Here is a 57,249-nt window from a genome sequence, read left to right as displayed (position 1 = left end):
GGCCGGACTGGGCCTGCTCCTGATCTTCAACTCCTTCGGCACGGCCGAGGACAACAAGCCGCTGACCGCCCCGTCGGTCGCAGCTCCCGTAGCGCCCGCCCCCGCCGCCGCCCCTGAGGCTCCGTCGGCCGTCGCCTCTCCCAGCCCGACGGGGCTGTTCATCCCCCGTTCCAAGCCGACGCGGCTCCAGATCCCGTCGATCGCGGTCAACGCACCCTTCACACCGCTGACCCTCGGCGCGACCGGGCAGCTCAACGCCCCGCCGCCGAACGACACCAACCTGGTCGGCTGGTACAAGGGCGGAGTGACGCCCGGTGAGCGCGGCTCGGCCATCGTCGCCGGCCACGTCGACACGAAGACCGGACCGGCGGTATTCCTTCAGCTCCAGTTCGTGAAGCCCGGAGCCACGGTGGACATCAAGAGGGCGGACGGCAGCGTGGCCACGTTCAAGGTCGACTCCGTCGAGAAGTTCAGCAAGGCGAACTTCCCCAACGACCTGGTGTACGGCGACACTCCGGACGCGCAGCTGCGGCTGATCACGTGCGGCGGCACCTACGACAGGAAGGTCAAGGACTACAGGGACAACGTGGTGGTGTTCGCCCATCTCGACTCGGCGAAGCGCCCCTGACCTCAGCGCTGTCCCGTCCCCTCCAACTCCTTGAAGAAGTGATGCCGGGTGTGGCCGCCCGGAATCCCTCCGCCGCTGCCTGTCTCCAGATAGCCCTGCCGACGGTAGAAGCCGGGCGCCTGGAAGGACATCGACGAGACGATCATCGACGTGCAGCCGCGTGCCAGCGCTTCGTCCTCGGCGGCGCGCACCAGACGGGCCCCCCACCCTTCGTGGCGCCGGTCGGCCCGCACCCACACTTCCGAAATCCCGGCACAACCGCCCCAGGTCCAGCCGACCAGCCCGGCCACCAGATCGCCCGCCTCATCGGTGACCCGGACGGAGAGGCCACGGTCGTCGTGGGCGCCGGTCGCATCGTTGTTGAACGCGGTCAGCTCGTCGCTCAGCCGGGCGGAGAGCGCCGGGTCCTCCGCGCCGACGCGCAGGGTCGCGGCCATGCTGTGTCCAGTCGTCATGACGCATGAGTGTGCCAGCACCACGGATCACGCGAAACGGAGATCTTTCCTGGTCGGGCCGGTGACAGGGCCACTTCCTCGCGGTGTCGCTGTCGGCGGTCGGCTCAGGGCCTCAGCCAGTACGCCGGCCGTCTTGGCGACCAAGGGGTTGTCGGCAGCGGCGTCCCGCGCGGGCTTGGTGGTCATGACGGCAAGGACAACCGGCGGGCGGCCGGGGGGCCGGGCGACACCGGCGTCGTTGTTGCCGCCGTAGCTGCCTCCGGCGGTCTTGTCGGCGACGGTCCAGTCGGCGGGAAGCCCGGCACGGAAGCGTTCACCACTGGTGGTGTTGGCGAGCAGCCAGCCAGTGAGCAGCCGTCGGTCGCAGGGGACGAGTGCGTCGCCCAGGACGAGGCGGGCGTAGGTCTGTCCGACGGCACGAGGTGTGGTGGTGTCCGTCTCGCGCCATGGCTCCGCCGAGTTCAGCTCGGGCTCCCAGCGGTCGAGGCGGGTGACCGGGTCGCCGATGGAACGGCAGAAGCGGGTGATGGCGGTGGGGCCACCCAGTTCTCGGAGGAGGAGATTGGCCGCGGTGTTGTCGCTGTGCGTGATGGAGTACGCGCACAGGTCGGCGACCGTCATCCCGTGGGAGAGGTTCTCGGCCCTGCCGGTGATCGGCGAGTGGCCCGAGGCCTCGACGTACTGCGCGGTGTAGCGGATGCGGCGGGCCAGGAACTCGCCGTTGCGGTCCAGATCGCGAAGGACCGCCGCCGCGCCGACGGTCTTGAACAAGGAGCACATCGGGAAGCGCTCGTCCGCTCGATACACCACCGTCCGGCCCGTGGCGGTGTCATGGGCGTAGGCGCCGAGCCGGGCCGAGTGCTCCCGCTCCAGGGCGCGCAACTGCCGAGCCACCCGGGCTGCCGCGCCGGGCGCCGTCGAGAAGGCGTGTGCCGTCAAGGAGGCGTGGGCGGGGGCCGACGCGGATACGGTGGCCAGGGCCGCCCCTGCCCCGGCGGCCAGGATCGTCCGGCGGGTCGCGCGGGCTCCGATGGATCGCACAGTCGTATGCCTTTCCTGTGTACGGCAGGACGTCTGACAAGACATCGCCTCCCACCTCACTGGTTGCGACGACCGCATCAACCGCGACTCGACACCCCTGGCCGTCAACCGTTTGAAGCAGTGCCGCGGCGGCGCCGTCCGCTACGACCGGACCGTCGAGTGACCGACGCCGAGGGGGCGGGCAAATGTGTCGCACCGGAGTGCCGGAGACCGTAGCCTCGCCCGGATGAAGCTGCTCTCCGTCAATGTTGGCAAGCCCCGGCCCAACCCATGGAAGGGCCTCAGCGCGACAGGGATCGACAAGCGGCCGGTTCAGGGTCCCGTCTCCGTCGTCGCACCGGGCCCGAAGGGCACCGGGGCAGTCGGGCTCGTGGGCGACCGCGTGTATGACGTGAAGCACCACGGCGGTTCCGACCAGGCCGTCTACGCCTATGCCCGCGAGGATCTCGACGGCTGGCAGGCCGAGCTGGGCAGGCCGCTCGCCGGCGGCACCTTCGGGGAGAACCTCACCACGCTCGGCCTCGACGTCAACGGCGCCCTGATCGGTGAGCGGTGGCGCATCGGGCCCCAGGTGGTCCTGGAGGTGTCGTGCGCACGGATCCCGTGCGCCACGTTCCAGGGCCGGCTGGAGCGCGAGGGCTGGATCAAACGGTTCACGCAGGCCGCACTGCCGGGCGCGTATCTACGCGTGATCGAGCCGGGAGAAATCCGTGCCGGTGATCCGGTCGAGATAGTGCACCGGCCCGACCACGACGTGAGCGTTGCACTGGCCTTTCGCGCGATGACGCTCGAACCGGAACTGCTGCCGCGGCTGCTGGTCGCCGACGCGTTGCCCGAGGAGAGCAGAGAACTGGCCCGCAGGCGCACGACCGCATAGACGATCGCCTGCAGGAAACTGTCCACGCGCATGACACGGGGAAGTCCAACGGCGTTGCACACAGGCAGGCGTGGACTCCCCTGCGACAGCACCCAGATCAGGGTCGACCATCGGCTTCGGGGCACGTCGCAGTTCGCTCGCCGGCGGCCGGCCAGGGGAATCACACCGCAACGGCGAGACCGGATCAGGGGGGCGCCTCGTCCGGCAGGGCCGCATACAGATCGCGGAACGCGGCTGTCAGGCTCGCGATCATCCGCCAGTACGTGAATGCGACGCCGTCGGACGTGGCCGCATCCGGTCGCACTGCGAGATCGAGGTTCCGATAGGCCACACGGAACAACACCCGGACACCCCCACGGCCCTCCTGGTCGTGGCCGTAGTCGTCGACGGCCATCAGCGCCCGCAAATGGCCGATCAGTTCGTTGGTCCCCGCATCGATGACGTCGCGTGGAGGACGTGCAGGGGGTCTCGCCAGCGCATGGTCGACGGCCCGGACGACCGCATCGACATCGATGCCGGTGCCGGCGACCGCGTGCTGCGGAACGGCGTGTGGTTCGGTTCCGGTCACGGGTCCTCCTGACGGCTGCCAGGAGCACGCCCGGTTGTCTTCGGATCTCCGAGGAATGGTCCTCCAAGGAGATCCCCATATGAACCTACGCAGAAGGCAATTCGGGGTACGGCCCGCTCACGGACAACCGGAAATTTCTGACGTCCGATCGCACCACCGGCGGTGCCGGTTGTCGCTACCGTGAGTTCATGACGGGGAAGACCGGCAACGCCGTACTGGCCGCTCATATGAATGCTGCGGGTCTGATGCAGCACGAGCTCGCAGCCCGGCTCAATGAGCACATCGAGCGGCTGACCGGTCGGCCCGGAACCCTTCAGGACCGGCATATCCGGAACTACCTGACCGGAAGAACCCGCTGGCCGCACATCCGTCAACGGCAGGCTCTGGAGGCAGAATTCGGCTGCACCGCTGAGGAGCTCGGCTTCGTCCCCCGGCAGAATCCCTCCTCCGCTGCCGTCCGAGCGACACCGGAGGATCCCGTGGAGCGACGAGCCTTCACCACCAGGGCTGCCGTGGCAGCCGCAGGCGTTGTCCTGCCCGCAGCGCGGAACACCATCGGCTTCAGCGACGTCCGACGCATCGACCAAGCCCTGGACGCTCTGTACCAGGAAGAGAACAAGCTCGGCGGCACCAGTCGTATCGAAGCCCAGTTCCTGGGCTGGATGAACCATTCCCTGTCCCTGCTCAACAGCGGCCGCGCCTCGGCTCGCGTACGCTCCCTGCTCTATGCCACCGCCGCGAACGCGGCGAGCACCGCCGCCTGGGCGGCTCTCGACTCGCACCACCAGCACCGGGCCGCACAGCATCTCGAGCGTGCCGTCACCCTGGCCGGCCTGTCCGGAGATCCCGAAGCCGTTCACCGGGCGTGGAACAACGTCGCCATGCTTGCGGGACAACGTGGACGCCCCATCGAGGCTCTTCATGCCGCGCAAGCAGCGCGGGACTCGGGCATGGCGCGGCGCGATCCTCTCTATGCGTCCCACGCCCACGTCCGGATCGCCCTGTCCCACGCGCGTATCCGTGACAAACAGCCCGCACTGCGTGCGCTGGGCCACGCAGAGGACGCGCTCGCCCGCACCGATCCGGCCCATCGCCCGACCTGGCTCGCCTACTACGACAGGGCGGAACTGCACGGCCTGGCCGGGATCGTTCACCAGCGGCTCGGCCGGCCCGAGGAAGCAGAAGCCCGCACCCATCAGGCACTTGCACGGCTCAGCCCCGAACTCACCCGGAACCGGGTCTACTACACCGCCCAGCTCGCCCTCGCACAGCTCGGCCAGGACGACATCGAGACAGCGTGCGCGACAGCGGACCGTGCGCTCACCACAGCCGGAACCGCGCCCGGAAGCCACCGCATCAGCAGTCTCCTCGACGACTTTCGCCTTCGGCTTTCCACGCACCCTTCCCCCCTCGCCCGGGAATGGGTGCAGCACACGGCCGTGAAGGAGATCGCCGAATGACGCTCGATCTGCGGCACTGCACGGACAGCGAACTGCCGGGCATCCGCCACGTCCTGCTGGATGTGTACGCGGAGGTGTACGCCGATCAGCTTCATGTGCCGTTCACCAGCCTGGAGCGTTTCGATCGACGACTGACGAATCACTCCACAGGCACCGGCTGGGAAGCGGTGATCGGCTACGACGGAACCGAACCCGTCGGCTACGCCTACGCCGCACCTCTGCCCGAGGACGCCCGCTGGTGGACGCACATGACCACTCCCCTGCCCGAGGGCTTCACCGAGGAGACCGGGTCACGCACGCTCGCCCTGTTCGAGCTGATGGTGCGCAGACGGTGGCGGGACACGGGCGCCGCGCACGCCATCCATGAGGAGTTACTCAGCGGCCGCACGGAGCAACGGGTCACGCTGCTGTGCGAGCCGGAACACCCCAAGGTCAAGGCGCTCTATGAGGCATGGGGGTACGCCCACATAGGCGACCAGCGGCCCTTTCCCGACAGCCCTCTGTTCGCCGTCATGGTGCGTGTCCTCCGGTAGACAGTCGGGTGCCGTCGCGCGGCAGGACGCCTGCCCCGCCCCCGCACGCGATGACGGCATCTGCGAGGTCCGTCTCGTGGCGGTACCGTTCGAGGACGTCGGCGGCCGCCGGACCGGGGCCCACCTGCCAGGCGTTCTCGCTGTCGTCCAGGGCGTGGATGAGGTCCTTCTCACCGGCGACGACAGCACGGAACCAGAACCGTTCGACGTCCAGCGCAAGCTGCTGTACGAGTCCCAGGCAGTTCCATCCCGACGGCAGCACCGGCCGCCGCAGCGCCTCCGCGTCCAGCCCGTCAAGGATTCCCATGACGTGGCGTCGCTGCCCCTCCAGGGCCGCAAGGAGGGCCCTGACCTCGCCCTTCGGTGGCGCTCCTCCGGTCACTTCGCGATCTCCCAGATGTGGCCGCCGGGGTCACGGAAGCTGGCGGTCCGGATCCCCCAGGGGCGGTCCATCGGTCCGTTCAGCAGCGTCACACCCCGCGCGGCCAACTCCTTGCACATCGCGTCGACGTCGTCCACAGCGAGGGTGAGCTGGAAGCGGGATCCGGCGTCGGGCACCGCGACGCGTCCGGGCTCGATCAGCTCGTGCGCCTCGGTGGTCCTCAGCAGGTTGATGAGGGTGTCCCCGAAGCCGAACACGGCCGAGTTGTCGTCCTCGAAGTGCACCGGCAGCCCGAAGACCTCCCGGTAGAAACGTTGTGTGGCGTCCAGGTCCTCGACGAACAAGGTGATGGCGCCGATGCTCCCGGGCCACGCAGGATCGCTCTTCTTGTCGGTCACGGTTACAGAGGATCTCCGAATGGGCGGTGCCGTGTACAGGGGCGGTCGGGCGCAGGCCACCCCGTCCGCACCCGCGAGACCCGATTGCGGCCGCTACAGCCAGCCCTTCTCGCTCGCGATCCGTACCGCCTCCGCCCTGTTCCGGGCCGCCATCTTCTGGATCGCCGTGGACAGGTAGTTGCGGACCGTGCCGTGCGAGAGATGGAGCGTGGTGGCGATCTCCGCGTTGGTGGAGCCGTCGGCCGCCGTGCACAGGACATCGCGTTCGCGCTCGGTCAGTGGGCTCGCCCCGTCGGCGAGTGCGGCCGCCGCCAGCGTCGGGTCGATGACGCGCTCTCCGGCGAGCACCTTCCTTACCGCTTCGGCGAGTTGGGAGGCCGGGGCGTGCAGATCGCAGACGAGCCGGACGATCTCCTCGACCGTGACGTCCTCCATCAGGCCGCCGCTCTGCAGCATCGCGCCGACCCGGCCCCGGGCGATCGCCTCCTGCGGAGACGTACCGAACAGCCGGACCGTGCCGGAGTCCGCGGTGCGCAGGCCGAGGAGCAGATCGAGGGTGGAGGACTTTCCGGCGCCGTTGGGGCCGAGAAGCGCCACGGTCTCGCCGGGGTGCAGGTAGAGGGAGAGCCCGTCGACGGCGCGTACATCCCCGTACACCTTGCTGACCTGGTCGAAGCTGACCACGGCGGCTTGCGCGGTGGTGGCTTCGGTGGCTGTCGTCGTCATGCGCCCAGCCTGGCGGAGCGGTGTGTCCACCCGGCAGGGTCACGGGTCGTGAATCGGGGATGACAGATGTCATGCCCGATGCATGACAGCGCCCGTGCGCCGCCCTCGTGGCCTACGCACGGCACCGCCCCCGGCCGGAGGTCCGGGCGGGGGCGGTGCCGTGCGTACTGCGACGGTACGGGTGGTGCTATCCGTTGCCGTCGAGGGCGATCGTGGCGGTGCGCTCGGCGGGGGTGCTGCCGAGCAGCGCGGTCTGCATGGCATGCGCCACATCGTCCGCACTGAGCTGGTGCTTCTTGCCGTCACCCTTGGTGATCATGATGCCGTCGAAGACACCGTCGCAGAGGGTGTCGATCGCGGTCTTGTTGTAGTACTCGACCAGCCGGCCGTCGACCGCCTTCATGGACAGGATCTGCGGCAGCGACTTCGCGGGGCCGAACTGGATCTGCTTGGGCCCGGCCTTGATGGTGATCAGGCCGGACATCGCGGGCTTCGCGAATTCCTTCATCGCCCGGTCCAGTTCGGCCTGGCCGATGGTGGGCTCGCGGGTGGCGACCGGCAGTTCGACCGTGGCCGGCTTGCCCGTCTGCACCTGGGCGCGGTACGCGTCCCGGACCGAGATCATCGACCGGTTGACGTCCAGCGCCTTGCCCACCTTGCCGGGGACCTCGACGGCCTTGCCCGGCTCGAACTTGATCGTGCCGTCGCTGGCGGAGCCGGAGGCGCCCGCCAGATCGGTCAGCGCGACGCCGAGCTTCTCCTCGTCGACCGGGATCACCGGGTCGGCCTTCCGCTCGCCGCCGAAGAGGGAGCCGATCACCGACACCGGGTTGTAGTCGCTGCCCGCGGCGCCGCGCACGGTCTCCTGGCTGTCCAGTGCGAGACCGGCCTTCTCCGGGGCGAGCTGCGTGTTCTTGCCGTCCACGGACAGCTGGAGGGGCGTCTTGGCGCGCTCGCCGAGCGCCTCGTCCAGCTTGGCGACGGCCTCCTCCTTCGTGCCGCCGCCGATGTCGACGCCGAGGACGGTGGTGCCCTTGGGGACCTCGGAGTGGTTCATCAGCAGGCCCGCGCCGTACGCGACACCGGCCAGACCGACGACTCCCGCGCAGAGCAGGACCAGCTTGGAGCGGCCCTTCTTCGCAGGGACCGGGGCGGGGCGGGCGGCGGCGGGGACGGGCGAGGGGGCGACGGGGCCGCCCGGTCCCCCCGGTCCGGTGCCCATCGGGCTGTCCGGAAGACGGGGCGTCGGGCCGGGGCCCGGCACACCGGGACCGCCGGGACTGCCCGGGCGCGCGAACGGCGACGGGGCGGCGGGCGAGCGGTGCTCCGGCGGGACGACCGGGATCCCACTGGTGATCGTGTCCCCGGAGACATGGCCGCCGGTACCGGCACCCGGCGCCGCGAACTGCGGCGTCAGGACGGCCGTGTCGTCGGACATCCGCGGAGGTACGCCACCGGGAGCACCGGGACCGGACACGCCGGACGGACCACCGGGACGGCCGGGGGCGAATCCGTCCGCCCCACCGAGGTTCGGGGTGAGCGGCGAGGTGCCGGTGACCGGCCCGGTGGTGGCGCCGGACGGGCCCGGCGTAGGCACACCGAGGTTCGGCGTGGCGCGCGGCCCGGGAACCTCGTCCCCGCCGAACTCGTCACGGGCGCCGGGGCGAGGCGCGCCCTGGTCGCCCGCACGCTGCGGACCGTCCGCGAAGTACGGAAGGTCGGCGCGCGGCGGGGTGGATCCGGCGGGTCCGGCAGATCTGCCGGCGTCCGCGTCCGTACCGGCACCCGTGCCCACGCCCGGGCCGCCGGCCGGTGCACCGCCCGCGCCGCCGACCACCGACGTGTTCGTCGGGGCCTTGCGCGGGGCGAACCAGTCGCTGCCGCTCTTCTCTCTGGCCGGCTTGTCGGCGGCCGGTTCCGCGGTCGCCGATCCGTCCCGCGCCTCGGCGGCCGGTCCGCCCTGGGCACCCGGTCCGCCCGGTGCGCCGTTGGATGCGGGCCCGCCCGGACGCGGCGTACTGCCGGTGCGCTCGCGCGAGGCCTCCACCTCGGCGTCGCTCATCGGCGTACGCATGACGACCGGCGGGATGGGACGCGAGCCGGGGATGTTGATCCGGATACGCGTCGTCAGTGTCGTCTCGGTCCTCGGCTCTTCGGGCTGAGGCGCATCCGCAGACTCCGGGGACTCCTCAGGGGCGTCCTGCGAAGGGTGCAGCGACGGATACTGGCGTGATCCGTACGGCGGCGTACCCGACGGGTACGCGGCTCCCCCGCGCCCCTGGGGCCCGGAGGACGAACTGTCAGTTTCACGACTCAAAGCAGGTTCTCCCGATTGGCTCCGCCGCCCGTACTTCCCCCATGCCGCAGGCCAGGGGACGGCTCGGCGCGCGAACCACCATACTGGCCGCCGCCACCGGACGCCCCGCGACCGGGGGAGACGGCGACGCACCCCCCGGACGAACAGGGGGCATTACGGGATGTGACGTGGCACATTACTTGCCAGGTCGACCGCTGTCGGCGCCTTGTTGGGGCGACCGCGACATGGTGGCACACATCACAGCGATCGCCATCCCGCCCAGCATGAAGAGGGTGAGGCCCAGTTCGTCGCCGAAGACGTAGTCGCCCTCCGGGCGTCCGCCGAGCAGAACGATGACCGAAATCAGCCAGCCCGCCGCGGGCGCCAGGGCACCGATCTGGGTGCCGGTGAGCAGCCGGCCAGCGTAGAACAGTCCGGCGGAAGCCGCCAGGGCCAGCAGCAAACCGCCGGGAAACCAGGCGGCTTGGACGAACGCTCCCGCGAGCCCGACGAGCACGCCGAGGACCGCGAGGCCCAGGTAGGCGCCGATGCGGCGGGGGTTCAGGGGCGCGGCAAGGCCGGTGGGCACGTGCTCTGCGGGCGATGCGCCGGTGCGGGGCCGGCGCTGCTTGCCGTTGCTCATGGACGTGCTCCCGACTGTTCTCCCGGTGCTCCCGGTAGGCCCGCGAAGAGATCGTGTTCCCGTACGCCCTCGGGTGCTCCGGAGGCTCCGCGTACCAACTCGTAGTACTCGGTGGTGAAGACGGGCTGTCCCAGATCGTTCGAAAGAGCGAAGAACGGACCGTCCACAGCGATCTGGGTGCTATGTGCCCGCATCGCCGCCGTCTTGGCCGCGGCGTGGGCCGCACCGTCGATCTCCGTGGTGATCTGCGTGTCGTTCACCACACCCGGTACGTCGTCGATCGCGGCGATCCCCGGGAAGGCATCGAGGGCCGTGGCACGCAGCCGTGCGAAGGCCTGCTCGGCGACGGAGCGCGGCACCCGGTTCCAGTAGATCTTGTCGACGGCGTGCGGCGAGGCGTCCGGGGATGCCTGCGGTGCGTCGGGCCCGGTGCGGTACGCGGGGTCGGCCGCGAGGTCCGCGGCGCGCATCGCGACGCGGTGCGCCTGGATGTGGTCGGGGTGCCCGTAGCCGCCGTCCGGGTCGTACGTGACGAGGACCTGCGGGCGTACCGAGCGGATCACCTCCACGAGGTACGCGGCGGCGTCGTCGACGTCCGTGTTCCAGAAGGCGCCGGGCCGGTGGTTCTGCTCGGCGCCCATCATTCCGGAGTCGCGGAACCGGCCGGGTCCGCCGAGGAACCGGTGGTCGGTGACCCCGAGCTCCTTCATCGCGGCGGCTAGTTCACCGATGCGATGGGCTCCCAGGGCGTCGTCCCGGTCGGCCGCGAGGTGCGCGAGCTCGGATGGGATGACCTCGCCCTCCTCGCCGAGCGTGCAGGTCACCAGGGTGACCTGGGCGCCCTGCGCCGCGTACAGGGCCATGGTGGCGCCGTTGTTGATCGACTCGTCGTCGGGGTGCGCGTGCACCAGGAGCAGACGACGGGCGGGAAGGTCCGTCATGGGACCCACCCTACGAGCCGGCTGCCCCACGGGCCGACCGTGGAGGGCGGCCGGGGCCCCGGGTCAGAACTTGATGCCCCCGATCATGCCGGCCACATTCGTGGTCAGCTCCGAGATGGTGGGCGCAATGGACGAACTGGCGAGATAGAAACCGAGCAGCATGCAGACCACCGCATGTCCGCCCTTCAGTCCGGATTTCCGGATCAGCAGGAAGACGACGATCGCCAGCAGCACCACCGCCGAAATCGAGAGTGCCACGGCGGTTCACCTCCATCAGTACGGTCGGGACGGGCAGCACACATGGAGCCAGCAGGTTCTTACCCACCGAGCGCTACGGATCATAACTATCCGTGCCACCGCATTGATCGGGGCACAGCAGCACGAGGGGCGCACGACCGAGTGGTCGGGCGCTCTGCCAGGGACAGGGACTGCCGCCGGATCAGGCCCTAGGGTTCGGGGTTATGACCTTGCAGAAGCTTTCGTTTCCCCGACAGCACGCCAGGACTCAGCGCTTCACCCTCGGCGCTCCCCGTGCGTTCACCGTCTCGCCGGACGGGGAGCGGGTGATCTTCCTGCGGTCGGCCTCCGGCACGGACCGGTCCAACAAGCTCTGGGTGCTGGACCTGGCGGCCGACGGCACGCCGAAGGAGCGGGTCGTCGCCGACCCCGGGGCGCTGCTGGGCGGTTCGGCGGAGAAGCTGTCGGCGCAGGAGCGGGCGCGGCGCGAGCGGAGCCGTGAGGGGTCCTCGGGGATCGTCGGCTACGCGGTGGACTCGGCGGCCGAGTTGGCGGCGTTCGCGCTCTCCGGGAAGGTGTACGTCGCCGAGTTGCGGGTCGGTTCGGCACGCGCGCTGCCGGTGCCGGGACCGGTGCTCGACCCCCGGCCGTCGCCCGACGGGCGCCATGTCGCGTACGTGTCGAAGGGCGCGCTGCGCGTCGTGGGGGCGGAGGGCGACGGGGACCGGCCGCTCGCGGAGCCGGAGGACGCGCACATCTCGTACGGTCTCGCGGAGTTCATCGCGGCCGAGGAGATGCAGCGCTCGCGCGGCTTCTGGTGGTCGCCGGAGTCGGACCGGCTGCTCGTCGCCCGGGTCGACGACAGCGCGGTGAAGCGGTGGTGGATCGCGGACCCGGCACACCCGGACCGCAAGCCGGCCGAGGTGGCGTACCCGGCGGCGGGGACGCCCAACGCCGACGTGCGGCTCCTGGTGCTGGGACTGGACGGCACCCGCACCGAAGTGGTGTGGGACCGGGCGCGCTATCCGTATCTGGCGCAGGTGCACTGGTCGTCCCAGGGCGCCCCGCTGATCCTCGTCCAGGCCCGTGACCAGCGCAGCCAGCTCTTCCTCGCGGTGGACCCGGAGAGCGGCACGACGCGGACGGTCCATGTCGACGAGGACCCGGTGTGGCTGGACCTCTTCGCCGGGGTGCCGGCGTGGGCGCCGGACGGGCGGCTGGTGCGGGTCGTGGACGAGGGCGGGGCGCGGGTGCTCTCGGTCGGCGACCGGCCGCTGACCGGGGCGCAGTTGCAGATCCTGGCGGTGCTGGACATCGGTGAATCGGATGTCCTGGTGGCGGCGTCGGCGGGTGAGGAGGCCGCGGAGCCGGAGATCGGCGAGAGCCATGTGTACCGGGTCAACGAGCTGGGCGTGGAGCGGGTCTCCGAGGGGGCGGGGGTGCACTCGGCGGTCCGGGCGGGCGGGGTGACCGTGCTGGTCTCCACCTCGCTGGAGCGGCCCGGCGCCGCGGTGCGGGTACTGCGGGACGGCAAGCAGATCGCCACGGTCGCGACATATGCGGAGGAGCCGGTTCTGTCGCCGCGGGCGCAGCTCACCGAGGGGGGCGCACACCGGATTCCGTGCGCCGTGCTGCTCCCCACCGACTATCAGGAATCAGATGGTCCGCTTCCGGTCCTGATGGATCCGTACGGTGGACCGCACGGTCGGCGGGTCGTCGCCGCGCACAATCCGCACCTCACCTCGCAGTGGTTCGCCGACCAGGGCTTCGCGGTGGTCGTCGCGGACGGCCGCGGTTCTCCGGGGCGCTCCCCCGCCTGGGAGAAGGCGATCAGGAACAACCTGGTCCTCACCCTGGACGACCAGGTGGAGGCGCTGCACGCACTCGCCGAAAAGTTCCCGCTGGATCTCTCCAAGGTGGCGATCCGCGGCTGGTCGTACGGCGGATACCTCGCGGGCATGGCCGTGCTGCGGCGGCCCGACGTCTTCCACGCGGCGGTCGTGGGCGCTCCGGTGACCGATCAGCGGCTGTACGACACCCACTACACCGAGCGCTATCTCGGTGACCCGGCGACGCAGCCCGAGGTGTACGCGTACAACTCGCTGCTCACCGACGAGGGATTGTCCGAGGCCGCTGACCAGGTCCGGCCGATGATGATCGTCCACGGTCTGGCGGACGACAACGTGGTGGTCGCGCACTCACTGCGGCTGTCGTCGGCGCTGCTCTCGGCCGGGCGGCCGCATGAGGTGCTGCCGCTCAGCGGGGTGACGCACATGACTCCGCAGGAGCAGGTCGCGGAGAATCTGCTCCTGCTGCAGGTGGACTTCCTGAAGCGGTCGCTGGGGCTGAGCAGGTAGCTCCGGCCGCTCGGCCCGGCACCGCGGGACCCGGGTGAACGAGTAACCGGCCGGAAGGACTTGAAAGCCCTCCCGGCCGGTTCACGGCACCCGCACGGCCGTACGCTGTTCATGCTGGCGCGTTCGCATATCGGACGTGCGACGGTCAAGTTGCCCGTGCGTTAACGAATGCGGGGGTCGGCGCCCGGCTCCCCTGGCTCCCCTGGCTCCCCTCCCGGTCCTTCCTGCTCCTCGACGGGCTCCTCGCCCGGCGGCACCACCTGCTTCTCCTCCGCGAAGTGGCACGCCGAGTCGTGATGGGCCGGGGTGTTCGTCAGCCGGAAGACCGCGGGGACCGCGAGCAGCGGCACCTCCAGTGCGCACCGCTCCTGGGCCTTCCAGCAGCGGGTGCGGAAGCGGCAGCCGGACGGCGGGTTCGCCGGCGACGGCACATCGCCGTGCAGGATGATCCGCTCACGGTGCTCGCGTGCCATCGGGTCCGGAACCGGGACCGCCGACAGCAGCGCCTGGGTGTACGGGTGCGTGGGGTGGTCGTAGATCTGCTCGTCCGTACCGATCTCGGCGAACCGGCCCAGATACATCACGCCGACCCGGTCGGAGATGTGCCGGACGATCGACAGGTCGTGCGCGATGAAGACGTAACTCAGGTCGAACTCCGCCTGCAGCCGGTCGAGCAGGTTGATGACCTGGGCCTGCACGGAGACGTCGAGGGCCGAGACCGGTTCGTCGGCGACGATGATCTCCGGGTTGAGGGCCAGACCGCGGGCGATGCCGATGCGCTGGCGCTGCCCCCCGGAGAACTGGTGCGGATAACGGTTGATGTACTCCGGGTTGAGACCCACGACATCCAGGAGGTCCTGCACCTTGCGGCGCCGGTCGCCCTTGGGGGCCACCTCGGGGTGGATCTCGTAGGGCTCCCCGATGATGTCGCCGACCGTCATCCGGGGGTTCAGCGAGGTGTACGGGTCCTGGAACACCATCTGGATGTTCCGGCGTACGGCCTTCAGCGCGCGGCCGGACAGCTTGGTGATGTCCTCGCCCTTGTACTTGATCGAGCCGGCCGTCGGCTGTTCCAGATGGACGAGCATCCTGGCGACGGTCGACTTTCCGCAGCCGGATTCCCCCACGATGCCGAGGGTCTCGCCCGCGGCCAGCTGGAAGGAGACGCCGTCGACCGCCTTGACCGCACCGACCTGCTTCTTGAACAGGATGCCCTGGCTCAGCGGGTAGTACTTGACGAGGTCGCGGACCTCCAGAATGGGTTCGCCGCCCGCGCGGGTGGTCCCCTGCTCAGCGTGCATCGAGCGTCTCCTTCCAGAAGTAGCAGGCGCTCTCACGGTGCGGGGCCACCTCGAACAACGGCGGTACCTCGCCGCGGCAGATCTCCTGGGCCATCGGGCAGCGCGGGTTGAAGGCGCAGCCGGGCGGGATGTGCAGCAGGTTGGGCGGCAGCCCCTTGATCGCATACAGCTCCTGGCCCTTCTGGTCCAGCCGCGGGATCGACTGGAGGAGGCCCTTGGTGTACGGGTGGGCGGGGGCCTTGTAGATCTCGTGGACGGGGGCCGACTCGACGATCCGGCCCGCGTACATCACGGCGATGTAGTCGGCGACGTCCGCGACCACGCCCAGGTCGTGGGTGATCAGGATGAGTCCCATGTTGAGCTCGCGCTGGAGCTCGGCGAGCAGGTCCATCACCTGGGCCTGGACGGTCACATCGAGGGCGGTGGTGGGTTCGTCCGCGATGATCAGCGAGGGTTCCAGCGCCATCGCCATGGCGATCATGATGCGCTGGCGCATGCCGCCGGAGAACTGGTGCGGGTAGTTGCCGACGCGTTCCTTCGCGGCAGGGATGCGGACCCGGTCCATCAGCTCGATGGCCTTCAGCCTGGCGTCCTTGCGGGACATCCCGCGGTGCACGACGAACATCTCGCCGAGCTGGTCCCCCACGCTGAGCACGGGGTTGAGGGACGACAGCGCGTCCTGGAAGATCATGGCCATCTCCTGGCCGCGGATCTTCCGGCGCTCGTCGGCCTTGAGCTTCAGCAGATCGCGGCCCTTGAAGACGATCTCGCCGCTGCTGATCTTCCCCGGCGGCATGTCGAGAATGCCCATGATCGCCTGCGCGGTGACCGACTTGCCGGAGCCGGACTCACCGAGGACGGCGAGCGTCTCGCCCTCGGCCACCGCGTAGTTGACCCCGTTGACGGCTTTGGCCACCCCGTCCCGGGTGTGGAACTCCACGTGCAGATCGCGCACTTCGAGCAACATGGCAACGGGCTCCTCAGCGCAGCTTGGGGTCGAGGGCGTCGCGCACCGCGTCGCCGAGCATGATGAAAGCGAGCACGGTGATCGCCAGCGCTCCGGCGGGCCAGAGCAGCATGTGCGGGGCGTTGCGGATGTACTGGGAGGCGGCCGAGATGTCGATGCCCCAGGAGACGGCCGGCGGCTTCAGGCCGACGCCGAGGAACGACAGGGTCGCCTCCAGGGAGATGTACGTACCCAGGGCGATGGTCGCGACAACGATCACGGGGGCGACCGCGTTGGGGGCGATATGACGGAGCATCATCCGGGAGTTGGAGGCGCCGAGCGCCCGGGCCGCCTGGACGTAGTCGTTCTGCTTGGCGGTGATGACCGAGCCACGGGCGATACGGGCGATCTGCGGCCAGCCCAGCAGCACGATGAATCCGATCACCGGCCAGACGGTGGAGCTGGTCACCACGGAAAGGAAGACCAGGCCGCCGAGGACGACCGGGATGCCGAAGAAGATGTCGGTGATACGGGACAGGAACGAGTCCCACCAGCCGCCGAAGAAGCCGGCCAGCCCGCCCAGGATGCCGCCGAGGATCGAGACTCCGACGGTGGAGCAGACGCCGACGGTGACCGAGGTCCTGGCCCCGTAGACGGTACGTGTGTAGACGTCGCAGCCCTGTCCGTCGAAGCCGAACGGGTGGCCGGGCTGGGAACCCTCCTGGGCCTTGCCCAGGTCGCAGTTGAGCGGGTCCTGGTCCGTGATCAGCGACGGCCAGATCGAGATGATCACCAGGAAGAGGATGATCAGGGAGGAGATGATGAAGACCGGGTTGCGGCGCAGGTCGCGCCAGGCGTCGGACCAGAGACTGCGGGGCTTCTCGGCCGGCCCGGTGCCCTCGGGGCCGCCCGGTGTCTTCTCCAGCGTCTCCCCTTCCGCCAGGGCGAGATCCATGGCTGCTCCTGCCCCGCCCGGGGAGATCGCTTCGTCCGGCGTCTGCTCAGGCATAGCGGATCCTCGGGTCGAGTACGGCGTACAGAAGGTCGACGATCAGGTTGGCCGCCAGGAAGACGAGGACCAGGACTGTGACGAACCCGACGACGGTCTGGGAGTTCTGGCGCAGGATGCCCTGGTAGAGCTGGTAGCCGACGCCGTGGATGTTGAAGATGCGCTCGGTGACGATCGCCCCGCCCATCAGGGCGCCCACGTCCGTACCGATGAAGGTGACGACGGGGATCAGCGAGTTGCGCAGCAGATGCCGGATGACGACCCGGTGCCTGGGGAGGCCCTTGGCGGTGGCGGTACGGACGTAGTCGGCGCGGGCGTTCTCGGCGATCGAGGTCCGGGTGAGCCGGGTGACGTACGCCAGGGAGACCGAGGCGAGGACGAGTCCGGGGACGAGGAGTTCGTTGAACGGCGCCTCGGGAGAGACGGACGGTTTGATGATGCCCCACTCCACGCCGAGGAGGAGCTGGAGCAGCAGACCGGTGACGAAGGTCGGGATGGAGATGACGACCAGGGTCAGGATCAGCACCGTGGTGTCGACGGGCCGGCCGCGCCGCAGCCCGGTGACAACGCCGAGGGTGATGCCGATGACGACCTCGAAGACGATGGCGACGATGGTGAGCCGGATGGTGATGGGGAAGGCGGTGGCCATCAGCTCGGTGACCTTCTGGCCGTTGAACGCAGTACCGAAGTCGCCGGTGAAGACATTGCCCATGTAGGTGGCGTACTGCTGCCAGACCGGCTTATCGAGGCCGAATTCCGAGCGGAGCTGGGCGGCGGTAGCCGGATCGCACTGGCGGTCGCCGCAGAGACCCGCGATGGGGTCGCCCATCACGTTCACCATCAGGAAGATCAGCAGCGTGGTGCCGAAGAAGACCGGGATCATCTGCAGCAGCCGCCGGATCACATAACGTCCCATGAAGACTCCGGAGGTCGCAGGTGTCGATGGCGCGGGGATGAGGAAGCCGGGTGGCCGGTGCGGCACAGCGCACCGGCCACCCGGCCCTGCGGGGTTACTTGACCTTGATCTGCTCGTACACCGGGACGCTGAACTGGTTCAGCGCGACGTTGGTGATCTGTTCCGAGTAGCCGGCGCTGCCGTTCTGGTACCAGAGCGGGATGACGGGCATCTGCTCGGCGAGGACCTTCTCCGAGTCCTGGAAGGTGGAGACGGCCTTGGCCTTGTCGGACTCGGCGTTGGCCTTGTCGATCAGGGAGTCGAACTTCTTGTTGCTCCACTTGCCGTCGTTGGACGAGGCATTGGTGTAGTAGAGGGGCTGCAGGAAGTTCTGGATCAGCGGGTAGTCCATCTGCCAGCCCGCGCGCCAGGCGCCGGTGAGCTTCTGCTGGGAGACCTGGCTGCGGAAGTCGGCGAACGTGCCGACCGGGGAGCCGACGCAGGCCTTGTTGTTCCCCATCGCCTTGTTGATGCTGTTGCAGACGGCGTCCACCCACTCCTTGTGCGAGCCGGTGTCCGCGTTGTACGAGATCTTCAGCTGGCCGCCGGGGATGCCGCCGCCCTCCTGGATCAGCTTCTTGGCGTTCGCCGCGTTGTATTCGCACGGGGCCCCGCACAGCCCCTCCTTGAAGCCGCCGTCCACGCCGAGGACCGGAGACGTCCAGTCGGAGGCGGGGGTGCGGGTCTTCTGGAAGATCTGGTCGGTGATCTGGTCGCGGTTGATCGCCATCGACAGGCCCTGGCGGACCTTGATGCCACCGGGGGTGTCCCACTTCTTGTCGTAGAAGGGGAAGGCGAGGGTCTGGATGATGCCGGCCGGGGTGTTGATGTACCGGTCGCCGAGGTCCGCCTTGACGTTCTTCAGCTGCGAAGCCGGTACGTCGTCGACGAGGTCGAGGTTGCCCGCGATCAGGTCGGTGTAGGCGGTGTTGTTGTCGGTGTAGACCTTGAGGTCGATGCCACCGTTCTGCGCCTTGTCGTCTCCGGGGTACTTGTCCCACTTGCGCAGGCTCATCGTGGAGCCCTTGGTGTACTTGTCGATGGTGTACGGGCCGTTGCCGACGGGCTTGGCGAGCCAGCCGGCGTGGTCGGTGAAGAAGGACTGCGGCAGCGGGGCGAAGGCCGGGTAGCCGAGAGTGTCCGGCCAGAGGGAGAACTTCTGCGACAGCTTCACCGTGAAGGTCATCGGGTCGACGACCTTGAGGCCTGCGAGCTTCGCCGCGGTGGCGCTACCGGTGTCGGGGTGGACCTTGTCGTAGCCGTCGATGTAGCCGAAGAAGTAGGCGTTCTTCTGATTGTTCTTCAGCAGGGCGCCGTAATTCCAGGCGTCCACGAAGGACTTCGCCGTGATCTTCTCGCCGTTGCTGAAGGTCCAGCCGTCCTTCACCGTGATGGTGAAGTTCTGCGAGTCAGTGGTCTCGATCTTCTCGGCGAGCATGTTCGTCGCCGCGCCGGTCTTCGGGTCGTACTTCTTCAGCCCCCGGAAGACCATGTCGAGGACCTTGCCGCCCTGCACCTCATTGGTGTTGGCGGGCTCCAGCGGGTTCTGCGGGTCACCCCAGGACGAGCTGACGATCCCATTGGCACCCCCGCCCCCGCCACCGCCGCCACCCCCGCCACCGCCGCAGGCCGTCGCCACCAGGGCGACGGTCACGGCACATGCGGCCCACTTGGCCTGTGCGGCTCCGCGCATGGAAATGCCTCCTCGTCGAGCTCCGACTCACGTGGAGTCAAATATCGCCTCATCACTTACCTTCTGCACATTTACACCACCCATCCGAGCAGGACGAGACCGCCGCGGGCGCACCCCGGCGAGCAGCAGGGTGACAACAGCTGCGCATCGAACGTGCATCGCCCACGCATCCGATGGGCAGGATGTACGAATTCCGAGTCGGCGCCGCCCGCATATCGGACTCAATACTGGAATCCTCCCTACATGTAACGAACATCCTTTCGATTCGACCAAGGACGTTACTTTAGTCATGTATCGGTCAAACCCCCAGACCACCTCAGGCAACCGGACATTCATTGACCCTCCGTGAATTGCGTTGCAAAAGCCCGAGCAGCCCGTAGGTGTTGCCCTGCGGAGTCCTTCGACCCTCGGGCCAGGAGCGCCATGAGGGCAGCCGGGACGGGCATCTGACCGCCTCCCACCACCCGGAGGGCTTCCGGGACCGTGTCGTCCGTCCCGCGGGCGCGAACGGCCCAGGACGCACTCAGCCCGGCCAGGAAGAACACCGAGGCCCCCAAGGCCGGGGGCTGACACCCCTGACCTCGCCGCGGAGACGGCCGGGCGGAGACGGATCCGATCGGTCCGCGATCCACCTGGCTCCTCCGGCCCGGGGAACCGAGCACGTCGGCCCATTGACCCGAGCCACCTGCGAGCCCGGTTCCCTGGACATGGGAAAGGCGCCCGGAACCGATCGGTTCCGGGCGCCTTCGTGTCTGCGCCTTCGAGCAGGACTACGCCGCGTGCACGACGTCCTTCTCCTCGGCGAAGTGGCACGCCGACTCGTGCGCGGCCGGGGTGTCCGAGGACTTGAAGCGCTCGGGGATCGCCAGCAGCGGCACCTCCGTCGCGCACTTGTCCTGGGCCTTCCAGCAGCGGGTGCGGAAGCGGCAGCCCGACGGCGGGTTCGCCGGCGACGGGACGTCCCCGGTGAGGATGATCCGCTCGCGGCCCTCACGGGCCTCCGGGTCCGGAACCGGGACCGCCGACAGCAGCGCCTGGGTGTAGGGGTGCGTCGGGTGGTCGTAGATCTGCGTGTCCGTACCGATCTCGGCCATCTTGCCGAGGTACATGACGCCGACCCGGTCCGAGATGTGCCGGACGATCGACAGGTCGTGCGCGATGAAGAGGTAGGAGAGATTGAACTCGTCCTGCAGCTTCTCCATCAGGTTGATGACCTGCGCCTGCACCGACACGTCGAGCGCGGAGACCGGCTCGTCGCAGATGATGATCTCCGGGTTGAGCGCGAGGCCGCGGGCGATGCCGATGCGCTGGCGCTGACCGCCGGAGAACTGGTGCGGATAACGGTTGATGTACTCCGGGTTGAGACCCACGACATCCAGGAGGTCCTGCACCTTGCGGCGCCGGTCACCCTTCGGGGCCACCTCCGGGTGGATCTCGAAGGGCTCCCCGATGATGTCGCCGACCGTCATCCGCGGGTTCAGCGAGGTGTACGGGTCCTGGAACACCATCTGGATGTTCCGGCGCACGGCCTTCAGCGCACGGCCGGACAGCTTGGTGATGTCCTGGCCCTTGTAGAAGACCTCACCGGCGGTGGCCCGCTCCAGCGTCATCAGGAGCTTGGCGACCGTGGACTTGCCACAGCCGGACTCGCCCACGATGCCGAGCGTCTCGCCCTGGTACAGGTCGAACGAGATGCCGTCCACGGCCTTGACCGCACCGACCTGCTTCTTGAACAGGATGCCCTGGGTCAGCGGGAAGTGCTTGACCAGGTTCCGGACCTGGAGGATCGGCTCGCCCTGCGCCACCGGCGCGTCGATGGCGGCAACCGCCTCCGCCTCGGTGACCGCGTCGACCGTCTCCACTTCGGTGACGTTCGGGGTGGCGTCCACGGGCTCCTTGTTGAGGTCAGCCATGGATCGTCTCCTTCCAGAAGTGGCAGGCGCTGCCGCGGCCGACCAGCTCGGTGCCGTCCTGCTCGGTCACCGGGCGCAGGGCCGGGATGTCCGTACGGCAGATGTCCTGCGCCATCGTGCAGCGCGGGTTGAAGGCACAACCCGTGGGCACGTGGAGCAGGTTGGGCGGCAGGCCCTTGATCGCGAAGAGCTCCTGGCCCTTCTGGTCCAGCCGCGGGATCGACTCCAGCAGACCCTTGGTGTACGGGTGCGCCGGGCGCTTGTAGATCTCGTGGACCGGGGCGGTCTCGACGATCCGGCCCGCGTACATCACGGCGATCTTGTCGGCGACGTCCGCGACGACACCGAGGTCGTGCGTGATCAGGATGAGACCCATGTTGTACTCGCGCTGGAGCTCCGCGAGGAGGTCCATCACCTGGGCCTGCACGGTCACGTCGAGCGCCGTCGTCGGTTCGTCGGCGATGATCAGGTCCGGTTCCAGGGCCAGCGCCATGGCGATCATGATGCGCTGACGCATGCCGCCGGAGAACTGGTGCGGGTAGTCCGAGACCCGGGCCTTGGCGGCCGGGATCTTGACCTGGTCCATCAGGTCGATGGCCTTGGCCTTCGCGTCCTTCTTGGACAGCCCCTGGTGGACCCGGAACATCTCGGCGAGCTGGTAGCCGACGGTGAGGACCGGGTTCAGCGAGGAGAGCGCGTCCTGGAAGATCATCGCGATCTTCTGGCCGCGGATCTGGCGGCGCTCCTCGTAGGACATCTTCAGCATGTCCTGGCCCCGGAAGAAGATCTCGCCCTGCGGAATCTTGCCGGGCGGCATGTCGAGGATGCCCATGATGGCCTGCGCCGTCACGGACTTGCCGGAGCCCGACTCGCCGAGAACGGCGAGCGTCTCTCCGGCGTTCACGCTGTAGTTGACGCCGTTGACTGCCTTGGCCACACCGTCGCGGGTGTGGAACTCCACGTGCAGGTCACGGACTTCGAGCAGCGGGCCGACGTGGTCGTCACCCGAGCGCGGGGACGGGACTTCAGCGGTCTTGTCGATGGTAGTCACGTACGCCCTCCTTATCGCGACTTCGGATCGAGGGCGTTGCGGACGGCTTCGCCGAGCATGATGAACGCCAGAACGGTGATGCTGAGCATGATCGACGGGTACAGCAGGATGTGCTGCGCGACGCGGATCTGGCTGGCGCCACCGGAGATGTCGATGCCCCACGAGATCGTCGGCTCGGCGAGCCCCAGACCCAGGTAGGACAGGGTGGCCTCGGCCGAGATGTACACACCCAGCGAGATGGTCGCGACGACGATCACCGGGGCCATGGCGTTCGGCAGGATGTGCTTGAACAGGATCCGGGACGTGCCCGCACCCAGAGCCCTGGCCGCCTGGACGTAGTCCGACTGCTTGATGGTGATCACGGCCCCGCGCATGACACGCGCGATCTGCGTCCAGCCGAGGAACGCGAGGGCGAGGACCACGCTCCAGACGGAGCGGTCGGTGAACGCCTGCAGGACCACCATGGCGCCGAGCAGGAAGGGCAGGCCGAGGAAGATGTTGGTGAACCCGGACAGGAGCGCGTCGATCCAGCCGCCGAAGTAGCCGCCCAGCATGCCGATCAGGCCACCGAACACGGTCACCAGCGCGGTGACGGAGATACCGACGATCACCGAGGCCCGGGTGCCGTAGATGACACGCGCGTAGACACTGCGGCCCTGACCGTCGTAACCCAGCCAGTCGGGCGAACCGACCTTGCCGAGCTCGGGCTTGCCGAGGAAGTGGTGGGCCAGGTCGCTGCTGGTGGGCGAGGCACTGGTGAACAGCCCCGGGAACACCGTCATCACGAGCAGGATCACGATGAGGGCGGACGAGATGACGAAGTACCAGTTGGAGCGGAGGTCGACCCACGCGTCGCCCCAGAGGCTGCGGGCCTTCTCGGCCTTCGCCTTCTGCGGAGCCGCGACGGGAGGCTTGACGTCCTCGGGCGCGGGGGCGGTCTTGGTCACGTCAGGCATAACGGATCCTCGGGTCCAGGACCGCGTACAGCAGGTCGACGAGCAGGCTCATGAAGAGGTAGACGAGCACCAGTACGGTGACCAGGCCGACCAGGGTGGTGCCTTCGCGTCGGACGATCGACTCGTAGATGGTGCCGCCGACGCCCTTCACGTTGAACAGGCCCTCGGTCACGACCGCGCCGCCCATCAGGGCGCCCAGGTCGGTGCCGAGGAAAGTGATGACGGGGATCAGCGAGTTGCGCATCAGGTGCACACCGACGATGCGGCGCCTGGGAAGTCCCTTGGCTACGGCGGTACGCATGTAGTCCGAGCGAAGGTTCTCGGCCATCGTCGTACGGGTCAGTCGCGCCACGTAGGCGAGGGAGAGCGACCCAAGCACGACGGCCGGTGCTATCAGCTCGCTCCACGTCGCTTCGTTCGAGACGTTCGGCGCGATCCAGTCGAGCTGGAACGCGAACACCGACTTGACGATAAACCCGAGAACGAACACCGGGATGGAGATGATCAGCAGGGTGAAGACCAGGATCACGTTGTCCGCGAGGCGGCCGGCGCGCAGCCCGGCGACCATGCCGAGGCCGATACCGAGAACGATCTCGATGAGGAACGCCATGGCGGCCAGTCGCAGGGTGACGGGGAACGCGTCACCGAGGACGTCCGTGACCGGACGACCGCTGGCTATCTGAGTGCCGAAATCAAAATGCCAGGCGATGCCTGTCATGTAATTCCAGTACTGCTGCAGGATCGGCTGGTCCAGCCCCAGTTGGTGCCGCATGGCAGCCAGGGTGGCAGGGTCAGCGCCCTTGTCCCCGAAGAGTCCCCGCACGGGGTCGCCGGGCAGGGTGTAGACCATCAGGAAGATCAGCAGGGTTGTCCCGATGAAGACCGGGATCATCTGGAGCAGTCGTCGTGCGACATAGCGCCCCATGGTGCCTCCATGTAAGTGGCAAGCGGCAGCCGACGGGCCCTCCCCCGTCACCGACCCCCTGTGGGGTTGTCGGTGACGGGAAAGGGCCCCCCGGCCACGGCGTGCAGGCTGGTCCGGGACCGATGTCAGTGTCGGTCCCGCACCGGCCCGCGGACTACGTCGGTGGTTACTTCTTGACCTGAACTTCGGTCAGGATCGGGTCGCCGTCCTGGGCGTACTGGACGTTCTGGACCTTCTCCGAGTAACCGGCATTGACCTTGTAGTACCAGAGCGGGATGGTCGGCATGTAGTTGACCAGCTCCTTCTCGATCTCCTGGTACCCCTTGACCGACTCGTCGAGCGTGGCAGCGGAGTCCGCGGCCTTGATCTTCTTGTCGAGGTCCTTGTTGGAGAAGAAGCCGTTGTTGCCGGCCGCACCCGTACGGAACAGGTCGCTGATGAAGTTCGCGTTCACCGGGTAGTCGAGCACCCAGCCGCCGCGGTAGAACGACTTGACCTGCTTGGCGTCACGGGCGTCCAGGTCGGCCTGGAAGTCGACCTTCGAGTCGCCGGCGCACGCGACGCCGGTCGCCTGGGTGATGCTGTTGCAGACAGCCTCGACCCATTCCTTGTGGCCGCCGTCGGCGTTGAACTGGATGTAGATCTTGTTACCCGGAACACCGCCGCCCTCCTTGATGAGAGCCTTGGCCTTCGTCGGGTTGTACGTGGTGACGTCACCCGCGACGTTCGGCTGGTAGCCGAGAACACCCTTGGCGACCCAGCCCGTGGCCGGCTCGCGGGTGCCCTGGAGCACCGTCTTGGTGATGGTGTCGCGGTCGATCGCCATCGACAGGCCCTGCAGGACCTTCGGGTCGGTGTTCTTCCACTGCTTGGTGTACGTGGCGACACCGAGCGTCTGGATGGCGGAGTACGCCTTGCCCACGGCGCGGTCACCGAGGTCGGACCGGTAGACCGGGAGGTCCTTCGGCGCGATCTGGCGCAGCACGTCGACGTTGCCGGACTTAAGGTCCTCGTAGGCGGTCTCGAGGGTGGTGTAGTTCTTGAAGATCACACCACCGTTCTTAGCCTTGTCGAGGCCCTTGTAGTCGTCGTAGCGGACGACCTTGATCTGCTTCTTGTGGTCCCAGCTGACGAACTTGTACGCGCCGTTGCCGACCGGCTTCTCACCGGCAGCCTTCGGGTCCGCGTAGAAGGACTCGGGCAGCGGCGAGAAGACCGTGTAGCCGAGCTTGTACGAGAAGTACGGCAGCGGGCTGTTGAGCTCGATGGTGAAGGTGTAGTCGTCGACGACCTTCAGACCCGACATGGCGTCACCCTTGGGCTTGGCCTTCTCGCCCTCGGGGTGGACGTCGGCGAAGCCCTTGATGTCGGCGAACCAGGACGCGTTGGTCTGGGCGTTCTTGATGTTCGCGGCCCAGTTCCACGCCTTGACGTAGGACTCGGCGGTGACCGGCGTTCCGTCGTGGAACTTCCAGTCCTTCTTGAGCTTGACCGTCCAGAGCTTGCTGTCCTTGGTGTCGACAGACTCGGCGTTGATCATCTCAAGCTTGCCGGCCGGGTCGTAGTCGACCAGCTGCGAGAAGATCGCGTCGGTGACGATGCTGCCGTTCGACTCCATCGTGTTCGCCGGCTGCAGCGGGTTCTGCGGCTCACCGACCTCGACGGAAAAGATGCCGTTGGCGTTGACAGCACCCTTGGCGCTGTCGCCCCCCTTGCCCTTGTCGTCTCCGCCGCTACCACAAGCGGTCGCAGCCAGGGCGATGATGGCCGCTCCCGCGACCCACTTGGCGCTCTTGGCACCACGCATGGGTTTCCTCCTCATGAGTCCACTTTTGACTACAAGAAAGGCACTGGCGTGATACACCGACACCCCTGACGGTGATCGTTTCAGTGCCTCGAGTGTGCTCGTGAGTCGGCACTCCCCACAGTGCGTGACCCATTGACCCGAGCTCAATGGAGCCAACTATTAAGTACGCCCGGGCTGTAAACCACACTTAAAGGGTCTCGGTTTGACAACATCGACCAGGCGTGGTTGACCGAAATCCGGACAAAGTGATCCCAGACAGACACCCGCGAAACGGACCGTTAACACATGTTCCGGAGAGCGACGCCCGATATCCGGACGCCCCGGACAGGAAATCGAGTTGACGAAAAGCCCGGGCCCCCACCGTGTCTGCGGGGGTCCGGGCCTGGTGCCGAGGGGGCGTACGAGATCAGCGCTTGGCGCGCGACGCGGAGCGGCCGCGCTCCTTCTGGTCCAATACGACCTTGCGGATACGGACCGTCTCCGGGGTCACCTCGATGCACTCGTCGTCGCGGCAGAACTCCAGCGACTGCTCGAGCGACAGCTTGCGGGCGGGCACCACGTTCTCCGTGGTGTCCGCGGAAGCCGCACGCATGTTGGTGAGCTTCTTCTCCTTGGTGATGTTCACGTCCATGTCGTCGGCGCGCGAGTTCTCGCCGATGATCATGCCCTCGTAGACCTCGGTGGTGGCCTCCGTGAAGATGACACCGCGCTCCTGGAGGTTGACCATGGCGAACGGCGTCACCACGCCCGCACGGTCCGCCACCAGCGAGCCGTTGTGACGCGTGCGCAGCTCGCCGAACCACGGCTCGTGGCCCTCGAAGAGGGAGTGCGCGATGCCCGTGCCGCGGGTCTGGGTCAGGAACTCCGTACGGAAGCCGATCAGGCCGCGGGACGGGACGATCCACTCCATGCGGACCCAGCCCGAACCGTGGTTCGTCATCGTCTCCATGCGGCCCTTACGGGTCGCCATGAGCTGCGTGATGGCGCCGAGGTGCTCCTCCGGCGAGTCGATCGTCATGCGCTCGATCGGCTCGTGCGTCTTGCCGTCGACCTGCTTGGTGACCACCTGCGGCTTGCCGACGGTGAGCTCGAAGCCCTCGCGGCGCATGGTCTCGATGAGAATGGCCAGGGCGAGCTCACCACGGCCCTGGACCTCCCAGGCGTCGGGGCGCTCGGTCTCCAGGACACGGAGCGAGACGTTACCGACCAGCTCCCGGTCCAGACGGTCCTTGATCTGCCGGGCAGTGACCTTGTGGCCCTTGCCGCCCTTGCCGACCAGCGGCGAGGTGTTCGCACCGATGGTCATCGAGATGGCCGGCTCGTCGACCGTGATCAGCGGCAGCGCGATCGGGTTCTCGGGGTCGGCCAGGGTCTCGCCGATCATGATGTCCGGGATACCGGCGATCGCGCAGATGTCGCCCGGACCGGCCTTCTCGGCGGGCTTACGGGTGAGCGCCTCGGTCATCATGAGCTCGGTGATGCGGACGTTGGACATCGAGCCGTCGCGCTTGATCCACGCGACGGTCTGGCCCTTGCGCAGCTCGCCCTGCTCGACACGGCACAGCGCGATACGGCCGAGGAAGTTGTCGGCGTCCAGGTTGGTGACGTGGGCCTGGAGGGGCGCGTCGTCGTCGTACTCCGGGGCCGGGACCGCGGAGAGGATCGTGCTGAAGAACGGCTCCAGGCTGTCGCTGTCCGGCGGGACGGTACCGTCCTCCGGCTTGGTCAGCGAGGCGACGCCGTCACGGGCACAGGCGTAGACGATCGGGAACTCGATCTGGTCCTCGTCGGCGTCCAGGTCCAGGAAGAGGTCGTACGTCTCGTCGATGACCTCGGCGATCCGGGAGTCCGGACGGTCCGTCTTGTTGATGCAGAGGATGACCGGCAGCCTAGCCGTCAGCGCCTTGCGGAGCACGAAGCGGGTCTGCGGGAGCGGGCCCTCCGACGCGTCGACCAGCAGGACGACCGCGTCCACCATCGACAGGCCGCGCTCGACCTCGCCACCGAAGTCGGCGTGGCCGGGGGTGTCGATGATGTTGATGGTGATGACGTCGCCGCCATCCTTCGGGTGGTACTTGACGGCCGTGTTCTTGGCCAGGATCGTGATGCCCTTCTCACGCTCCAGGTCGTTCGAGTCCATCATGCGGTCGTCGAGGTGCTCGGCGGCGTGCGCGGCGAAGGCGCCCGCCTGCTTGAGCATGGCGTCGACCAGCGTGGTCTTGCCGTGGTCGACGTGGGCGACGATGGCTACGTTACGGATGTCGTGGCGCGTGGGCATGGGTGGCTTGCGCTTCTCTCGGATCGTGGGATCAGGCGTCTTAGTCGGTCTCAAGTCCTGGTACGCCCGCCGGGCGGACGCGCCACGGCTACCCCCCATGGTACGGGGCTGGCGCCGTAGCGGCTTCCCGGGCAGGTGTTACCAGTGACAGGAGAGGCGCACCGCTTCACGGGCCGCTGCCGTTGCCTGCTTGGTCAGCGGCGTCTCACACCTGATGTCTCCGCCCCCCGAAGAGGTCCAGCTCACCACGTGCCCGACGGTCCGTTCCCCCTGCTTTCCAGGACCGCAGGAGTGGCGGAAATCGGTCTCGATCAGCTGTACCGAGCTGAACTCCACAAGGTGACCGGCAGCGCCGCTGAATTCGCCGCCGGCGTTGTCGACAGGCGCATACTCCCCCGGTTCGCCCAGCCCCGATGTCTCGTCCCCCTTCTCCGCCAGGCCGAGGTGAACACCGAGCGCGAGCAGCACGGCGTCGTTGTCCGGCGCGGTCCCCTGGGTCCCGTCGGTCCGTACGGACGCCATGTCCGTACGCAGGCGGCGCATCGGCTCGGTGAACTTGGCGGCCTTGGCGGTGAAGCGCTGGGGCTCGGTGACCCCGTTGAGCACCCACCGACGCTGGGTGTTGAACCAGGTGTAGGTGCCACCCTTGCAGGGCCGGGCCCGTGATTCCGTGACGGGAACGTTGCCTGCGCCGGTCGTCGCGGCCGTCGGCGAACCGGCCGACCGCGGCTTCTCGCGCGTGGTTCCGTCACTCGACGTACAGGCGCTCACGCCCGTCGCCATGACGGCAGCGACAGCTACGGCTGCCAGTGTCCGCTTCATGTTTGCGCCCCCGTGATCATGTCTTCCGGTGAATTTCACCGGTGGTCATGGCCATGGTCCCCACGGCGAGGCGGAGGGACGCGGGACTTGAGCAACTTCAGAGGTGGGGCTCCGAAGCTGAGGGGCTCTGAGGTGGGGCTCGGAGTTGGGGCTCCGGTGCGGGGCTCAGAGGTGGGGGGACGGAGCGGCTACCCGGGTCAACAGGTGCTCATGACCTTGCCCGCCGAGGACCCCGGCGGGCAAGGGACTTGAGCCACTTCTGAGCTTCCGTTGAGGTTCTGACCTGCTACTTCTTACGATTCGCGGCGGAACCTGCCGGTTGCGGCTTCTTGAAACCGATGTCCTGGTAGTGGGGTGCCCCGAAGCCGAAGGCGCCGACGTTGACGAGCTTCCTGTCGGTGGCCACCAGCTGCGGACGCTGATAGAGCGGAATCGATCCTGCGGCCGCCCAGATGCGGGCGTCGGCCTGCTTCATCAGGTCCCGGGCGGCGCCCTCGTCGAGCTCGGAGAGCGCCTCGTCGAAGAGCTGGTCGATGTGGTCCGTACCGACGCGGGTGTAGTTCTGCTCGACGAGCAGCGAGCCGTCAGTGGCGGGCACCGGCTTGGCGAAGATCGGCCGGTCGTCGGTGGCCGGGTAGGCGGTGGCGGGCCAGGAGTACAGCGCCAGGTCGTACTCGCCTGAGGCGACATGGTCCTTGAAGTAGTTGGCGTCCGCCACCTTGGTGATCTCCGTGCGGATGCCGATCGAATCGAGCATGGCCGAAATCTTGTCCCCGACGGCCCGCAGCGACTCCGAGCCGGGACCGGACGGCAGGACGAAACGCAAGGTCAGTGGCTTGCCGTCCTTGCCGAGCGTGCCACGGACGGAGTCGGCGGCCTTGGCCGGAGCTGCGGGGGCCGCGGTGCCCACGGGGGCGTAGGCACCGGCGACGTCGCCCGGTCCGCGGTCCTGTGCGGTGACCTTGCCGCGGGCGCTTTCGGCGGTGCCGGTGTCGGCGACGGTGCGGGCGTCCGTGAAGGCGCCGGCCTGGCGCAGCAGGGCGGCACTCTGAACGGCGGCGGCCCGGGCGGGGGCGAGGACGTGGCCGGTGCCCACGTCCTCGCGTGGACCGATGCTGGAATCCTCGTCCTCGCGCGGCTTGTCGTCGTTGCCGGGCCTGTTGTCGCCCGGCCGGTTGTCGCCGGGCCTGTCGGCCTTCTCCGCCTTGTCGGCCTCGCCTCCCTTCCCCTTCACCTTCTCGCCCTCACTGCCCGCCTTCGTGCCGTCGGACTTCTTCGTCGCGCCGTCCCGTGTCCAGCCGGCTTCGGCCAGCAGCGCCTGCGCCGCCTTGGTGTTCTGGTCGCCGAGTGCGCCGCTGTTGTCCTGGTATCCGGGCTGCCCGGCCAGCGCCAGGTGGTTGCCGAGCGGTACGGCGGGCAGGCCGAGCGGCCCCAGTACGGTGTCGACGAGCACCTGGCGGTCGAGGGCGCGGGCCACCGCGCGGCGTACCCGGTCGTCGGCGAGCGGCCCGGACTCGCCGTTCAGCGCGAGCTGCGTGTAGGCGGGCTCCAGCGACTTGCGTACGACATAGGCGCGCAGCCTGTCCTGCTCGGTGGCGTACACCTTCGCGGCTTTCCGGGTCTTCTCCCGGCTCGCCCGGGCGGCCGCCGCCGCCTTGGCGTCGGAGCCGTGTGCCAGCGCCCAGGAGCGCAGTGCGGCGGCGGGTCCGATCTCGGAGCCCGGGCCGTGGGCGAGCGGCTGTCCGTTCCCTCCGTTGTCGCGCACCGCGGCCACGATCCGGTGCGCCGTCCCGGCGTCGATGTCGGCGATGTCGACCTTGCCGCCGGCCAGCGCCCGGACCCGGTCCTGCGGCTTGACCGCCCGGAAGACCAACGAGTCGAGCTTGGCCGGGCGGCCCCACCAGTGCGGATTGCGGATCAGGGTGACCGCGCCCGTCCCCTTGTTCACGCTGCGCAGCCGAAACGGTCCTGAAGTGGCCTCGAGGGTGGTGCGCGCCCCGTCGTTGAAGGCGTTCGGGGAGCTGGTCACCTGCTTCGGGTACAGCGGGGAGAAGAGCGAACGCCACTCCCCGTACGGCTTGGCGAAGGTGACCCGGACCTCCAGGTCGCTCTTGCCGCGCTCGATCCGCTCGATCCGGTCGTAGCCTGCGTTGCGGGCGGTCCAGAACGCCGAGTCCTTGCCGCTCAGCGCGCGCCACTGGGCGACGAAGTCGGGGGCCCCGATCTCCCGGCCGTCGCTCCAGACCGCCTCCTGGTTGATCCGGTAGAGCACGACCTGCTTGGGTTCGCGCTCGATGACCTTTGCCGATTCCAGATAGTCGGGGTTCAGCCGGGGGGTGCCCCTGTCGTCGAGCGGGAAGAGCGTCGGCAGCAGGGCCCCGGTGATGCGCGTGGTCGAGGCGTCGGCGTCCGCCTGGAAAGCGTTGAAGGTGGTGGGCATCGCGTCGATCGCCCAGTTGACCGTGCCTCCCTCGGCGACCTGGCCCCGGCCGACGGGGGCGACATCCTGCGGCACGACGGTGGCGACATCGGTCACCCTGTCCGAACTGCTGCACCCGGCCAGCGCGGGGATCGTGAGCACACCCGTCGCGAGGAGCGCGAGCGAGCGGCGCTTTCGGACTGTCCCGCGCGGGACGCCGACGTGGGACATGGCTGCTACCTCCGGGGCCGGCCCGGCCCACCCGCACACAGATGGGCCGGATTATGCGTTTTTAGTGGCATTTGCAGTTGATCACACTGATTCCGCTCATCCACTGAAGGTGCCCACGCGCGGGAGGCGGTGCCGACACGGCGCACCGGCCCCGAACCTCACCCGAGCGGCGGAGCGTCCGGTCAAGACGGAACGGCGCGCTCTCTTCCCAAAGGAGATGTGACGCGCGACACTCTCATGCGCATGAGCATTGCCACCCGCGACCGCGGAAGTGAGAGCAAGTCATGTCACTGCATGATGAGTTGACGGCTGTTCAGCACTGCCTCGACGACCTGGCCCGCACCGTCGGACGGCTGGAGCGGAGCCTTGCGCAGCTGCGCACGGCCGAAGCCGGTCCGCCGCCGCCCGGAGCCGCCGGTGGCACCGACCCCGCCGACGGCACCGTCACGGTCACCGACGTCATCACGATCACCGAGGCGCCGTACGACGCCACCCTGTGGACGGACTCGGACGACGAAGGTCTGGGCGTCCGCGGCAGGCACGCCCCCTAGGAGAGTTCCTTGGCCACCGGAACGGAACCAAGTGCGGAACCAGGTACGGAACCACCACAACTGAAGGGGACGGCCCGGCGCGGCGGTGTGCACGACGCCTCGCGGGCCGCCATCGCCGCCCGCCATCTGCGGACCGACCGCTGGTGGCTGGCGCCCGCGGTGACCGCGGGCGGGCTCCTCGTCTTCATCGTCTATTCGACATGGCGGGCCTTCTCGAACGCGGACTACTACGCCGCCCCCTATGTGTCGCCGTTCTACTCGCCCTGTCTGGCGGAGAACTGCGCCCCCATGCGGCACGGCCCGAACTGGGAGCTCTTCGGTAGTTGGTGGGGCCTCTCCCCCGCCCTGCTGATCCTGATCTTCCCGCTCGGCTTCCGGCTGACCTGCTACTACTACCGCAAGGCCTACTACCGGGGCTTCTGGGCCTCGCCCCCGGCCTGCGCGGTCGCCGAGCCGCACACGACGTACACCGGCGAGACCCGCTTCCCGCTGATCATGCAGAACATCCACCGGTACTTCTTCTACGCCGCACTGCCGGTCGCCGGGATCCTCACGTACGACACCGTGCTCTCCTTCCGCGACGAGCACTACGCCTGGGGCCACATGGGCCTCGGCTCCCTGATCTTCCTGGTCAACATCGCGCTGATCTGGGCGTACACCCTGTCCTGCCACTCCTGCCGGCACATCATCGGCGGTCGGCTGCGGCACTTCTCCAAGCACCCCGTGCGCTACCGGCTGTGGGGCTGGGTGGGCCGGCTCAACGCCCGGCACATGCTGCTGGCCTGGGCATCCCTGATCAGCGTGGCGCTCGCCGACTTCTACGTGTATCTCGTCGCCTCCGGCGCATTCGACGATCCGAGGTTTTTCTGAATGACAGAGCTCGAACGGCAGCAGTGGGACGTCGTCGTGGTCGGTGCCGGAGGCGCCGGGCTGCGCGCCGCCATCGAGGCACGGGAGCGCGGTGTCCGTACCGCGGTGATCTGCAAATCGCTCTTCGGCAAGGCGCACACGGTCATGGCGGAGGGCGGAATCGCCGCCTCCATGGGCAATGTGAACTCCGGGGACAACTGGCAGGTGCACTTCCGCGACACCATGCGCGGCGGGAAGTTCCTCAACCAGTGGCGGATGGCGGAGCTGCACGCCAAGGAGGCGCCGGACCGGGTCTGGGAGCTGGAGACCTGGGGTGCGCTCTTCGACCGTACGCCGGACGGAAAGATCTCCCAGCGCAACTTCGGCGGCCACGAGTACCCGCGGCTCGCACACGTCGGGGACCGTACCGGCCTCGAACTGATCCGCACCCTCCAGCAGAAGATCGTCTCGCTGCAGCAGGAGGACTACCGCGAACACGGCGACTACGAGGCCCGGTTGAAGGTCTTCCAGGAGTGCACCGTCACCCGCGTGCTGAAGGACGGCGACCGGGTGAGCGGGACCTTCTGCTACGAGCGGGAGTCCGGCCGCTTCTTCGTCCTCGAAGCCCCCGCGGTCGTCCTCGCCACCGGCGGCATCGGCAAGTCCTTCAAGGTGACGTCGAACTCCTGGGAGTACACCGGCGACGGCCACGCCCTCGCGCTGCTGGCGGGCGCGCCCCTGCTGAACATGGAGTTCGTGCAGTTCCACCCGACCGGCATGGTCTGGCCCCCGTCGGTGAAGGGGATCCTCGTCACCGAATCGGTGCGCGGCGACGGCGGGGTACTGCGCAACTCCGAGGGCAAGCGGTTCATGTTCGACTACGTCCCCGATGTGTTCAAGGAGAAGTACGCACAGTCGGAGGAGGAGGGCGACCGCTGGTACGAGGACCCGGACCACAACCGCCGCCCCCCCGAGCTGCTGCCGCGCGACGAGGTCGCCCGCGCGATCAACTCCGAGGTGAAGGCGGGCCGCGGCTCACCGCACGGCGGGGTGTTCCTGGATGTGTCGACCCGGATGCCCGCGGAGACGATCCGGCGGCGGCTGCCCTCGATGTACCACCAGTTCAAGGAACTGGCGGATGTCGACATCACCGCGGAGGCGATGGAGGTCGGCCCGACCTGCCACTACGTGATGGGCGGGATCGCCGTCGACTCCGACACCGCGGCGGCCGTCGCCGTGCCCGGCCTGTTCGCCGCGGGCGAGGTCGCGGGCGGTATGCACGGCTCCAACCGGCTCGGCGGGAACTCCCTCTCCGACCTGCTGGTCTTCGGCCGACGGGCCGGACTGCACGCCGCCGAGTACGCGGCCGGACAGTCCGCCGCCCCTCAGGTGGATGACGAGCAGATCGACGAGGCCGCGGCGGAGGCCCTGCGTCCGTTCAGCGCGGAGGGCCTGGAGGACGGGGCGACGGCAGAGAATCCGTACACCCTCCACCAGGAACTCCAGCAGACGATGAACGACCTGGTCGGCATCATCCGGCGGGCACCCGAGATGGAGCAGGCCCTGGAGAAGCTGGCCGCCCTCCGGGTACGGGCGCACCGCGCCGGGGTCGAAGGGCACCGGCAGTTCAACCCCGGCTGGCACCTCTCGCTGGACCTGCGGAACATGCTGCTGGTCAGCGAGTGCATTGCCCGGGCGGCCCTGGAGCGCACGGAGAGCCGCGGCGGTCACACCCGCGAGGACTGCCCGACGATGGAACGCTCCTGGCGGCCGGCCAATCTGCTGTGCCGGCTGTCCGACGACGCCGCCATGAAACCGGGCGGCCAGATCGAACTCGTACGGAAGACGACCGACCCCATCCGCCCGGATCTGCTCTCCCTCTTCGAGAAGGAGGAGCTGGTCAAGTACCTCGCCGAAGAGGAGCTGTACGAGTGAGCAGCTACGACGCACGGTTCAGGGTGTGGCGCGGGGACCCCGACGGCGGAGGTCTGGAGGACTTCACGGTCGAGGTGAACGACGGGGAGGTCGTCCTCGACATCATCCACCGGATCCAGGCCACCCAGGCGGGCGATCTGGCGGTGCGCTGGAACTGCAAGGCGGGCAAGTGCGGTTCGTGCAGCGCGGAGATCAACGGGCGGCCGCGGCTGATGTGCATGACCCGCATGTCGGTGTTCGGCAGGGAGGAGACGATCACCGTCACTCCGCTGCGGGCATTCCCGGTGGTCCGCGATCTGGTGACGGACGTGACGTTCAACTACACGAAGGCACGGGAAGTGCCCGCCTTCGTACCGCCGAAAGGGGTGGAGGCGGGCGACTACCGGATGCAGCAGGTCGACGTGGACCGCTCACAGGAGTTCCGCAAGTGCATCGAGTGCTTCCTGTGCCAGGACACCTGCCATGTGGTCCGCGACCACGAGGAGAACAAGACGGCGTTCGCCGGACCGCGCTTCCTGATGCGGGTCGCCGAGCTGGACATGCACCCCCTGGACGCCGCCGCCGAGTCGGGACTCGACCGGAAGGCGATGGCGCAGGAGGAACACGGGCTGGGCTACTGCAACATCACGAAGTGCTGCACGGAGGTGTGTCCCGAGCACATCAAGATCACGGACAATGCGCTGATCCCGCTGAAGGAGCGGGCGGTGGACCGCAAGTACGACCCGCTGGTGTGGCTGGGCAACAAGATCAGCCGACGTCGGGACGCTCCGTGATCGGGCACAGGCCTGGCCCCATCAGCCCGATGGGGCCCGACTCGATGGGGTCGGGCCCGATCGGACTCAGCCGAGCAGCTTGACGATCACCTCGGTGGTGTCCGTCTCGCCGAGCCGGGGGAAGATCTTCTCGATGCTGTTGTTGTGGGCGCCGCCGTCCATGTCGGTGACCGCGTCCGTGACGACGGTGACGTGGTAGCCGTGCTCGTGTGCGGCCCGGGCGGTGGACTCGACGCCGATGCTGGTGGCGATGCCCGTCACCACGACCTGCGTGACACCGCGGCGGCGCAGCTGAAGGTCGAGATCGGTGCCGTAGAAGGCGCCCCACTGCTGCTTGGTGACCACGATGTCGCCGTCGCGCGGGCCGAGCTCGGGGACGATGTCGGCCCAGTCGGCGGCCGGCTGCCCGGCACGCGGGGCACCCTCGGTGCGACCGGGAGCGCCGCCGGTGACGCGGACCAGAACGACCGGGAGGCCCTTGGTACGGAAGGCGTCGGCGAGGGTCGCGGAGTTCGCGACGATATCGGCGGCGGGGCGGACGGTGGGGCGGTCGACGATGCCCTTCTGGAGATCTACCACGACCAGGGCGGTCTTCGGGTCGAGGGTGGTGGCGGTCATGATGGCGCTCCTCCGAGGGGGACGGGTGGTGTCGGTGGAGGTCAGGCACGGGTGCGCAAAGCGCGGTCGGTGACGGTCAGGACGATCAGCAGCAGGCCGAGCACGGCAGAGACCGTCGCCATGAGGTGGAGCCCGCTGTCGTTGGCCGACTGGCCGTAGGCGAGGGCGATCAGGCTGGACGCGGTGATGGCCCCGATGTACTGGGCGGTGCGCTGGAGTCCGGCGGCGGACCCGATGCTCTCGGGCGGCGCGTACGCCTGGACGGCGGCCTGGTTGCTCGTACCGATCAGTCCCTGCGGGATGCCGAAGCAGGCACCGGCGAGCAGCAGCACGGCGAGCGGCGTGGAACCGGAGAGGAACACCAGCAGCACCGCCGCCCCGACGGTGAGCAGCGCACAGGCCAGCGTGAGCGGGCCACGGATGCCCTTCGTGCGGGCTCCGAGCAGCGAACAGACCAGTGCGGCTAGTGACATCGGCAACATCAGCAGTCCGGTGTGCCCGGAGGAGTAGCCACGTACTTCTTCCAGCCATTGCGTGTATCCGTACATCACGCAGTAAATCAGCAGATAACTCACTCCGTGCCGCAGATACGTGCGGGCGAGCGCGGCGTTGCTCGCGAGCATCCGCAGGTCGATGAAGGGCCGCTGGCGGCGCAGCTGCCACCACACCAGGACACCGGTCAGCACGGCGAAGGGCGCGAGCAGCCACCACATCGGGTGGGAGAGATCGAGCAGGAAGAAGACCAGCACGGTCAGAGCGGTGGAGAAGAGGCCGATGCCGAGCGGATCCAGATCGAGCCGAGGCGCACGACCGTCGGCTCCACGCGTGCGCGGCGGATCCGCCGGGATCCAGAGCAGTGCGGAGCCGAGCGCGATGAGGGCGACGGGCACATTGACGGCGAAGATGCCCCGCCAGCCGACGACCATGACGAGCAGCCCGCCGAGCGTGGGTCCGACGGCGGCGCTGCCGAGCGCGGCGAAGGAGAGCCGGGCCAGGACGGGGCGCGGGGTGGCGCGGCCGACCCGCCGGGACTCGTCGCGCAGGACCGCCATGGCGGCCGGGTAGGCGGCCGACGTACCGATGCCGAGCAGCAGCCGGGATGCGATCAGCCAGCCGAAACTCGGCGCGAAAGTCCCGACGAGACCGGACGCGATCACGACGACCAGACCGGCGAGGAAGACGCGGCGGGGGCCGAGGGCGTCGGCGAGCTTGCCGAGAACGGGCTGGGCGACGGCGCTGGCGAGATAGAGGACCGAGATGAGCCAGGCGGTGTCGGCGGCACCGATGCCGAAGGTGTGGGCGATCGCCACCAGGGCGGTGGAGATCATGGTGGTGTTGAGCGGGTTGAGCAGGGAGCCGAGGAGCAGCGGCGCGGTGAGGCGCGCACGGAAACCGGGGCCGGCGACCGCGGGGCGGCCGGGGGTGGTGGCCGCGAGACGGCCGAGGCCGGCAAAGGCGGCCGCCGCGGTCGCCACCGCGGCCGGCGGGTCGCTTGCCACCTTCACGTTCACTTTCACCACCTCCGCCGCCGGTTTCGGTATCGGCTCCGGGGCGGTCACTTCTCGACCAGGCGGACGAGGAGGGCCGTGGCCTCGGCGACGGTACGGCGCTCGGCCCCGTCGAGCTCGGCCGCGATCGCTTCGGCGAGCCAGTTGTGCTTGGCGGCCCGGACCGCACCGAGCGTGGTGCGGCCGACGTCCGTAATGGACATGACCGACTTCCGGCCGTCGGCGGGATCCGGCGCCCGCTCGACGAGACCCTGACCCTCCAGCGCCCCGAGGGTCAGCCGCATGGACTGGGGCCGTACGTACTCGGCGCGGGCCAGCGCGGCCGTGGTGGCCGGGCCCTCCCGGTCGAGACGGGCGAGCACCGAACGCTGGGTCGGGGTGAGCAGGCTGTCCGACGACGTCGTGCGCAGTCGGCGCAGCAGTCTGCTGACGACGGACGCCAGCTGCGTCGCGACCTGCTCGGCGCTGGGCTCGGCGTCCGGCCCGGCGCCCGGCCCGCTGGGAGTGGCTTCGGACGAGGGTTCCCGCATGACTCCACCATAAAAGATGTACAGGCCATCTTGCAAGGTTACCTGTCTATTTTTACGCCGCCCTTGCTCGGGGCGCGGCGTGCAATCTAGGGTGAATGCGCTTTCAGAATGTGCAGGTACGGAAGAAGAAGCGGACGGTCGGTTCGGGTGAGTGCCCCAACGGTGTACAACGTCGCCGAGCGGTCGGGCGTCTCCATTGCGACGGTCTCGCGGGTCTACCGCAACCCCGACTCCGTACGGGCCCAGACCCGCGAGCGGGTCCTCGACGCGGCCCGCGAGCTCGGGTACGTACCCAGCGGGAACGCGCGGGGCCTGGCCAGCCGGACCACCGGAGTGCTCGGGCTCTGCTTCCCCGACTACGCCGACCCGGACGCCGAGGCCGACGCGGAGGCGGACAGCGACGCCGACGACGCGGTGATGCTCTACTCCGACCAGATCATCCGCGGCATGGAGCGGGCGGCGCGGCGGCACGGGTACGCGCTGTTGATCGCCGCATCACTGGAGGGCGGACCCGAGAGCCTTGTCGCGAAGGTGGCGGGCCGGGTCGACGGCTTCGCGGTGCTGGCGCAGACCGTGCCGACCGAGGACCTCGAAGTGATATCGCGCCGGCTGCCGGTGGTGATGCTCGCCGGGCCGCGCGAGATCGACCACCTCGACCACATCGTCGTGGCCAACGCCGACGGGGAACGCGAACTGGCCCGCCACCTGATCGAGGACCACGGGCTGCGCAGACTCGCCTTCATCGGGGGCGAGGTGGCGTCACCGGACGCCGAGGCACGCTTCCGCGGCTTCCAGGAGGCCTGCCGCGACGCCGGACTCCCGGTGCCGGACGCACCGGACCTGCGGGCCGAGATGATGACGCAGGCCGAGGGCGCCCGGACGGCGGAGGCCCTGCTCGACCGGTACGCGGGCCTGAGCGACGCCGAACGCCCGCAGGCCATGCTGTTCGCCAACGACCAGATGGCGGTGGGTGCACTGCGCGCGCTGGAACGGCGCGGGGTGCGGGTACCCGAGGACCTCGCCGTGACCGGGTTCGACGGAATCCCGCTGAGCCGGATCGTACGGCCGACGCTGACGACCGTACGCCAGCCGATCCGGCAGCTGGGCGAGCAGGCGGTGGAACTGCTCGTGCAACGCCTGGGCGACCGGGAACGCGAGCCGGTGTCCCTGATGCTCCCGGTGTCCCTGGCCCGCCGGGCCAGCTGCGGCTGCGGCTGATCCCCCGCCGAGCCGGCTGCGGCTGCCCCGCCCGCCCCGGACGAGCCGCGAAGCCCGGCGCGTCGGGCCGACCCGGCAGCCGGGCGTGGGCCAGGACGCGCGAGCCCGGCCCGACCGGCACCCTCTAGCCCATATGCACCCCGAAGAACCGCTCCCGGTTTGCCTGCAGCTGCGCCACCTCCCCGGCAAGCCCCTCGTACTCGAAATGCCCCGCGCTCAGCACCTGCAGTTCACGCGGTCCGGCGAGCGCATTGTGTACGGCGAACTGGCCGGGCGGCGGCACCGAGGGATCGAACAGCGCTGCCGCCACCAGCGTCGGCAGCTCGAGCCGCGCGGCAGCCGTCGCAGCGTCGAAGTACCGCAGCACTTCGGTGACTTCGGGATGTTCACGGTGGTAGGCGCGCACCGACTCACCGCTGCCGACGCACCGCAGCGTGAGCCGCAACGGGTGGTTGCCGAAGGTGGGCACCGTCAGCTGCGCGGCGCCGAACCGGTCGTCCCACGGCAGGGCCAGCGCACCGAGCCCGCCGCCGAAGCTTTCCCCGAGATAGCCGAGCCGGGGAGCCCCCGCGCCACTCTCGGGAGCCAGCTCCGGAACGAGTTCCTGCAGCGCCGACGCGGCGCACCACAGATCCGCCACGCAGTCGCCGATGACATATGTGTCACGCGACTCGATGCCGTGGCGGACATGCGCGTCGGCCACATCGGGGATGCCCGGCCGCAGACCGCGGCTCCCCATGCCGCGCACACAGGGCAGGATCGCGGCGGACCGGGGCAGAGGCGGCGGCAGATCGGGCCCCGGCTCCTGCCGGCCCCCGTACCCGTGGCCGATGACGAATCCGTGCTCCGCGGCACCCTCGGCGGGCAGGGCGAGCCAGCCGCCCAGTCGGACTCCACCCACGGAGGTGAATGTCACACCGTGGATCCGCAGCCCGTCCCGTTCGTCCTCCAGCGGTCCGATCTCCGGCTCCGTGGCGACCTTGCGGGCCTCGTCGTGGCGGGCTCGCCAGAAGGCCGCGAAATCGTCTGGGGCAACGGGCGCGGGGACGCTCAGGAGCTCGTCCCCCGTGTACCCGTAGGACGGATCAAACGGGAATTCATGCGCAAACGAAGGCATGATCACGACAATAGCGCCCCCTCCCCGGCGGTCCGATCCCTTACGAAATAGGTCACATCTCCTTCATATTCGCAAACGCCCCGTTTACCGTTTCACAGTTGAACATCCAGGTGTCGAGCGCGTTGCACGAGTGTGACCTAGCACCCCCTTGTGCATCTCTGAATCCGTGCCGCAGAGTGATGTATGCGCTTACAGGCAGCGCATACATCCGGATTGCTCAAGGAGGAGCCCTCCATGTCCCGCACCGCCAGAACCGCCTCGGTCGGTATCGCAGTCGCACTCGCATTCGGCATCACCGCATGTGGCAGTTCCGGTGGCGAAGACGTCGCCGCGGACAAGAAGCAGACGCTCACCGTCTGGGCCATGGGGGCCGAGGGCGAAAAGCTCGCGGATGTGGCGAAGGTCTACGAGAAGTCCCACCCGAACATCACCATCAAGGTGACCCCGGTCGGCTGGGACGTCGCCCACCAGAAGCTCGTCTCCGCGGCCGCCGCCGGCACCATGCCGGACGTGGCGCAGATGGGCGGCAGCTACATGGGCGAGTTCTCCGAGCTGGGTGTCCTGGAACCGGTGGACACCAAGACCTTCGACAAGAAGAACTTCTTCCCGTCCGGCTGGAACCAGGGCGAGGTGGACGGCACCACGTACGGCGTGCCGTGGTACGTCGACACCCGCGTCCTCTACTACCGCACCGACCTGGCCGAGAAGGCCGGCATCGACAAGGCTCCGACCAACTGGAAGGAGATGCAGGACCTCGCCACCGCGTACCAGAAGAAGGCCGGTACCAAGTGGGGCCTGTCCATCCAGCCCAGCGGCCTGGACACGGTGCAGAACTTCTACTCCTTCCTGTACTCGGCCGGCGGCGAGATCTTCAACGACAAGGGCGAGGCCGTCATCGACAGCCCCGACGCCGTCAAGGCACTCAAGGAGTACAGCTCGTACTTCGACAAGGGCCTCTCCAACAAGTCCGTGGCGCCCGGCTACGACGTCGTCAAGGACTTCGGCAACGGCCGCGTCCCGATGTTCTTCGGTGGCCCCTGGCACGTCACTCTGCTGAACGAGGGCCAGCCGCAGATCAAGGGCAAGTGGGCGGTGGCCAACGTCCCCGCCGACAAGTCCTCCGTCTCCATGGCGGGCGGCTCCTCCCTGGTGATCTCCAAGGACAGTGAGCACAAGGCCGCTGCCACGGAGTTCATCAAGTACCTGACCGACACCAAGGGCCAGGTCGACTGGTACGAGCGCACCAAGGACCTGCCCGCCAACACCGCGGCCTGGACCTCCGGAGCGCTCGCCGACGACGCCAACCTCCAGGTCTTCAAGAAGCAGATGGACACCGCCAAGGCCTCGCCCTCGCTCGCCAAGTGGACCGAGATCACCGACAAGGTCGACCAGGCCATCGCGAAGGTCACCCAGGGCAAGGCTTCCGCCGAGGACGCGCTGAAGACGGCGCAGTCCGAGATCGAAGGCCTCGTGAAGTAGGAGCCATGAGCACCATGACCGGAAAGGCCGCACAGCCGGCCAAGGTGCAGGCCGGGCCGGGGACCTCCCAGTCCCCGGCCGCCGGGCCCCAGGAGCGCCGGGGTCGCAAGAGGCCGTCGATGGGTGTGCAGAACGGGGCCGGCTGGCTGTTCTCCACCCCCTTCCTCGTCCTCTTCACCGTCTTCATGGCGTTCCCGATCCTCGCCACCCTGCTGATGAGCTTCACCGACTTCGGGCTGCGCAATGTCACGCACCCGCTGGACGCGAAGTTCATCGGCTTCGAGAACTACGTCAATCTGTTCGGCGACGAGAAGTTCCTCAAGTCGCTCTTCAACACGGCGTACTTCGTGGTCATCGGCGTCCCCCTGACGATCTGCCTCGGACTGGTCATCGCGGTGCTGCTGAACAACGGCATCGACCGGGCCCGGACCTTCTTCCGGGTCGGCTTCTACGCCCCGGTGGTCACCACGATCGTCGCCGTTGCCGTGGTCTGGCGGTTCGTCCTGGACCCGAGCGACGGACTGATCGCGGGCCTCTTCACCGAAGTGGGTCTCACCCCGCCGGACTTCCTCGGCTCCGAGACGCTGGCGATGCCCTCGATGATCGCCATGGCGGTATGGCGCAACCTCGGCACGGTCATGGTGCTTTTCATCGCCGGACTGCAGGCCATTCCCACCGAGGTACGGGAAGCCGCGAAGCTCGACGGCGCCGGTGCCTGGCACGAGTTCCGCAGGATCACCGTGCCCCTGCTCCGGCCGACGCTCCTCTACGCCACCGTCATCACCACCATCGGCTACCTCAACGTCTTCGAGGAACCATTCGTGATGACGCAGGGCGGACCCTCGGACTCCACCCTCACCGTCTCACTGAACATGTACCGCGAGGGCTTCAACTTCTTCCACATGGGCTATGCGAGCGCCATGGCGTATGTCCTCTTCGTAGTGATCATGGGCATCACTGTGCTCCAGCTCCGACTGCTGAAGGACAACACCAAATGAGCGCCACCCGTGCACCCGGCGGCGTCCCGACGGCGCGGCCGAAGGAGCCGATCAGGCCCCAGGGAGTGCAGAAGACCCGGAACCCGAAGCGGCTGCTGAACTACGTCCTCCTCGCGGTCGGCCTGCTGGTCATGTCCGCCCCGTTCCTCTGGATGGCCCTCTCGGCCTTCAAGACGTCGAGCGAACTGTCCGCCAGCCCGCCCGTGTGGATCCCCACCGAGTGGACCCTGGACAACTTCCGGGACCTGCTCGACAAGCTCGATCTGCCGTTGTACTTCATGAATTCCGTCATCGTGGCGGTGCTGGTCACCGTCTCGAACCTGGTGTTCTGCTCGATGCTCGGCTACGCCCTGGCCAAGTTGAACTTCGTCGGGCGCAACAAGATCTTCGGGCTGGTCCTGGGCGCCCTGATGGTGCCCGGCAACCTGATGCTGCTGCCGCTCTTCGTGCTGATGAGCAAGCTCCGACTGATCGACAGCTACGCAGGCCTCGTGCTGCCCTTCGCCGCAGGAGCCTTCGGTGTCTTCCTGATGCGGCAGTTCATGCAGTCGATCCCGGACGAGCTGCTGGAAGCGGCCCGGATGGACGGCGCCGGCGAGTGGTACATCTTCTGGCGGATCGTGATGCCGCTGGTGAAGCCCGCCCTCGCAACGCTCTCGATCTTCGCCTTCCTCGGCTCCTGGAACAACTTCGTCTGGCCGCTCATCGCGACCAACGACCCGGACAAATACACCCTGCCGGTAGCGCTCGCGACGTTCGCCACGGACCCCAACAAGGCCGGTGGCTCCAACGGCATGCTGATGGCCGGAGCATTCCTGGTTGTGCTGCCCGTGCTGATCCTGTTCATCGCACTGCAGCGGCACTTCACCCAGGGCGTCGCCACAGCGGGCATGAAGTAGCCCGCCCCACCGACTCGTACGAGGCCGCACCCCACACCCCCGCCGGCCACACCTCTTCACCCACCAGAAAGACATTTCGCGATGACTCACACCCAGGTCCCGTTCCCCGAAGGCTTCCTGTGGGGTGCCTCCACGGCCGCCCACCAGATCGAGGGCAACAACACCAACAGCGACTGGTGGGTCAAGGAACACGCCGCGGGCACCCACATCCAGGAGCCCAGCCTGGACGCCTGCGACAGCTACCACCGCTGGCACGAGGACATGGATGTGCTCGCCGGACTGGGCTTCACCGACTACCGGTTCTCCATCGAGTGGGCGCGCATCGAGCCGGCCGAGGGCCGGTTCTCCCGCGCCGAACTCGCCCACTACCGCCGCATGGTCGAAGGCGCCGTCTCGCGCGGCCTGCGCCCGATGATCACGCTGCACCACTTCACCGTGCCGCAGTGGTTCGAGGCGCGTGGCGGCTGGACCGCCGAGGGGGCGACCGAGCTCTTCGCCCGCTACGTCGCCGCCTGCGCACCGGTGATCGGCCAGGACGTCAGCCACGTCTGCACCATCAACGAGCCCAACATGATCGCCGTGATGGCCGGTCAGGCCAAGCGTGGCGACAACAGCTTCCCGCCGGCCGGCCTGCCGACCCCGGACGACGACACCACCCAGGCCGTCATCGCCGCCCACCACGCGGCCGTCAAGGAGGTCAAGGCGATCAACCCTGACATCCAGGTCGGCTGGACCATCGCCAACCAGGTCTACCAGGCCCTGTCCGGCGCCGAGGACGTCACCGCCGCGTACCGCCACCCGCGCGAGGACATCTTCATCGAGGCCGCCCGCGGCGACGACTGGATCGGCGTCCAGTCCTACACCCGTACCAAGATCGGCACCGACGGCCCGATCCCGACGGCCGACGGCGTCGAGCGCACCCTCACGCAATGGGAGTACTACCCGTCCGCGGTGGGCTACGCGCTGCGCCACACCGCCGAGGTCGTCGGCGGCGACGTACCGCTGATCGTGACCGAGAACGGCATCGCGACCGATGACGACAGCCGTCGCGTCGACTACTACACCGGAGCCCTGAACGAGGTCGCCGCCGCGCTGCAGGACGGCCTCAACATCCAGGGTTACCTGGCGTGGAGCGCCCTCGACAACTACGAGTGGGGCTCCTACAAGCCCGCCTTCGGCCTGATCGGCTGGGACCCGGAGACCTTCGAGCGGCTGCCGAAGCCGTCCGCCGTCTGGCTGGGCGAGATGGGCCGCACCCGCACCCTGCAGCGCATCGCCGACTGACGGCACCCCCTGGACCGGGAGCCACCTGACGGCCCCCTTCAGTACGGGAGCCGACGGAACCTGGCGGCCGCCGGTCCCCGTGCTGCTCCGTTCGGCGCGGTCGAAGCCCCACGGCTTCGGCCGCGGCGACGGCCACAACCGAAAACGGCGCCATCGGCGCAGCCATATCCGCCGCCGCCTCTCCGCGGCAGCATCGAGCACGCCACGAAATTCCCCCATCCCCCTTCTGCCACCGGGAGCTGGATCTTCATGGACCGTCGCACATTCATCAGCGTCGCCGGGACCGGGGCTGCCGCCCTGTCGCTGGGAGCCGTATCCGCGTCCTCCGCGAGCGCCGCGCAGTTCGCGCCATCGGCGGCCGCCGCGCCGGCCACTCGTTCCGTTCGATCCGCGCATGCCGCGCAACCTGTTCATGCCCTTGATACACCGCTGCTGCTGCGCTGGTTCCGCGATACGTATCACTCGATCGAGGCCATGACGACCGATCTCGGTCTGGCCACGGACAAGATCGATGTCAGTGGCTCCGGCGGCCCCGTCCAGTCCCGCCAGACGTCGCCCACCAATATCGGCTGCGGCCTCTGGTCGACCGTCGCCGCCGCCGGGCTCGGCGTGATCAGTGACGCCACAATGCACCGCAGGCTGGAACGCACCGTCCGGACCGTGGAGAAGCTGGAGCGCCACCACGGCTTCTGGCTCAACTGGTATGACGCCCACGACGGTTCGGTGCTGACCGAGTGGCCCGGCACCGGAGACCCGGTCCGTCCGTTCCTCTCCTCCGTCGACAACGCCTGGCTGATCACCGGCCTGCGCATCGCCGCCGACGCCTCACCCGCGCTGCGCCCCCGCGTCGCCCGGATCCTGGCGACAGCCGACTGGTCGTACTACTACACGCCGTACGACCCGGCCGACCCGGTCTCCGGCCCCGGCCAGCTGCGCGGCGGTTTCTGGCCTGATACGGAGGAACCCACCGGGCACCACTACGGCGCGCTCAACACGGAGCCCCGCATGGCCAGTTACCTGGGCATCGCGGACGGCTCGCTGCCCGCCGACCACTACTGGCACCTGCTGCGCACGATGCTTCCCGAGCACGAGCAGGAGCAGCATCCGCAGGGTTCGTACGTCGCCATGGACGGTATCCGGGTGTGGCAGGGCCACTACATGCACCGCGGCCGGAAGATCGTCCCCAGCTGGGGCGGTTCGATGTTCGAGGCGCTGATGGTGCCGTTGTTCGTGCCGGAGGCGGAATGGTCGCCGCAGTCCTGGGGTCTCACCCACCAGCGTTACGTCCGCAGCCAGATCGAACACGGCATGAAGGAAGCGGAGTACGGGTACTGGGGCTTCTCCCCCGCCAACATTCCCGAGGGCGGGTACCAGGAGTACGGCGTCGACGCCATCGGCATGCAGGTCGACGGCTATGCCTCCAATACCGATCGCACGTTCACCACGGACGGCGCTCCGCTGCCGCCCGCGTCGGCCTTCACCAACGGTGTGGTCACCCCGCACGCCTCGTTCCTCGCCCTGCCGTACGCACCGGGCGAGGCGGTCGCCAACCTGCGGGCGCTCGACCGCGACTTCGGCGCCTACCACGAGGGCTATGGCTTCCGGGACTCCGTCAATGTCCGTACCGGACGGGTCAGTGACTACATGCTCGCCCTCGACCAGGGCATGATCGCCGCGGCCCTGGCGCAGGCGATCCGCCCGGGGCTGCTGCAACGGCCGTTCCGGACGGGCGGGTTCCGGTCGAAGGTGCGTCCGCTGCTCGCCAGGGAGCAGTTCTCCATCTGACCCGCGGCGGCGTGAGCAACGGCGGTTTCTGGTCAGTTCCAGCCCTCGCGGTACACCGCCCAGTCGCCGTTCCGCGCCGCGAAGTCGACATAGAGCGCGACCCCGAACCGTTCCCGGCCGCGGTCCGTACGCCCCAGCCCCAGTCTGGTGCCGCGGACCGCGGCCGCGACCGTCTCCGCCGCCTCGTGGTGTCCGAGGTCGTCCTCGTGGAAGAACGGCAGTCCCATCAGCAGGTCGGTCCCCGGGGGCGTCACCTCCAGGGCCAGCGCGGTCTGCTCGGCGACGTAACCGCCGTACATGCCCTCCAGCGGCATCCAGGTGTCGTACGACATGACGGCGATCTGGTCGACGCGCCGCGCGACCTGCCCGAAGAACTTCTGCGACCACCACTTGGGACTGCCGCTGAGCGTGCCCACGACACTGTGTGCGGCGGGCAGCGGGTCGATCTGGTGGGCGGCTACGGAGAGCGGGACCCTGCGGGCCTTCGTGAGGGCGCGCAGGTCGTCGAGGAGCGAGAGGTAGTGCCGGTCGCCCGAGTGCAGGGGTTCGAGGTCGAAGTGGACCCCGTCGAAACCGGCATCGAGGATCTGACGCGCGGAGCCGACCACCGCGGTGCGGGACGCGGCCCGTTCCAGGTGCAGCCCGGCGGGCCCTTCCGTGGCGAGCACGTCCCCGAGCCAGGCCTGCACCCGGATGCCGGGCAGGGTGCGGTGGACGGCATCGAGCAGCCACCGCGCCTTCGGGTAAAGGGTCGCGGGCAGTGTGCCGTTGTGCTCCAGAGGTCCCGCATGAACGTACAGGTCCTTGATCCCGGTGCCGCGGATCCGGGCGGCGAACGCGGCGAGGTCCTTGTCGTTCTTACGCCCGTCGACCCAGGCGTGCCCGAGCCAGATGGCATCACGGCCGCGGGTACGGGTGTCGGCGCCCGGGTCGCCGCAATAGTTGAGCCGCAGGGTGACACCCGCGGCAAGCAGCGGAACCGCGATCACCAGCACAAGTCCCAGCGCGATCCGCCGCGGCCAGGTCCGCCACAACCGATTCCAGCGGAACCGGGCCGCCCTGTTCCGCACAGCGCCGGCCATGTCCTTCATACGCGAACGCACTCCGGTCACCCCCTGATTGTCGGTGTGCCGTGGCAGTATGACGGGCATGGTGTCCCACCGCCGAAAGGCCGATGCCCCGTAAGCGGCCCGGCGCGCTGCGCGCCGCCCAGCAGAGGACGCCCGGACGGCTGTCCGAGCCGGGCAGAATCCATCGGCTCTCCCTCCCCACCAGCGCCGCGATCCGTCGCGTGGAGCATGAGAGCGATCTGTACGAGATCTTCCCGGGGGTCACAGCAGCGGCCCTGGGACGCTGCTGCTCCTTCTTTCGTCTCCCCGGCCGCACGCTGTATCCCAGCCTCGCCGACTGCCCCTGCCGTGGCTGCTCGCTCGACGACGTGACCCATGCCCGGGATGTGCTGGGCGACATCCTGGCCGCGCTTGCACCACGGCCGCAGGCCGAGCTGGGGCGCCGGATCGCCCGGATCGACGCGCAGCTGCTGCGCCGGACCCTGTCCGATCCGCGCGCGCCCGGTCATCCGTGGCGGCGCGAGGCGTGGTGGCGGATGCGCCTGTACGACGGGGTCGTCGATCCCCCACGGCGCCCGCGGGAGGGCCCGGCGGCGGCGCCGGCTCCGTGACGGTCCCCCGGTGGATCGCCGGGTCGCGGGTGACTGAGGGTGGACATAGCCTCACACATGTGATGCAGCTCGTGAGCCGTACCCGGATTCCCATACCGGGCCGGGCCCTCGTCGCCGTGCTGGTGACGGTGTGCTGGCTGGCCCTTCCCGCTGCGTCGGCCGCTCGCGCCGACGACCCCGTCACGTTGTCCCGGGACGGCCAGATCACCGACAAGGTGGGTGCGCTCGGTGACCGCCGGGGCCAGGTGGCCACCGCACTCGACCGTCTCTACGCAGACCGGCGCATCCAGCTCTTCGTCGTCTATGTACGGGACTTCTCCGGCCGTTCCGCGCAGAACTGGGCCGATGAGACGGCCGACAAGAACGGTCTCGGTATCGACGACGCGCTGCTCGCCGTCGCCACGCACGACCGGCAGTACGCCTACACCGTGGCCCCGGGCTCCCGCCTCACCGACGCCCAGCTGCGTGACGTGGCGAGCACGGCCATCGAGCCGGCCCTCAAGCAGAACGACTGGGCGGGCGCCGCGATCGGGGCGGCCAACGGCTACGCCGCGGTAGTGGCCGGGAAGCCCGTGCCCACACCAACGATCACGCCCGGCATCGACGATCCCGGAACAGGCAGCTCCGGCGGGACGAGCACCGGGGACCTGGTCCTGCCCGTGGTCCTCCTCGGCGGGGCGGGAGCGGTCGCCGCCTACGCGTACACCCGCCGCAAGCGACGCGCCACGTCCCGCACCACGCCCGGGGCTGCCGGCTGGGGACAGGGCGCCGCGCCGGCGGGCGGGCCGCACCGGCCGCCGACTCCGTTGCCGGAGCTCGATGCCCATGCCAAGCAGGCGCTGGTGGAGACGGATGACGCGGTCCGCACCAGCGAGGAGGAACTCGGTTTTGCCAGCGCGCAGTTCGGGGAACAGGCCGCCGCCCCGTTCACCGAGGCTGTCGCGTACGCGAAAGGCGAGCTGACGACCGCGTTCCGGTTGCGTCAGCAGCTGGACGATGCGTTTCCGGAAGACGATGCGACGCGTCGCCGGATGCTGGAAGAGATCATCAACCGCTGCACGGGGGCCAATGCCCGCCTCGACGCCGTCTCCGCGGACTTCGACCGGCTGCGCGCGCTGGAACGCAACGCTGCACAGGCGCTTGCGACGGCCGAGACCGCGTTCCGTACGCTCGCCGGCCGGGTCTCGGCGGCCGAGACTGCCCTCACCGCGATGCGCGGCCGGTACGCGGAATCGGCCTGCTCCTCCGTCCCGGGCGACATCGAGCAGGCGAAGGACCGCCTCGTCTTCACGACCTCCAGCCTCAACCAGGCGAGGCAGGCGGTGGACGGGGGAAACAACGCGGCAGCCGCCGTGTACGTACGGGCGGCGGAGGGCGCGGTCGGTCAGGCGACCACACTCGTCGATGCCGTTGACCGGCGCGCCCGGGAGCTCGCGGAGGCGGCGGCCGCACTGCCGGCCGCACTCACCGAGACGGAGACCGATCTGGCCGATGCGGGCGGGTTGCTCGAAGGCACCACGGAGGGGGTGTCTACCGCGGATCTGCGGGGCCGGATCGCCCGCGCACAGTCGGTACTGGGCGACGTGAACAGAGAGCTGCAGGCCGGCCCCTACGACCCGATCGATGCACTGCGCAGGGTGGAGGAGGCCGATGCCGCGCTGGACGAGGCGCTGGCCGGGGCCCGCGAGCGGGAGCAGGGTGACCGTCGGGCCCGGTCCCTTCTCGACCAGGCGATGCTCACCACGCGCTCGGCGATTGCTGCCGCCGCGGACTACATCACGACGAATCGCGGGGCCGTCGGCAGCCAGGCCCGGACCCGGCTCGCGGAGGCCCAGCGGCGGCTGGAGCGGGCCCGGGAGCTGGCCGGCACGAACGATCCGCAGGGTGCGCTGGCCGAGACTCATCAGGCCGACTCGCTGGCCGGGCAGGCGCGGAGCCTGGCCGAAGAGGATGTGCGGGCGTACGGGAACCGGACCGGTCCGGGCGGTGTACAAGGAGGGGGCGGCGGGGTTGGCGGCGCGGTCCTCGGCGGGATCATCCTCGGCGGGCTCCTTGGCGGCGGCGGCAGGGGCTACGGAGGGGGGTTCGGCGGCGGATTCGGCGGAGGCGGAGGCGGCGGTCCCGGCAGCTTCGGCGGCGGGGGCACTCGCGGCCGGCGGGGTGGCGGCGGCCGCTTCTGAACCATCGGCAGAGCATGCATCGGGAGCGTTCCTACGGTCCGTACCGGCGTTCGTAGTGTCCATACAAAGGAGAGATGCCATGACCAAGCAGACCATCCTCGGCCGCGTCACTCAGCTGGCGAAGGCCAATATCAACGCGCTGCTGGATCAGGCGGAGGATCCGCAGAAGATGCTGGACCAGCTGATCCGCGACTACACGGCGAACATTTCGGAGGCCGAGCAGGCAGTGGCGGCGACCATCGGCAATCTGCGGCTGATGGAGCAGGACCACCGGGAGGATGTCGACGCGGCCGAGGAGTGGGGCGGCAAGGCACTCGCGGCCAGTCGCAAGGCGGACGAGCTGCGGGCCGCCGGGTCGGTGGCGGAGGCCGACAAGTTCGACAACCTGGCCAAGGTTGCACTCGGCCGGCAGCTCCAGTCGGAGAAGGAGGCGAAGACCGCGGAGCCGACCATCGCGTCGCAGACGGTGGTGGTGGACAAGCTCAAGTCCGGCCTGGATCAGATGAAGTCGAAGCTGACGGAGCTGAAGTCCAAGCGGGACGAGCTGGTCGCGCGCGCCAAGTCGGCCCAGGCGCAGAATCAGATGATGGACTCCGTCAAGAACATCAATGTTCTCGACCCGACCAGTGAACTCAGCCGTTTCGAGGACAAGGTGCGGCGGGAGGAGGCGAAGGCGATGGGCAAGCAGGAGCTCGCCGCATCGTCCCTGGACGCCCAGTTCGAGCAGCTGGACAGCCTGGGCGACAGCGCGGAGGTCGAGGCCAGGCTCGCCGCCCTGAAAACGGCCTCATGACCACCGCACCCGGAGCGCTCACCGCACTCGTACCACGTCCGGGTGTCAGAACATGCTCAGCAGCTGCTCGACCGTCCGCTCGGCAGCCGGCTGCCCGTCGGGCAGCCGCAGCTCGAACCAGACGGTCTTGCCGCGCGGTGTCCGCCTCGAACCCCAGGCCGCGCTCAACAGTCCGACCAGCTGCAGCCCTCGCCCTCCCTCGTCCGTGTCGCGCGCCCGGCGTCGCCGTGGCTGGACGAGACCCGCATCCCATACCTCGCACACGAGCGTACGGTCACGCAGCAGCCTGAGCCGGATCTCACTCTCGCCGTACCGCAAGGCGTTGGTCACCAGCTCGCTGACGAGCAGTTCGGTGGTGTCCACCAGATCGTCGAGGTCCCAGGCGATCAGTTGACTGCGGGCCAGTTCGCGGGCGCGGCCGACGGAGCGGGGTTCGCGCGGCAGCTGCCAGTCGCCGACCGCGTCGCTCGGCAGACCCTGGATGCGGGCCATCAGCAGGGCGATGTCGTCCTCGCCGTGCCGGGTGTCGAGGGTGGCCAGGACGTGGTCACAGACGTCCTCCAGCGGGAGGGCGGGCTCGACGAGAGCGTTGCGCAGCGCCTGCAGTCCTTCGTCGAGCGGGTGATCACGGGACTCGACGAGTCCGTCGGTGTAGAGGGCGAGGAGGGCGCCCTCCTTGAGTTCGACCTCGACTTCCTCGAAGGGTTCGCCGCCGACGCCGAGCGGCATCCCGGGCGGGACGTCGAGCAGCAGGGCCGGTTCCCCCGGCTCGACCACAACAGGGGGGAGGTGACCGGCGTTGGCGAAGGTGCACCGCCGGGTGACCGAGTCGTAGACGGCATAGACGCACGTCGCCAGGTAGACCTCGGACAGATCCGCGTCGCGGGACTTGTGGGAGGCCCTGGAGGGCCACTGGGCGCCGCCGCCCAAGCCGTCGGAGGCGGTGCTGCCGCCGGGGGTCCCTAGGCCGCGGGCGACCTCGTCGAGCGCGGAGAGCACTTCGGCGGGTTCCAGATCGAGGAGGGCCAGGGTCCTTACGGCAGTACGCAGTTCACCCATGGCAACGGCGGCCCGAAGCCCGCGGCCCATGACGTCGCCGACAACCAGGGCGGTGCGGTGTCCGGGGAGTTCGATGACGTCGAACCAGTCGCCACCCACCTCCGTCGCCGCGTTGCCGGGCAGATAGCGGCAGGCGATGTCGAGGCCCGCCGCCTCGGGGTCGCCGGGTGGCAGCAGACTGCGTTGGAGGATAAGGGCGCGTTCGTGCTCGCGCCGGTAGAGGCGGGCGTTGTCGATACAGACAGCGGCGCGGGCGGCCAGTTCGGTGGCGAGGGCGCGGTCGCGTTCGCCGAAGGGTTCGCTGCCCTTCGTACGGGAGAACTGGACGAGGCCGACGACGGTGTCGTGGGCGACCATCGGCACGGCGAGGGTGGACTGGACGAAGCCGCGGTCGTCTCCGGGGACGTTCTTGACCTGGCCGGTGCGCAGAGCGATGGCGCAGGGGGAGTTGAAGGGGTAGCGGTGGACGGCGCCCAGTGCGGGCGGGTCGGTGTGCCCCTCGGTCGCGATGCTGTCCGGGACGGTGACCGGCAGGGCGTCCGATACGGCGCTGGCGAAGGCGACACGGCGCAGTTCTGCGGAGCCGCCGACGGGCTCCTGACGGAGCGATCCCCAGCTGCCGGGGGGTGCCTCGTCGCCGGTGAGCAGCCCCTGGTAGAGGTCGACGGAGGCGAGGTCACAGAAGCCGGGTACGGCGACGTCGAGGAGTTCGCGGGCGGTGGTCTCCAGGTCGAGGGAGTTGCCGATGCGGGCGCTGGCCTCGTTGAGGAGGGCGAGGTTGCGGCGGGCGCTGGCGGCCTCGCGGGCGGCGATATGGCGGCGGGTGACATCGGTGGCCAGTCCGGCGATACCGACGGGCCGGCCTGCTCCGCTGTGCACGCGGTAGAGGTTCATGGACCAGTGGCGGCTCTCCGCGTCACCGGGTGCGGTGCCGACGAGCTGGAGATCGGTGACGGATTCTCCGGTCTCCAGGACCCGCTTGAGGGTGGCCGTGAGGCGCTCCGCCTCGGGGCGGGCGAGATAGTCGTCGACCGTGCGGCCGCGGTGGTCGTCGGCCTGGCCGCCGAAGACGGTGGCGAAGCGCTGGTTGGCGCGTACGACCGTGAAGTCCGTCCCGAACAACACGAAACCGAAGGGAGATTGGCCGAAAATGGCCTGCGATGCCGCCAGGTCCGTCTCGATACGGCGCAGGGCGCGGACATCAACGACGATGCAGAGCGCGGCCCGCTCCCCGCTCCCCGTCTCACTGGGCATCACATAGAGCTCGGCGAGCCCGTGGACGGCGTCTGCGCCCGGCATCCGGAAGGGGACGAGGCCCGTCCACTCCTTGCCGTCGAGTATCTCGCCGACCCGGCGATGGCCGTCGGTGCGCAGCTCGGAGGGCATGAAGGCCTCGACCGGGTCCTTGCCCACCGCTTCGTCTGCGGCAATGCCGAAGAGACCGGCGGCCCGGCGGCTCCACTGCTCGATCAGCCCGTCGGGGCCGATCGAGAAGGAGGCGACCCTGATGTAGTCATAGATCGAGCCAGGCGGGCTGCTCTGCCACACGACGTTGCCCGCTGTCCCAGGTATTTCGCTCACGCGACCGTCCCCTCCAGCTCACGCACCGGACCGGTCCTGCCCGCAGTATTCAGCACTACGGCCCTTACCGACACGGCGTTCACGATCACAGCACGGTCTCAGTCCCTTTCAGCCAGGCACTGACGGGTACTGCCCGAGCTTTGTGATCGCTGTGCGTCCCACCCCACTCCTAACCAGGGAGGGCCAGCTCGAACCACACCGTCTTGCCACTCTTTCCGCGCCGCGTCCCCCAGCGGCGAGCAGAACGGGCCACGAGCTGCAGCCCTCGGCCCCCTTCGTCGTCGGGCCCGGCAGCACGTTCGGTGGGCGGATCCGGAAGCGGATCGGAGACTTCCACAAGCAGTCCGGGACGAGCGTCCGGACCTTCGCCGTCGGGTTGGGGGCGCACGAGTCGTACGCCGATGGGGCCCGAGGTGTAGCGCATGGAATTGGTCACCAGCTCACTGACCAGCAGAACGGTCACATCACCAACCGTCGCGTCGAGCCCCCAGCCGCGCAGCGCCTCGTGGACCGCATGGCGAGCGGTGCGCGCGGCCCCCGGCACAGCCGGAAAGATCCACTCGGCGCAGTCGCCTTCGGCATCGATCACGCCGACCACTTCCCAAGACCAGCAACAGGGAACGTTCTGTTTAAGGGGACTAATCAGCACATACCCGATATTTGGGGTGGACTATCGCTGGAATCGACATGTGGGGCGTACGGGTGTAGGGCGGCATGCGCGCACGGAGGGGGCGCACGGTCAGTGGCGCGCGCCGTCCGGCAGGGGCCCGGTCGGGGCGTCCCGCCCCGGGGCGGTTCCGGCCGGCAGGCGACGCATGGCCTCGGTTACGGCGGGCAGGTCCTGGTCCAGCCAGTCGACCGCGTCACCCTCGCCCGGTCCGAGCCATCGCAGTTCGTCATGGTCCTCGAGCGGGGCGGGCACACCGGACACCAGCCGCGCCGTCCATACCTGAAGCACATATCCGGGCGCCAGCGGCCACTCGCCGGGGATGCGCTCCAGCGGCTCCGTCTCCACACCGAGTTCCTCGCGGAGTTCACGTACGAGTGCCTGCTCGCCGGTCTCCCCCGGCTCGAGCTTCCCGCCGGGCAGCTCCCAGCGGCCCGCCAGCTCGGGCGGGGCACTGCGGCGCGCGGCCAGCAGGCGCCCCTGGTCATAGACGGCCCCGGCCACCACCACGCGATCGTTCATACGCCGGAGCGTAACCCCCGGCGCGCGACGCACCGACCCGACCGCCCGCAACCACTCCGGCCCACTCCGACCCGGCCCCGCCCGCCGTCGACCGGCCCGTTCCCCCGGGCGGTGGTCAGGGAAGGTGGTCAGGGACGGGCGCTCTGCCCCAGGCGCTCCACCCAATAGAGCTGCTTGTGGCCGCGACGGTCGAGCTTGTCGGCGATCTTCTGCGCCTCGTCCTGCGTGGCATATCTGCCGACGCGGTACCTGTTGCCGTTGTCGTCCTGCCTTATCACCAGCCAAGGGAGCACGGCCCCGCCGTCGCTCATCGTGTCCCTCCCGAGCATTGCGCCCCTCCCCTGAACGGCGTGCACGACTCTAAGGATCCCCAGGAAACCGCAGTACGCATATGCCCGAGCGTACGCCTGACCTTCACGCAACGCATACGTAATTACACAAAGAGGCACCGATCCGGCCATCGCAAAGGGGGCGCAGTCGTCCTGATGCGCCCCCTGTACCACACGGATCACTTGCGCCGCTTACGCCTCCGTCTCCGCCGACGCCGACGCCGCTGCCGTCGCCGTCGCCGTCCGGATCGTCGGCATCGGCATGAGGACCGGACCGGCCGCCGGTTCCTTGCGGCAGACGTCCCCGCACTCCGCGTCCAACGAGCAGCAGAGCGAGCAGATCGGCCCCGACCGGACCGGGCAGTCGGCGATGTCCGGGAGCTCGTAGGCGGTGTCGCAGACCGCGCAGGTGTGGGTGGCGGTGATGTCCTCGATCTCGACGCACGGGCCGTTCACCGGGTTGGGGCGGGCCAGGTAGTACTTCCCCTTCGTCGCCCAGGCGATCAACGGGCAGAGGGTCAGGGAGAGTCCGGCCGCGATGAAGGTCGAGAACGCCTCTGCGTAGGCACCGAACAGTCCGAAGAAGGCGAGGATCGAGACGGTCGAGGCGATCACCATCGCGCCGAATCCTGCCGGGTTCACCGCGTACAGATAAGCGCGCTTGAACTCGATGTACCGCGGGCTCAGCCCGATCCTCTTGTTGATGACCAGGTCGGCGGCGACGGCCGCGATCCAGGCGATGCCCACGTTCGAGTAGAAGCCCAGCAGCTTGTTGAGGGCCGCGAACATGTTCATCTCCATCAGCGTCAGCGCGATGGCGAGATTGAGGAAGATGTACCAGACCCGGCCCGGGTGCTTGTGGGTGATTCGCGAGAAGAAGTTCGACCAGGACAGCGAGCCGCTGTAGGCATTGGTCACATTGATTTTGATCTGCGACACGATCACGAACAGACACGGCAGCTGTAGTTCTTGATCGGTAGGGCATCGTTGCTGGTCAGGCGGTTGTGGCGGCGGTGATGTTGTTCCAGCGGCGGTGGGCTTCGGC

At 68.8% G+C, this 57,249-nt stretch carries 50 protein-coding genes and 1 pseudogene (1 of these 51 only partly in view); 18 read left to right on the top strand and 33 right to left on the bottom strand.

The annotated features are described in order from the left end of the window. On the top strand, positions 1–628 hold the 3' portion of the coding sequence (locus ABZV38_RS24475) for a class F sortase (RefSeq protein WP_356330218.1). Its footprint begins 98 nt before the window's first position; only the last 628 of its 726 coding nucleotides appear in the window; its start codon lies beyond the left edge, outside the window; it ends in the stop codon at positions 626–628. Between the two features lie 2 nt (positions 629–630). Here the strand turns inward: ABZV38_RS24475 and ABZV38_RS24470 are convergent, their stop codons facing one another. Next, positions 631–1,083 (bottom strand): GNAT family N-acetyltransferase, encoded by a 453-nt coding sequence (locus ABZV38_RS24470; protein WP_356330216.1) that lies wholly within the window; start codon positions 1,081–1,083, stop codon positions 631–633. 27 nt (positions 1,084–1,110) lie between these two features. Beyond that, positions 1,111–2,124 (bottom strand): class A beta-lactamase, encoded by a 1,014-nt coding sequence (bla, locus tag ABZV38_RS24465; RefSeq protein WP_356330214.1) that lies wholly within the window; start codon positions 2,122–2,124, stop codon positions 1,111–1,113. Between the two features lie 226 nt (positions 2,125–2,350). On the opposite strand from bla, the gene ABZV38_RS24460 reads away from it, so the two are divergent. Next, the gene (locus tag ABZV38_RS24460; RefSeq protein ID WP_356330212.1) at positions 2,351–3,001 is read left to right on the top strand and encodes an MOSC domain-containing protein; all 651 of its coding nucleotides are present in this window, start codon (positions 2,351–2,353) and stop codon (positions 2,999–3,001) included. 184 nt (positions 3,002–3,185) lie between these two features. Here ABZV38_RS24460 and ABZV38_RS24455 read toward each other — a convergent pair whose 3' ends face one another. After that, a complete protein-coding gene (locus ABZV38_RS24455) occupies positions 3,186–3,569 on the bottom strand; it encodes a hypothetical protein (RefSeq protein WP_356330210.1) in 384 nt (127 codons plus the stop codon). Positions 3,570–3,757: 188 nt separating this feature from the next. Here ABZV38_RS24455 and ABZV38_RS24450 point away from each other — a divergent pair, with 188 nt between their 5' ends. Next, positions 3,758–5,029 carry an XRE family transcriptional regulator gene (locus ABZV38_RS24450; protein WP_356330208.1) on the top strand — a complete coding sequence of 424 codons (1,272 nt, stop codon included), beginning with the start codon at positions 3,758–3,760 and terminating at the stop codon, positions 5,027–5,029. Continuing rightward, a complete protein-coding gene (locus tag ABZV38_RS24445; protein WP_356330206.1) occupies positions 5,026–5,562 on the top strand; it encodes an N-acetyltransferase in 537 nt (178 codons plus the stop codon). The genes ABZV38_RS24450 and ABZV38_RS24445 overlap by 4 nt, the downstream gene beginning before the upstream one ends. On the opposite strand, the gene ABZV38_RS24440 is transcribed toward ABZV38_RS24445, so the two are convergent. The 7 genes from ABZV38_RS24440 to ABZV38_RS24410 form a co-directional block, all read right to left on the bottom strand. Further along, positions 5,540–5,944, bottom strand: coding sequence for a DUF664 domain-containing protein (locus tag ABZV38_RS24440; protein ID WP_356330204.1), 405 nt, complete (start codon positions 5,942–5,944; stop codon positions 5,540–5,542). The two genes, ABZV38_RS24445 and ABZV38_RS24440, sit on opposite strands and share 23 nt — an antisense overlap. Beyond that, positions 5,941–6,342 carry a VOC family protein gene (locus ABZV38_RS24435; protein ID WP_356330203.1) on the bottom strand — a complete coding sequence of 134 codons (402 nt, stop codon included), beginning with the start codon at positions 6,340–6,342 and terminating at the stop codon, positions 5,941–5,943. The genes ABZV38_RS24440 and ABZV38_RS24435 overlap by 4 nt, the downstream gene beginning before the upstream one ends. 93 nt (positions 6,343–6,435) lie before the next feature. Next, positions 6,436–7,068 (bottom strand): LuxR C-terminal-related transcriptional regulator, encoded by a 633-nt coding sequence (locus tag ABZV38_RS24430; protein ID WP_356330201.1) that lies wholly within the window; start codon positions 7,066–7,068, stop codon positions 6,436–6,438. Positions 7,069–7,255: 187 nt separating this feature from the next. Next, on the bottom strand, positions 7,256–9,385 hold the full coding sequence (locus tag ABZV38_RS24425; protein WP_356330199.1) for a hypothetical protein: 2,130 nt from the start codon (positions 9,383–9,385) through the stop codon (positions 7,256–7,258). A gap of 175 nt (positions 9,386–9,560) precedes the next feature. Further along, entirely contained in the window at positions 9,561–10,007 is a 447-nt protein-coding gene (locus ABZV38_RS24420) for a DUF6113 family protein (RefSeq protein ID WP_356330197.1), read from the bottom strand. Then, positions 10,004–10,948, bottom strand: a complete 945-nt coding sequence (gene mshB, locus ABZV38_RS24415; RefSeq protein WP_356330196.1) for an N-acetyl-1-D-myo-inositol-2-amino-2-deoxy-alpha-D-glucopyranoside deacetylase — start codon at positions 10,946–10,948, stop codon at positions 10,004–10,006. Before mshB ends, ABZV38_RS24420 begins: the two co-directional genes overlap by 4 nt. 63 nt (positions 10,949–11,011) lie before the next feature. Beyond that, positions 11,012–11,206 carry a hypothetical protein gene (locus ABZV38_RS24410; RefSeq protein WP_030915260.1) on the bottom strand — a complete coding sequence of 65 codons (195 nt, stop codon included), beginning with the start codon at positions 11,204–11,206 and terminating at the stop codon, positions 11,012–11,014. A gap of 203 nt (positions 11,207–11,409) precedes the next feature. Between ABZV38_RS24410 and ABZV38_RS24405 the strand changes: the two genes are divergently transcribed. Continuing rightward, positions 11,410–13,542, top strand: a complete 2,133-nt coding sequence (locus tag ABZV38_RS24405; RefSeq protein ID WP_356330194.1) for a prolyl oligopeptidase family serine peptidase — start codon at positions 11,410–11,412, stop codon at positions 13,540–13,542. Positions 13,543–13,703: 161 nt separating this feature from the next. On the opposite strand, the gene ABZV38_RS24400 is transcribed toward ABZV38_RS24405, so the two are convergent. The 13 genes from ABZV38_RS24400 to ABZV38_RS24340 form a co-directional block, all read right to left on the bottom strand. After that, complete coding sequence (locus ABZV38_RS24400) at positions 13,704–14,843, bottom strand: dipeptide ABC transporter ATP-binding protein (protein WP_356330192.1); 1,140 nt, start codon at positions 14,841–14,843, stop codon at positions 13,704–13,706. Continuing rightward, positions 14,833–15,810 carry an ABC transporter ATP-binding protein gene (locus tag ABZV38_RS24395; protein WP_356330190.1) on the bottom strand — a complete coding sequence of 326 codons (978 nt, stop codon included), beginning with the start codon at positions 15,808–15,810 and terminating at the stop codon, positions 14,833–14,835. The genes ABZV38_RS24400 and ABZV38_RS24395 overlap by 11 nt, the downstream gene beginning before the upstream one ends. 13 nt (positions 15,811–15,823) lie before the next feature. Continuing rightward, positions 15,824–16,798 (bottom strand): ABC transporter permease, encoded by a 975-nt coding sequence (locus ABZV38_RS24390; RefSeq protein ID WP_356330189.1) that lies wholly within the window; start codon positions 16,796–16,798, stop codon positions 15,824–15,826. Further along, the gene (locus ABZV38_RS24385) at positions 16,791–17,714 is read right to left on the bottom strand and encodes an ABC transporter permease (protein WP_356330186.1); all 924 of its coding nucleotides are present in this window, start codon (positions 17,712–17,714) and stop codon (positions 16,791–16,793) included. The genes ABZV38_RS24390 and ABZV38_RS24385 overlap by 8 nt, the downstream gene beginning before the upstream one ends. Before the next feature lie 94 nt (positions 17,715–17,808). Then, positions 17,809–19,446, bottom strand: a complete 1,638-nt coding sequence (locus ABZV38_RS24380) for an ABC transporter substrate-binding protein (protein WP_356330184.1) — start codon at positions 19,444–19,446, stop codon at positions 17,809–17,811. A gap of 770 nt (positions 19,447–20,216) precedes the next feature. Further along, a complete protein-coding gene (locus tag ABZV38_RS24375) occupies positions 20,217–21,359 on the bottom strand; it encodes a dipeptide ABC transporter ATP-binding protein (RefSeq protein ID WP_356330182.1) in 1,143 nt (380 codons plus the stop codon). Beyond that, positions 21,352–22,410 carry an ABC transporter ATP-binding protein gene (locus ABZV38_RS24370; RefSeq protein ID WP_356330180.1) on the bottom strand — a complete coding sequence of 353 codons (1,059 nt, stop codon included), beginning with the start codon at positions 22,408–22,410 and terminating at the stop codon, positions 21,352–21,354. Before ABZV38_RS24370 ends, ABZV38_RS24375 begins: the two co-directional genes overlap by 8 nt. Positions 22,411–22,421: 11 nt before the next feature. After that, on the bottom strand, positions 22,422–23,366 hold the full coding sequence (locus ABZV38_RS24365) for an ABC transporter permease (RefSeq protein WP_356330178.1): 945 nt from the start codon (positions 23,364–23,366) through the stop codon (positions 22,422–22,424). Next, complete coding sequence (locus ABZV38_RS24360) at positions 23,359–24,291, bottom strand: ABC transporter permease (protein ID WP_356330176.1); 933 nt, start codon at positions 24,289–24,291, stop codon at positions 23,359–23,361. The genes ABZV38_RS24365 and ABZV38_RS24360 overlap by 8 nt, the downstream gene beginning before the upstream one ends. Positions 24,292–24,457: 166 nt before the next feature. Beyond that, the gene (locus ABZV38_RS24355; protein ID WP_356330175.1) at positions 24,458–26,098 is read right to left on the bottom strand and encodes an ABC transporter substrate-binding protein; all 1,641 of its coding nucleotides are present in this window, start codon (positions 26,096–26,098) and stop codon (positions 24,458–24,460) included. A gap of 406 nt (positions 26,099–26,504) precedes the next feature. After that, positions 26,505–28,376 (bottom strand): translational GTPase TypA, encoded by a 1,872-nt coding sequence (typA, locus tag ABZV38_RS24350; protein WP_356330173.1) that lies wholly within the window; start codon positions 28,374–28,376, stop codon positions 26,505–26,507. A gap of 138 nt (positions 28,377–28,514) precedes the next feature. Beyond that, positions 28,515–29,198: a hypothetical protein gene (locus ABZV38_RS24345; protein WP_356330171.1), complete on the bottom strand. Its 684-nt coding sequence runs from the start codon at positions 29,196–29,198 to the stop codon at positions 28,515–28,517. A 286-nt stretch (positions 29,199–29,484) separates the two neighbouring features. Then, positions 29,485–31,848: an ABC transporter family substrate-binding protein gene (locus ABZV38_RS24340; RefSeq protein WP_356330169.1), complete on the bottom strand. Its 2,364-nt coding sequence runs from the start codon at positions 31,846–31,848 to the stop codon at positions 29,485–29,487. A 284-nt stretch (positions 31,849–32,132) separates the two neighbouring features. On the opposite strand from ABZV38_RS24340, the gene ABZV38_RS24335 reads away from it, so the two are divergent. Genes ABZV38_RS24335 through ABZV38_RS24320 form a run of 4 tightly spaced genes read left to right on the top strand, consistent with a single transcriptional unit; the run spans position 32,133 to position 35,956 of the window. Further along, the gene (locus tag ABZV38_RS24335; protein WP_356330167.1) at positions 32,133–32,399 is read left to right on the top strand and encodes a hypothetical protein; all 267 of its coding nucleotides are present in this window, start codon (positions 32,133–32,135) and stop codon (positions 32,397–32,399) included. Between the two features lie 9 nt (positions 32,400–32,408). After that, positions 32,409–33,269, top strand: coding sequence for a hypothetical protein (locus tag ABZV38_RS24330; protein ID WP_356330165.1), 861 nt, complete (start codon positions 32,409–32,411; stop codon positions 33,267–33,269). Further along, positions 33,270–35,183 (top strand): fumarate reductase/succinate dehydrogenase flavoprotein subunit, encoded by a 1,914-nt coding sequence (locus ABZV38_RS24325; protein ID WP_356330163.1) that lies wholly within the window; start codon positions 33,270–33,272, stop codon positions 35,181–35,183. Beyond that, positions 35,180–35,956, top strand: coding sequence for a succinate dehydrogenase/fumarate reductase iron-sulfur subunit (locus ABZV38_RS24320; RefSeq protein WP_356330161.1), 777 nt, complete (start codon positions 35,180–35,182; stop codon positions 35,954–35,956). The genes ABZV38_RS24325 and ABZV38_RS24320 overlap by 4 nt, the downstream gene beginning before the upstream one ends. A 66-nt stretch (positions 35,957–36,022) precedes the next feature. Here ABZV38_RS24320 and ABZV38_RS24315 read toward each other — a convergent pair whose 3' ends face one another. Genes ABZV38_RS24315 through ABZV38_RS24305 form a run of 3 tightly spaced genes read right to left on the bottom strand, consistent with a single transcriptional unit; the run spans position 36,023 to position 38,612 of the window. Next, entirely contained in the window at positions 36,023–36,574 is a 552-nt protein-coding gene (locus tag ABZV38_RS24315; RefSeq protein ID WP_356330159.1) for an isochorismatase family protein, read from the bottom strand. A 41-nt stretch (positions 36,575–36,615) separates the two neighbouring features. Continuing rightward, entirely contained in the window at positions 36,616–38,085 is a 1,470-nt protein-coding gene (locus ABZV38_RS24310; protein WP_356330157.1) for an MFS transporter, read from the bottom strand. Between the two features lie 44 nt (positions 38,086–38,129). Beyond that, complete coding sequence (locus ABZV38_RS24305) at positions 38,130–38,612, bottom strand: MarR family transcriptional regulator (RefSeq protein ID WP_356330156.1); 483 nt, start codon at positions 38,610–38,612, stop codon at positions 38,130–38,132. A gap of 147 nt (positions 38,613–38,759) precedes the next feature. Between ABZV38_RS24305 and ABZV38_RS24300 the strand changes: the two genes are divergently transcribed. Then, complete coding sequence (locus tag ABZV38_RS24300) at positions 38,760–39,830, top strand: LacI family DNA-binding transcriptional regulator (RefSeq protein ID WP_356330154.1); 1,071 nt, start codon at positions 38,760–38,762, stop codon at positions 39,828–39,830. A 124-nt stretch (positions 39,831–39,954) separates the two neighbouring features. Here ABZV38_RS24300 and ABZV38_RS24295 read toward each other — a convergent pair whose 3' ends face one another. Next, complete coding sequence (locus tag ABZV38_RS24295; protein ID WP_356330152.1) at positions 39,955–40,947, bottom strand: acetylxylan esterase; 993 nt, start codon at positions 40,945–40,947, stop codon at positions 39,955–39,957. A 234-nt stretch (positions 40,948–41,181) separates the two neighbouring features. On the opposite strand from ABZV38_RS24295, the gene ABZV38_RS24290 reads away from it, so the two are divergent. From ABZV38_RS24290 to ABZV38_RS24270, 5 genes are all read left to right on the top strand, one after another. Next, positions 41,182–42,426, top strand: coding sequence for a sugar ABC transporter substrate-binding protein (locus ABZV38_RS24290; protein ID WP_356330150.1), 1,245 nt, complete (start codon positions 41,182–41,184; stop codon positions 42,424–42,426). Positions 42,427–42,431: 5 nt separating this feature from the next. Continuing rightward, positions 42,432–43,424, top strand: coding sequence for a sugar ABC transporter permease (locus ABZV38_RS24285; protein WP_356330148.1), 993 nt, complete (start codon positions 42,432–42,434; stop codon positions 43,422–43,424). After that, positions 43,421–44,323, top strand: a complete 903-nt coding sequence (locus ABZV38_RS24280; RefSeq protein ID WP_356330147.1) for a carbohydrate ABC transporter permease — start codon at positions 43,421–43,423, stop codon at positions 44,321–44,323. Before ABZV38_RS24285 ends, ABZV38_RS24280 begins: the two co-directional genes overlap by 4 nt. 81 nt (positions 44,324–44,404) lie before the next feature. Beyond that, the gene (locus tag ABZV38_RS24275) at positions 44,405–45,607 is read left to right on the top strand and encodes a family 1 glycosylhydrolase (protein WP_356330145.1); all 1,203 of its coding nucleotides are present in this window, start codon (positions 44,405–44,407) and stop codon (positions 45,605–45,607) included. Between the two features lie 249 nt (positions 45,608–45,856). Beyond that, positions 45,857–47,392, top strand: a complete 1,536-nt coding sequence (locus ABZV38_RS24270) for a glucoamylase family protein (protein WP_356330143.1) — start codon at positions 45,857–45,859, stop codon at positions 47,390–47,392. Positions 47,393–47,424: 32 nt separating this feature from the next. Here ABZV38_RS24270 and ABZV38_RS24265 read toward each other — a convergent pair whose 3' ends face one another. After that, positions 47,425–48,474 (bottom strand): glycoside hydrolase family 18 protein, encoded by a 1,050-nt coding sequence (locus ABZV38_RS24265; RefSeq protein ID WP_356330236.1) that lies wholly within the window; start codon positions 48,472–48,474, stop codon positions 47,425–47,427. A gap of 92 nt (positions 48,475–48,566) precedes the next feature. Between ABZV38_RS24265 and ABZV38_RS24260 the strand changes: the two genes are divergently transcribed. From ABZV38_RS24260 to ABZV38_RS24250, 3 genes are all read left to right on the top strand, one after another. Further along, on the top strand, positions 48,567–49,073 hold the full coding sequence (locus tag ABZV38_RS24260; protein ID WP_356330141.1) for a hypothetical protein: 507 nt from the start codon (positions 48,567–48,569) through the stop codon (positions 49,071–49,073). Positions 49,074–49,135: 62 nt separating this feature from the next. Next, positions 49,136–51,253: a TPM domain-containing protein gene (locus tag ABZV38_RS24255; RefSeq protein WP_356330234.1), complete on the top strand. Its 2,118-nt coding sequence runs from the start codon at positions 49,136–49,138 to the stop codon at positions 51,251–51,253. Between the two features lie 79 nt (positions 51,254–51,332). Continuing rightward, the gene (locus tag ABZV38_RS24250) at positions 51,333–52,046 is read left to right on the top strand and encodes a PspA/IM30 family protein (protein ID WP_356330139.1); all 714 of its coding nucleotides are present in this window, start codon (positions 51,333–51,335) and stop codon (positions 52,044–52,046) included. A gap of 45 nt (positions 52,047–52,091) precedes the next feature. Here ABZV38_RS24250 and ABZV38_RS24245 read toward each other — a convergent pair whose 3' ends face one another. The 5 genes and pseudogenes from ABZV38_RS24245 to ABZV38_RS24225 all read right to left on the bottom strand — a co-directional run. Then, complete coding sequence (locus ABZV38_RS24245) at positions 52,092–54,653, bottom strand: SpoIIE family protein phosphatase (protein WP_356330232.1); 2,562 nt, start codon at positions 54,651–54,653, stop codon at positions 52,092–52,094. Between the two features lie 202 nt (positions 54,654–54,855). After that, positions 54,856–55,284: an ATP-binding protein gene (locus ABZV38_RS24240; RefSeq protein ID WP_356330137.1), complete on the bottom strand. Its 429-nt coding sequence runs from the start codon at positions 55,282–55,284 to the stop codon at positions 54,856–54,858. Positions 55,285–55,425: 141 nt separating this feature from the next. Beyond that, positions 55,426–55,875 carry a (deoxy)nucleoside triphosphate pyrophosphohydrolase gene (locus ABZV38_RS24235; protein ID WP_356330134.1) on the bottom strand — a complete coding sequence of 150 codons (450 nt, stop codon included), beginning with the start codon at positions 55,873–55,875 and terminating at the stop codon, positions 55,426–55,428. Between the two features lie 128 nt (positions 55,876–56,003). Beyond that, complete coding sequence (locus tag ABZV38_RS24230; protein ID WP_356330132.1) at positions 56,004–56,186, bottom strand: SPOR domain-containing protein; 183 nt, start codon at positions 56,184–56,186, stop codon at positions 56,004–56,006. 210 nt (positions 56,187–56,396) lie between these two features. Further along, positions 56,397–57,155: pseudogene (locus ABZV38_RS24225) on the bottom strand (hypothetical protein); the annotation flags it as partial. Positions 57,156–57,249 lie beyond the last annotated feature (94 nt).

The sequence above is a fragment of the Streptomyces sp. NPDC005181 genome (assembly GCF_040608395.1).
GTDB lineage: Bacteria > Actinomycetota > Actinomycetes > Streptomycetales > Streptomycetaceae > Streptomyces.
Note: the sequence above shows the minus strand (reverse complement) of the source record. Positions and strands in the feature narration are given on the sequence as shown.

What these genes read in the sequence shown, in the direction of transcription:
- mshB (WP_356330196.1), bottom strand. Translation starts at nt 10,948, where the DNA reads ATGACGGACCTTCCCGCCCGTCGTCTGCTCCTGGTGCACGCGCACCCC.
- ABZV38_RS24390 (WP_356330189.1), bottom strand. Translation starts at nt 16,798, where the DNA reads ATGCCTGAGCAGACGCCGGACGAAGCGATCTCCCCGGGCGGGGCAGGA.
- ABZV38_RS24470 (WP_356330216.1), bottom strand. Translation starts at nt 1,083, where the DNA reads ATGACGACTGGACACAGCATGGCCGCGACCCTGCGCGTCGGCGCGGAG.
- ABZV38_RS24270 (WP_356330143.1), top strand. Translation starts at nt 45,857, where the DNA reads ATGGACCGTCGCACATTCATCAGCGTCGCCGGGACCGGGGCTGCCGCC.
- ABZV38_RS24230 (WP_356330132.1), bottom strand. Translation starts at nt 56,186, where the DNA reads ATGAGCGACGGCGGGGCCGTGCTCCCTTGGCTGGTGATAAGGCAGGAC.
- ABZV38_RS24460 (WP_356330212.1), top strand. Translation starts at nt 2,351, where the DNA reads ATGAAGCTGCTCTCCGTCAATGTTGGCAAGCCCCGGCCCAACCCATGG.
- ABZV38_RS24400 (WP_356330192.1), bottom strand. Translation starts at nt 14,843, where the DNA reads ATGCACGCTGAGCAGGGGACCACCCGCGCGGGCGGCGAACCCATTCTG.
- ABZV38_RS24365 (WP_356330178.1), bottom strand. Translation starts at nt 23,366, where the DNA reads ATGCCTGACGTGACCAAGACCGCCCCCGCGCCCGAGGACGTCAAGCCT.
- ABZV38_RS24405 (WP_356330194.1), top strand. Translation starts at nt 11,410, where the DNA reads ATGACCTTGCAGAAGCTTTCGTTTCCCCGACAGCACGCCAGGACTCAG.
- ABZV38_RS24265 (WP_356330236.1), bottom strand. Translation starts at nt 48,474, where the DNA reads ATGGCCGGCGCTGTGCGGAACAGGGCGGCCCGGTTCCGCTGGAATCGG.
- ABZV38_RS24290 (WP_356330150.1), top strand. Translation starts at nt 41,182, where the DNA reads ATGTCCCGCACCGCCAGAACCGCCTCGGTCGGTATCGCAGTCGCACTC.
- ABZV38_RS24335 (WP_356330167.1), top strand. Translation starts at nt 32,133, where the DNA reads ATGTCACTGCATGATGAGTTGACGGCTGTTCAGCACTGCCTCGACGAC.
- ABZV38_RS24305 (WP_356330156.1), bottom strand. Translation starts at nt 38,612, where the DNA reads ATGCGGGAACCCTCGTCCGAAGCCACTCCCAGCGGGCCGGGCGCCGGG.
- ABZV38_RS24260 (WP_356330141.1), top strand. Translation starts at nt 48,567, where the DNA reads ATGCCCCGTAAGCGGCCCGGCGCGCTGCGCGCCGCCCAGCAGAGGACG.
- ABZV38_RS24340 (WP_356330169.1), bottom strand. Translation starts at nt 31,848, where the DNA reads ATGTCCCACGTCGGCGTCCCGCGCGGGACAGTCCGAAAGCGCCGCTCG.
- ABZV38_RS24360 (WP_356330176.1), bottom strand. Translation starts at nt 24,291, where the DNA reads ATGGGGCGCTATGTCGCACGACGACTGCTCCAGATGATCCCGGTCTTC.
- ABZV38_RS24345 (WP_356330171.1), bottom strand. Translation starts at nt 29,198, where the DNA reads ATGAAGCGGACACTGGCAGCCGTAGCTGTCGCTGCCGTCATGGCGACG.
- ABZV38_RS24375 (WP_356330182.1), bottom strand. Translation starts at nt 21,359, where the DNA reads ATGGCTGACCTCAACAAGGAGCCCGTGGACGCCACCCCGAACGTCACC.
- ABZV38_RS24450 (WP_356330208.1), top strand. Translation starts at nt 3,758, where the DNA reads ATGACGGGGAAGACCGGCAACGCCGTACTGGCCGCTCATATGAATGCT.
- typA (WP_356330173.1), bottom strand. Translation starts at nt 28,376, where the DNA reads ATGCCCACGCGCCACGACATCCGTAACGTAGCCATCGTCGCCCACGTC.
- ABZV38_RS24355 (WP_356330175.1), bottom strand. Translation starts at nt 26,098, where the DNA reads ATGCGTGGTGCCAAGAGCGCCAAGTGGGTCGCGGGAGCGGCCATCATC.
- ABZV38_RS24325 (WP_356330163.1), top strand. Translation starts at nt 33,270, where the DNA reads ATGACAGAGCTCGAACGGCAGCAGTGGGACGTCGTCGTGGTCGGTGCC.
- ABZV38_RS24445 (WP_356330206.1), top strand. Translation starts at nt 5,026, where the DNA reads ATGACGCTCGATCTGCGGCACTGCACGGACAGCGAACTGCCGGGCATC.
- ABZV38_RS24280 (WP_356330147.1), top strand. Translation starts at nt 43,421, where the DNA reads ATGAGCGCCACCCGTGCACCCGGCGGCGTCCCGACGGCGCGGCCGAAG.
- ABZV38_RS24255 (WP_356330234.1), top strand. Translation starts at nt 49,136, where the DNA reads ATGCAGCTCGTGAGCCGTACCCGGATTCCCATACCGGGCCGGGCCCTC.
- ABZV38_RS24250 (WP_356330139.1), top strand. Translation starts at nt 51,333, where the DNA reads ATGACCAAGCAGACCATCCTCGGCCGCGTCACTCAGCTGGCGAAGGCC.
- ABZV38_RS24285 (WP_356330148.1), top strand. Translation starts at nt 42,432, where the DNA reads ATGAGCACCATGACCGGAAAGGCCGCACAGCCGGCCAAGGTGCAGGCC.
- ABZV38_RS24385 (WP_356330186.1), bottom strand. Translation starts at nt 17,714, where the DNA reads ATGGGACGTTATGTGATCCGGCGGCTGCTGCAGATGATCCCGGTCTTC.
- ABZV38_RS24420 (WP_356330197.1), bottom strand. Translation starts at nt 10,007, where the DNA reads ATGAGCAACGGCAAGCAGCGCCGGCCCCGCACCGGCGCATCGCCCGCA.
- ABZV38_RS24395 (WP_356330190.1), bottom strand. Translation starts at nt 15,810, where the DNA reads ATGTTGCTCGAAGTGCGCGATCTGCACGTGGAGTTCCACACCCGGGAC.
- ABZV38_RS24315 (WP_356330159.1), bottom strand. Translation starts at nt 36,574, where the DNA reads ATGACCGCCACCACCCTCGACCCGAAGACCGCCCTGGTCGTGGTAGAT.
- ABZV38_RS24380 (WP_356330184.1), bottom strand. Translation starts at nt 19,446, where the DNA reads ATGCGCGGAGCCGCACAGGCCAAGTGGGCCGCATGTGCCGTGACCGTC.
- ABZV38_RS24430 (WP_356330201.1), bottom strand. Translation starts at nt 7,068, where the DNA reads ATGACGACGACAGCCACCGAAGCCACCACCGCGCAAGCCGCCGTGGTC.
- ABZV38_RS24275 (WP_356330145.1), top strand. Translation starts at nt 44,405, where the DNA reads ATGACTCACACCCAGGTCCCGTTCCCCGAAGGCTTCCTGTGGGGTGCC.
- ABZV38_RS24295 (WP_356330152.1), bottom strand. Translation starts at nt 40,947, where the DNA reads ATGCCTTCGTTTGCGCATGAATTCCCGTTTGATCCGTCCTACGGGTAC.
- ABZV38_RS24235 (WP_356330134.1), bottom strand. Translation starts at nt 55,875, where the DNA reads ATGAACGATCGCGTGGTGGTGGCCGGGGCCGTCTATGACCAGGGGCGC.